Source organism: Lactobacillus sp. B3795, assembly GCF_026535805.1.
GTDB lineage: Bacteria > Bacillota > Bacilli > Lactobacillales > Lactobacillaceae > Apilactobacillus > Apilactobacillus kunkeei_C.
In genome coordinates this window covers 1-57,671 of the sequence record NZ_JAFNPE010000013.1, presented here as the reverse complement: position 1 = coordinate 57,671, position 57,671 = coordinate 1, and the positions used below count along the sequence as shown (strand labels likewise).

At 35.5% G+C, this 57,671-nt stretch carries 52 protein-coding genes, 5 tRNA genes, 1 riboswitch and 2 other annotated features (1 of these 60 running past the window's edge); of the genes, 10 read left to right on the top strand and 47 right to left on the bottom strand.

Annotation, left to right across the window (positions count from 1 at the left end; all coding sequences use genetic code 11):
* From rsfS to J3U50_RS05130, 21 genes are all read right to left on the bottom strand, one after another.
* Window positions 1-115 carry the start of a ribosome silencing factor gene (gene rsfS / locus J3U50_RS05230; RefSeq protein ID WP_034531185.1) on the bottom strand. 242 nt of this gene lie to the left of the window's left edge, so only the first 115 of its 357 coding nucleotides appear in the window; its start codon is at window positions 113-115; its stop codon lies off the left edge, out of view.
* A 14-nt stretch (window positions 116-129) separates the two neighbouring features.
* Window positions 130-741 carry a bis(5'-nucleosyl)-tetraphosphatase (symmetrical) YqeK gene (gene yqeK / locus J3U50_RS05225; RefSeq protein WP_054608114.1) on the bottom strand — a complete coding sequence of 204 codons (612 nt, stop codon included), beginning with the start codon at window positions 739-741 and terminating at the stop codon, window positions 130-132.
* Complete coding sequence (locus J3U50_RS05220; protein WP_034531188.1) at window positions 734-1,351, bottom strand: nicotinate-nucleotide adenylyltransferase; 618 nt, start codon at window positions 1,349-1,351, stop codon at window positions 734-736. Before J3U50_RS05220 ends, yqeK begins: the two co-directional genes overlap by 8 nt.
* Window positions 1,352-1,365: 14 nt before the next feature.
* Window positions 1,366-1,677, bottom strand: a complete 312-nt coding sequence (gene yhbY, locus J3U50_RS05215; RefSeq protein WP_034533636.1) for a ribosome assembly RNA-binding protein YhbY — start codon at window positions 1,675-1,677, stop codon at window positions 1,366-1,368.
* A gap of 16 nt (window positions 1,678-1,693) precedes the next feature.
* Complete coding sequence (yqeH, locus tag J3U50_RS05210; RefSeq protein WP_301945726.1) at window positions 1,694-2,827, bottom strand: ribosome biogenesis GTPase YqeH; 1,134 nt, start codon at window positions 2,825-2,827, stop codon at window positions 1,694-1,696.
* A complete protein-coding gene (locus J3U50_RS05205; protein WP_034531194.1) occupies window positions 2,814-3,350 on the bottom strand; it encodes a YqeG family HAD IIIA-type phosphatase in 537 nt (178 codons plus the stop codon). The genes yqeH and J3U50_RS05205 overlap by 14 nt, the downstream gene beginning before the upstream one ends.
* Window positions 3,351-3,461: 111 nt before the next feature.
* Entirely contained in the window at window positions 3,462-3,818 is a 357-nt protein-coding gene (gene rplT / locus J3U50_RS05200; protein WP_034531196.1) for a 50S ribosomal protein L20, read from the bottom strand.
* 41 nt (window positions 3,819-3,859) lie between these two features.
* On the bottom strand, window positions 3,860-4,048 hold the full coding sequence (gene rpmI / locus J3U50_RS05195; protein WP_034531197.1) for a 50S ribosomal protein L35: 189 nt from the start codon (window positions 4,046-4,048) through the stop codon (window positions 3,860-3,862).
* A 47-nt stretch (window positions 4,049-4,095) separates the two neighbouring features.
* The gene (gene infC, locus J3U50_RS05190; RefSeq protein WP_034533640.1) at window positions 4,096-4,605 is read right to left on the bottom strand and encodes a translation initiation factor IF-3; all 510 of its coding nucleotides are present in this window, start codon (window positions 4,603-4,605) and stop codon (window positions 4,096-4,098) included.
* Window positions 4,606-4,641: 36 nt separating this feature from the next.
* Window positions 4,642-4,781 (bottom strand) — a sequence feature (ribosomal protein L20 leader region).
* Window positions 4,782-4,825: 44 nt separating this feature from the next.
* Window positions 4,826-6,769, bottom strand: a complete 1,944-nt coding sequence (thrS, locus tag J3U50_RS05185) for a threonine--tRNA ligase (protein ID WP_034533642.1) — start codon at window positions 6,767-6,769, stop codon at window positions 4,826-4,828.
* Window positions 6,770-7,091: 322 nt separating this feature from the next.
* Window positions 7,092-8,024 carry a primosomal protein DnaI gene (dnaI, locus tag J3U50_RS05180; protein WP_301945725.1) on the bottom strand — a complete coding sequence of 311 codons (933 nt, stop codon included), beginning with the start codon at window positions 8,022-8,024 and terminating at the stop codon, window positions 7,092-7,094.
* Complete coding sequence (locus tag J3U50_RS05175; protein WP_301945724.1) at window positions 8,021-9,406, bottom strand: replication initiation and membrane attachment family protein; 1,386 nt, start codon at window positions 9,404-9,406, stop codon at window positions 8,021-8,023. The genes dnaI and J3U50_RS05175 overlap by 4 nt, the downstream gene beginning before the upstream one ends.
* A gap of 12 nt (window positions 9,407-9,418) precedes the next feature.
* The gene (nrdR, locus tag J3U50_RS05170; RefSeq protein WP_034531205.1) at window positions 9,419-9,889 is read right to left on the bottom strand and encodes a transcriptional regulator NrdR; all 471 of its coding nucleotides are present in this window, start codon (window positions 9,887-9,889) and stop codon (window positions 9,419-9,421) included.
* Window positions 9,890-9,903: 14 nt separating this feature from the next.
* Window positions 9,904-10,488, bottom strand: a complete 585-nt coding sequence (gene coaE / locus J3U50_RS05165; RefSeq protein WP_054608111.1) for a dephospho-CoA kinase — start codon at window positions 10,486-10,488, stop codon at window positions 9,904-9,906.
* A 1-nt stretch (window position 10,489) separates the two neighbouring features.
* On the bottom strand, window positions 10,490-11,323 hold the full coding sequence (mutM, locus tag J3U50_RS05160; RefSeq protein WP_301945723.1) for a bifunctional DNA-formamidopyrimidine glycosylase/DNA-(apurinic or apyrimidinic site) lyase: 834 nt from the start codon (window positions 11,321-11,323) through the stop codon (window positions 10,490-10,492).
* 20 nt (window positions 11,324-11,343) lie between these two features.
* Window positions 11,344-13,992, bottom strand: a complete 2,649-nt coding sequence (gene polA / locus J3U50_RS05155; RefSeq protein WP_301945722.1) for a DNA polymerase I — start codon at window positions 13,990-13,992, stop codon at window positions 11,344-11,346.
* A gap of 107 nt (window positions 13,993-14,099) precedes the next feature.
* Window positions 14,100-14,795 carry a Bax inhibitor-1/YccA family protein gene (locus J3U50_RS05150; protein ID WP_301945721.1) on the bottom strand — a complete coding sequence of 232 codons (696 nt, stop codon included), beginning with the start codon at window positions 14,793-14,795 and terminating at the stop codon, window positions 14,100-14,102.
* A 71-nt stretch (window positions 14,796-14,866) separates the two neighbouring features.
* On the bottom strand, window positions 14,867-16,198 hold the full coding sequence (gene murC, locus J3U50_RS05145; RefSeq protein ID WP_034531212.1) for a UDP-N-acetylmuramate--L-alanine ligase: 1,332 nt from the start codon (window positions 16,196-16,198) through the stop codon (window positions 14,867-14,869).
* A 69-nt stretch (window positions 16,199-16,267) separates the two neighbouring features.
* Window positions 16,268-18,838: a DNA translocase FtsK gene (locus J3U50_RS05140; RefSeq protein ID WP_301945719.1), complete on the bottom strand. Its 2,571-nt coding sequence runs from the start codon at window positions 18,836-18,838 to the stop codon at window positions 16,268-16,270.
* 64 nt (window positions 18,839-18,902) lie between these two features.
* Window positions 18,903-19,547: a YtpR family tRNA-binding protein gene (ytpR, locus tag J3U50_RS05135; RefSeq protein ID WP_054608107.1), complete on the bottom strand. Its 645-nt coding sequence runs from the start codon at window positions 19,545-19,547 to the stop codon at window positions 18,903-18,905.
* Window positions 19,548-19,574: 27 nt separating this feature from the next.
* Window positions 19,575-19,892 (bottom strand): thioredoxin family protein, encoded by a 318-nt coding sequence (locus tag J3U50_RS05130; protein WP_034531217.1) that lies wholly within the window; start codon window positions 19,890-19,892, stop codon window positions 19,575-19,577.
* Window positions 19,893-20,179: 287 nt separating this feature from the next.
* Here J3U50_RS05130 and J3U50_RS05125 point away from each other — a divergent pair, with 287 nt between their 5' ends.
* Entirely contained in the window at window positions 20,180-20,314 is a 135-nt protein-coding gene (locus J3U50_RS05125; RefSeq protein WP_257719911.1) for a hypothetical protein, read from the top strand.
* On the opposite strand, the gene trmB is transcribed toward J3U50_RS05125, so the two are convergent.
* From trmB to J3U50_RS05110, 3 genes are all read right to left on the bottom strand, one after another.
* Window positions 20,315-20,965 (bottom strand): tRNA (guanosine(46)-N7)-methyltransferase TrmB, encoded by a 651-nt coding sequence (gene trmB / locus J3U50_RS05120; RefSeq protein ID WP_034531218.1) that lies wholly within the window; start codon window positions 20,963-20,965, stop codon window positions 20,315-20,317.
* Window positions 20,966-21,086: 121 nt separating this feature from the next.
* Window positions 21,087-22,298: an ABC transporter permease gene (locus J3U50_RS05115; RefSeq protein ID WP_301945718.1), complete on the bottom strand. Its 1,212-nt coding sequence runs from the start codon at window positions 22,296-22,298 to the stop codon at window positions 21,087-21,089.
* A complete protein-coding gene (locus tag J3U50_RS05110) occupies window positions 22,291-23,028 on the bottom strand; it encodes an ABC transporter ATP-binding protein (protein WP_054483294.1) in 738 nt (245 codons plus the stop codon). The genes J3U50_RS05115 and J3U50_RS05110 overlap by 8 nt, the downstream gene beginning before the upstream one ends.
* Before the next feature lie 113 nt (window positions 23,029-23,141).
* Between J3U50_RS05110 and J3U50_RS05105 the strand changes: the two genes are divergently transcribed.
* From J3U50_RS05105 to J3U50_RS05095, 3 genes are all read left to right on the top strand, one after another.
* Window positions 23,142-23,570 carry an HIT family protein gene (locus J3U50_RS05105; protein WP_034531222.1) on the top strand — a complete coding sequence of 143 codons (429 nt, stop codon included), beginning with the start codon at window positions 23,142-23,144 and terminating at the stop codon, window positions 23,568-23,570.
* 2 nt (window positions 23,571-23,572) lie between these two features.
* Complete coding sequence (locus J3U50_RS05100) at window positions 23,573-23,884, top strand: hypothetical protein (protein ID WP_301945717.1); 312 nt, start codon at window positions 23,573-23,575, stop codon at window positions 23,882-23,884.
* A gap of 104 nt (window positions 23,885-23,988) precedes the next feature.
* Window positions 23,989-24,873, top strand: a complete 885-nt coding sequence (locus J3U50_RS05095) for a peptidylprolyl isomerase (RefSeq protein ID WP_041152216.1) — start codon at window positions 23,989-23,991, stop codon at window positions 24,871-24,873.
* A 42-nt stretch (window positions 24,874-24,915) separates the two neighbouring features.
* On the opposite strand, the gene J3U50_RS05090 is transcribed toward J3U50_RS05095, so the two are convergent.
* The 7 genes from J3U50_RS05090 to J3U50_RS05060 all read right to left on the bottom strand — a co-directional run bounded on the left by J3U50_RS05090 (window position 24,916) and on the right by J3U50_RS05060 (window position 34,187).
* Window positions 24,916-27,408 carry an AAA family ATPase gene (locus tag J3U50_RS05090; RefSeq protein ID WP_301945716.1) on the bottom strand — a complete coding sequence of 831 codons (2,493 nt, stop codon included), beginning with the start codon at window positions 27,406-27,408 and terminating at the stop codon, window positions 24,916-24,918.
* Entirely contained in the window at window positions 27,398-28,585 is a 1,188-nt protein-coding gene (locus tag J3U50_RS05085) for a DNA repair exonuclease (protein ID WP_301945715.1), read from the bottom strand. The genes J3U50_RS05090 and J3U50_RS05085 overlap by 11 nt, the downstream gene beginning before the upstream one ends.
* A 75-nt stretch (window positions 28,586-28,660) precedes the next feature.
* Window positions 28,661-30,754, bottom strand: coding sequence for a transglycosylase domain-containing protein (locus J3U50_RS05080; RefSeq protein WP_301945714.1), 2,094 nt, complete (start codon window positions 30,752-30,754; stop codon window positions 28,661-28,663).
* A 114-nt stretch (window positions 30,755-30,868) separates the two neighbouring features.
* Window positions 30,869-32,560 carry an arginine--tRNA ligase gene (gene argS / locus J3U50_RS05075; RefSeq protein WP_054608100.1) on the bottom strand — a complete coding sequence of 564 codons (1,692 nt, stop codon included), beginning with the start codon at window positions 32,558-32,560 and terminating at the stop codon, window positions 30,869-30,871.
* Between the two features lie 249 nt (window positions 32,561-32,809).
* Window positions 32,810-32,880 (bottom strand) — tRNA-Gly (locus tag J3U50_RS05070).
* 47 nt (window positions 32,881-32,927) lie between these two features.
* The gene (locus J3U50_RS05065) at window positions 32,928-33,152 is read right to left on the bottom strand and encodes a hypothetical protein (RefSeq protein ID WP_034531232.1); all 225 of its coding nucleotides are present in this window, start codon (window positions 33,150-33,152) and stop codon (window positions 32,928-32,930) included.
* A gap of 105 nt (window positions 33,153-33,257) precedes the next feature.
* Window positions 33,258-34,187 (bottom strand): L-lactate dehydrogenase, encoded by a 930-nt coding sequence (locus tag J3U50_RS05060; protein ID WP_054608099.1) that lies wholly within the window; start codon window positions 34,185-34,187, stop codon window positions 33,258-33,260.
* A 104-nt stretch (window positions 34,188-34,291) separates the two neighbouring features.
* On the opposite strand from J3U50_RS05060, the gene J3U50_RS05055 reads away from it, so the two are divergent.
* Complete coding sequence (locus tag J3U50_RS05055; RefSeq protein ID WP_301945713.1) at window positions 34,292-34,630, top strand: DUF1516 family protein; 339 nt, start codon at window positions 34,292-34,294, stop codon at window positions 34,628-34,630.
* Between the two features lie 13 nt (window positions 34,631-34,643).
* On the opposite strand, the gene J3U50_RS05050 is transcribed toward J3U50_RS05055, so the two are convergent.
* The 5 genes from J3U50_RS05050 to J3U50_RS05030 form a co-directional block, all read right to left on the bottom strand.
* A complete protein-coding gene (locus J3U50_RS05050) occupies window positions 34,644-35,363 on the bottom strand; it encodes an aspartate/glutamate racemase family protein (protein ID WP_054608097.1) in 720 nt (239 codons plus the stop codon).
* 10 nt (window positions 35,364-35,373) lie between these two features.
* A complete protein-coding gene (locus tag J3U50_RS05045) occupies window positions 35,374-36,624 on the bottom strand; it encodes a carboxylate--amine ligase (protein WP_053791693.1) in 1,251 nt (416 codons plus the stop codon).
* On the bottom strand, window positions 36,617-38,155 hold the full coding sequence (locus J3U50_RS05040; RefSeq protein WP_301945712.1) for a UDP-N-acetylmuramoyl-L-alanyl-D-glutamate--2,6-diaminopimelate ligase: 1,539 nt from the start codon (window positions 38,153-38,155) through the stop codon (window positions 36,617-36,619). The genes J3U50_RS05045 and J3U50_RS05040 overlap by 8 nt, the downstream gene beginning before the upstream one ends.
* 32 nt (window positions 38,156-38,187) lie before the next feature.
* Window positions 38,188-40,071 (bottom strand): asparagine synthase (glutamine-hydrolyzing), encoded by a 1,884-nt coding sequence (gene asnB, locus J3U50_RS05035; protein ID WP_041152206.1) that lies wholly within the window; start codon window positions 40,069-40,071, stop codon window positions 38,188-38,190.
* 248 nt (window positions 40,072-40,319) lie between these two features.
* Entirely contained in the window at window positions 40,320-42,581 is a 2,262-nt protein-coding gene (locus tag J3U50_RS05030) for an excinuclease ABC subunit UvrA (RefSeq protein WP_301945711.1), read from the bottom strand.
* Between the two features lie 177 nt (window positions 42,582-42,758).
* On the opposite strand from J3U50_RS05030, the gene J3U50_RS05025 reads away from it, so the two are divergent.
* On the top strand, window positions 42,759-43,097 hold the full coding sequence (locus J3U50_RS05025; protein ID WP_054608093.1) for a hypothetical protein: 339 nt from the start codon (window positions 42,759-42,761) through the stop codon (window positions 43,095-43,097).
* A 41-nt stretch (window positions 43,098-43,138) separates the two neighbouring features.
* Here J3U50_RS05025 and J3U50_RS05020 read toward each other — a convergent pair whose 3' ends face one another.
* Window positions 43,139-44,923 (bottom strand): S53 family peptidase, encoded by a 1,785-nt coding sequence (locus tag J3U50_RS05020; RefSeq protein ID WP_301945710.1) that lies wholly within the window; start codon window positions 44,921-44,923, stop codon window positions 43,139-43,141.
* A gap of 127 nt (window positions 44,924-45,050) precedes the next feature.
* Between J3U50_RS05020 and mscL the strand changes: the two genes are divergently transcribed.
* Together mscL and J3U50_RS05010 are read left to right on the top strand one after the other, a co-directional pair.
* Entirely contained in the window at window positions 45,051-45,422 is a 372-nt protein-coding gene (gene mscL, locus J3U50_RS05015; RefSeq protein WP_054608091.1) for a large-conductance mechanosensitive channel protein MscL, read from the top strand.
* A 105-nt stretch (window positions 45,423-45,527) separates the two neighbouring features.
* A complete protein-coding gene (locus J3U50_RS05010; protein ID WP_053791689.1) occupies window positions 45,528-46,160 on the top strand; it encodes a deoxynucleoside kinase in 633 nt (210 codons plus the stop codon).
* A 40-nt stretch (window positions 46,161-46,200) separates the two neighbouring features.
* On the opposite strand, the gene pepV is transcribed toward J3U50_RS05010, so the two are convergent.
* Window positions 46,201-47,616, bottom strand: a complete 1,416-nt coding sequence (gene pepV / locus J3U50_RS05005) for a dipeptidase PepV (protein WP_301945709.1) — start codon at window positions 47,614-47,616, stop codon at window positions 46,201-46,203.
* A 114-nt stretch (window positions 47,617-47,730) separates the two neighbouring features.
* On the opposite strand from pepV, the gene J3U50_RS05000 reads away from it, so the two are divergent.
* Window positions 47,731-48,567: an NAD(P)H-hydrate dehydratase gene (locus J3U50_RS05000; protein WP_054608089.1), complete on the top strand. Its 837-nt coding sequence runs from the start codon at window positions 47,731-47,733 to the stop codon at window positions 48,565-48,567.
* Window positions 48,568-48,583: 16 nt separating this feature from the next.
* Here J3U50_RS05000 and J3U50_RS04995 read toward each other — a convergent pair whose 3' ends face one another.
* The 3 genes from J3U50_RS04995 to leuS form a co-directional block, all read right to left on the bottom strand.
* Window positions 48,584-49,237 (bottom strand): YoaK family protein, encoded by a 654-nt coding sequence (locus tag J3U50_RS04995; protein WP_301945708.1) that lies wholly within the window; start codon window positions 49,235-49,237, stop codon window positions 48,584-48,586.
* A gap of 23 nt (window positions 49,238-49,260) precedes the next feature.
* Complete coding sequence (locus J3U50_RS04990) at window positions 49,261-50,913, bottom strand: polysaccharide biosynthesis protein (protein ID WP_054608087.1); 1,653 nt, start codon at window positions 50,911-50,913, stop codon at window positions 49,261-49,263.
* 126 nt (window positions 50,914-51,039) lie between these two features.
* Window positions 51,040-53,457: a leucine--tRNA ligase gene (gene leuS / locus J3U50_RS04985; RefSeq protein ID WP_301945707.1), complete on the bottom strand. Its 2,418-nt coding sequence runs from the start codon at window positions 53,455-53,457 to the stop codon at window positions 51,040-51,042.
* A gap of 56 nt (window positions 53,458-53,513) precedes the next feature.
* Window positions 53,514-53,720, bottom strand: a binding site (T-box leader).
* A 109-nt stretch (window positions 53,721-53,829) separates the two neighbouring features.
* On the opposite strand from leuS, the gene J3U50_RS04980 reads away from it, so the two are divergent.
* Entirely contained in the window at window positions 53,830-54,396 is a 567-nt protein-coding gene (locus tag J3U50_RS04980) for a class I SAM-dependent methyltransferase (RefSeq protein ID WP_301945706.1), read from the top strand.
* Window positions 54,397-54,417: 21 nt separating this feature from the next.
* Here the strand turns inward: J3U50_RS04980 and J3U50_RS04975 are convergent, their stop codons facing one another.
* From J3U50_RS04975 to J3U50_RS04950, 6 genes are all read right to left on the bottom strand, one after another.
* The gene (locus J3U50_RS04975; RefSeq protein ID WP_301945705.1) at window positions 54,418-55,887 is read right to left on the bottom strand and encodes an MDR family MFS transporter; all 1,470 of its coding nucleotides are present in this window, start codon (window positions 55,885-55,887) and stop codon (window positions 54,418-54,420) included.
* Window positions 55,888-55,962: 75 nt separating this feature from the next.
* A complete protein-coding gene (metK, locus tag J3U50_RS04970; RefSeq protein ID WP_301945704.1) occupies window positions 55,963-57,150 on the bottom strand; it encodes a methionine adenosyltransferase in 1,188 nt (395 codons plus the stop codon).
* A riboswitch (SMK box riboswitch) is annotated at window positions 57,148-57,233 on the bottom strand. Its footprint overlaps the gene before it by 3 nt.
* An 87-nt stretch (window positions 57,234-57,320) precedes the next feature.
* A tRNA-Leu gene (locus J3U50_RS04965) sits at window positions 57,321-57,404 on the bottom strand.
* 21 nt (window positions 57,405-57,425) lie between these two features.
* Window positions 57,426-57,496 (bottom strand) — tRNA-Cys (locus J3U50_RS04960).
* Between the two features lie 18 nt (window positions 57,497-57,514).
* Window positions 57,515-57,586, bottom strand: a tRNA-Gln gene (locus J3U50_RS04955).
* A gap of 9 nt (window positions 57,587-57,595) precedes the next feature.
* A tRNA-His gene (locus J3U50_RS04950) sits at window positions 57,596-57,668 on the bottom strand.
* Window positions 57,669-57,671: the final 3 nt, after the last annotated feature.

Sequence of the window (57,671 nt, the reverse complement as noted above, 5' to 3'; positions counted from 1 at the left end):
TTACGAAGTAGTCAGCCATTAAACTAACTTCGTGGACGTTTAAAGCAACGATGTTGTGAGCTCTCTTACTGTCCGCTGCTTTAACAATTACTTCTAATTTTTCTTTACTATTCATTTGAAATCTCCTCGTTATTTGATGTTTGATCCATTTACCCATTCGTTATAGGTATCAATGGTCTTTGGATAAACGGGTTTATTGGCACTAATTAAATATTGTAGAGTGTGCTTAGTTTGATATGCCACCCCGTCAGCTAGATTATTAAATGTAATCTCACGTGCTTCTTCTACACCTGGGAAGTCGCGTCCCATTTCGATATAGTCGGCCATGTATACAATTTGTTCTAGCTTTGACATGTACTTTGCACCGGTGGTGTGATGCTTAATGGAATTCAAGATATCGATATCAGTAACACCTAATTCGTTTTGAACCATTAAGTAACCAACTTCACCATGCCAAATTGCATTACCATATTGCAACAATAAGTCATCCAAACGATATTTCTTAATTAGTTGGATGAAATCGTCATCAGGTCTTTGCTTAGCATAATCGTGGCAAAGTCCTGCAACACTTGCTTTTTCAACATCTACATTATTTTTCTTTGCTAGTTCAATCGCCATTTGTTCAACACGTAAAACGTGTTCAAATCTTGATTGGGTTAAAGCATTGTTTAGTTTTTCGATTAGTTCTTCTCTGGATAAAGGGATGTACTTATTTGTATATGTTAATTCAACATTATTCATAAAGATGATGCTCCTTTATATATTTTAAAACTGCATCTGGAACCAAGTATCGAATTGATTGATGGTTAGATACCAGTTTACGAATTAAGGTTGAAGATATGTCCAGCTTGGCGACATCTACCCATATCACTGGATAGTTAGTCGACATTGGATAATTTTCCCTTCTAACACCTACAAAATGAGTTAGTTTAAATAAATCATCAACACGATACCATTTAGGTAGGTATTCAACCATGTCACCACCAATAATAAAGTAGTATTCATAGTCGGGATGTCTTCTCTTTAATTCTACCATAGTGTTGTAAGTGTAACTTTTACCACGATTGATGATTTCTAGCATTTCAATATCAAACTTATCATTATCGTTGATTGCTAGATTAACCATATTGACGCGGTCATCAGCATCAATTGCATCTTTATGATCAACGTGAGGTGGGATGAAATCAGGCATGAAGTATACCTTTTCTAGTCCTAATTGACTCCTTACTTGATCCGCAATAAATAGATGACCATTATGAATCGGATTAAAGGTTCCACCAATAATCCCGATTTTTTTGCGCTTGTTTAAAGATTTTAACTTAGGTAAAGTTTGCACCTTTTCACTATGCATTGATAAGAACTCCTCTAAATATTTCTAACTTCTACAGAGTAAATTTGGAACTTTTCCTTACTTGCAGGTAAGAATAATAGTAATGTCTTTCCAATTGTTTGAACAACATTGATGTCACTGTTTGCTTCAATGTATTCTTGAACATCACTAACTTCTAAATCAGAATTTTGTTGAATGTTAACCTTGATTAGTTCACGTCTGTGTAAAGCATCCAATACTTGTTCTAACCAAGTTTCGTTTAAACCATTCTTTCCAACAGAGAATAAAGGTTTCATTCTGTTAGCTTGTGATCTTAAATATCTTTTTTGTTTTCCGCGTAATTTCAATTTTGTACCTCGCTTTTTATATCATTGCTCTTCTAACTAATACGTCTACACCCTTAGGTGCCCATCCAGCTACAACTACACCAGCTGGAACAGTAATCCATCCAAGTCCTTCGAATACTAAATCGCTCTTTTGATCGGTCTTGAATTCGAAACGAACCAATTCTGGAAAATCATCAATTGATTCACTACTTGGTGGAGTTAATAATTCACCAAAATGCTTGTCGTAGAAGCTGTCAGCATTTGCTAACTTAGTACGGTGAATTAGTAAGTTGTTTTCAACATAAACAGTAAAACCATGCTTATTGTCACCTTGAACGTAATCAAAACGGGCAACACCACCAAAGAATAGTGTTTGTTCTGGGTTCAATTGATAAACTTTTGGCTTGATTGGCTTTTGTGGTTGAACAATCTTTAGATCCTTACCGTTTAGGTAATGTGCCATTTGTTCTTTATGAATGATACCTGGTGTATCTACTAATTCATGTCCATCTTCCAAATCAATTGAGATTCTATCTAATGTAGTTCCAGGGAATCTTGAAGTAGTGATTAGTTCCTTAATTCCAGTGTTTTGTCTAATGATTTGGTTAATCAATGTTGACTTACCAACGTTAGTGACACCTACAACATAGACGTCACGATCATTTCTGTACTTATCGATGTTCTTCAATAAATCATCAACTAATTCATTAGTTTTAGCAGAAACTAGTTCAACATCAATTGGACGAATTCCGGCTTCATTAGCACGTTGTCTAATCCAATCCTTTAGTTTAGAACGTTTTAGTGAGTTTGGTAGCAAGTCAGACTTGTTACCAACCAACATGATTGGGTTATCACCTACGAAACGGTGTAATCCAGGAATCAAGCTTCCGTTAAAGTCAAAGACATCAACCAAGTATACGATAAGCGCATTAGCATCTCTAATTTGGTTCAGTAGCTTCAAGAAATCATCATCAGTTAAGCTAACTGGTGAAATTTCATTATAGTGACGTAATCTAAAACAACGTTGGCAGTAGATTTCGCCACTTTCTTTTCCCTTTTCAAGAGCAGAGTTAGGAGTGTATCCTAGTTCATCAGGATTTGTGGTTTGAATTAACGCACCACAACCAATACATCTAATTTCTTCATCTTGTAATTGATTAATTTCTGTCATTTATATCCTCCTGCCAGTCTAAATCATCATATTTGTTTCTTAATTTTTTCCATATTAATTTTTCTAAGAAGCGATTAGGCTTAGTATTCCAAGCATCGGATTCAATTAATGGCTTAACTAACACACTTCTAACGTTTGCATTGTTTGAAGCCCAAACATCAGTTAATAATTGATCTCCACACATAATTACTTCTTTGTGGTGTAAATGGTAATCTCTCAAAGCCTTATTAATACCTCTAGGTAATGGCTTTAAGGAGCGTGAGATGAAGTTTAATTTCAAACTTCTTAACGCTCTTTGAACTCGGCTATGTTTATTATTTGAAATAACAATTAATTCAATATTGTTTTTCTTGAGCTCAGATATCCATTCTCTTAATTGAGGAGTTCCATCAGGATTATTCCAAGGAATCAAGGTATTATCTAGATCACTAAAAACTGCCTTAATCCCCATGTCTTTTAGTTTTGATGGTGAAATATTATATACGACTGGAATCATCCATGTTGGTTTAAACTTAGAAATCATTTTAATTCTCCTCAATAATATTATGTATTATATGAGCACCAAAATTAGCGGTGCCCATAATAAGAAAAAAACTCCCACCTACTTACCTTAAGTGGTGAAAGTTTTTATAGACTATTTAATAGCTTTCTTTGCAGTTTCTGCTAATGAAGCAAATGCTTTTTCATCGTTAACTGCTAAGTCAGCTAGCATCTTACGGTTCATTTCAATGTTTGAAAGTTTCAAACCGTGCATTAACTTGCTGTAGCTTAAGCCGTTCATACGAGCAGCAGCATTGATACGAGCAATCCATAATCTTCTGAAGTTTCCTTTGTTTGCTCGACGATCACGGAATGCATATTCACGTGACTTCATAACTTGATCTTTAGCAGTCTTGAATAGACTGTGCTTACCTTCACGGTAACCTTTAGCTTCTTTTAAAACACGCTTACGACGTGCATGAGTAACTGTTCCACCCTTAACTCTTGGCATATTTAAATCCTCCTAAATTATGTCTTACTTAAAAGTATTAATTAAAACATCTTTGTGTATTTGCTTGCTAATGTATCGTTTACCATGCTTGTACCACGTAGGTTACGACGTTGTTTCTTTGTCTTACCGTGGAAACGGTGACTTGTGAATGCGTTAGCACTCTTTAAACCACCCTTAGCAGTTTTCTTGAAACGCTTTGCAATTGCACGATTTGATTTAGTCTTTGGCATTGAAAAAATCCTCCCTTAATTTAACTTAAGTATTATAAAAATACTATCTAATTTTTATCGCTTGACTTAGGTGCGAGCATTAGGAACATACTTCTTCCATCCATTTTTGCTCGTTGAGTAACGCTAGCAACATCTGATGTAGAATCTGCCATTCTGTTTAAAACATCACGACCAATTTCCTTATGTGTGATGGCACGTCCCTTAAAGCGAATTGAAACTCGAACTTTTTCACCTTTTGCGATGAATGTCTTAGCTCTCTTCAACTTAGTATTAAAATCATTAGTATCAATAGTTGGACTTAATCTAATTTCCTTAACACTAACTACCTTTTGCTTCTTACGAGATAGACGAGCTTTCTTTTGTTGTTCGAAACGGTATTTTCCGTAATCAATAACTTTAGCAACCATTGGCTTAGCCTTTGGAGCAACAACTACTAGATCTAATCCAGCAGCTTCAGCAATTTGCATTGCTTCGTCCTTTGACTTAATACCTAATTGATCACCATCAGCACCAATTAAACGAACTTCGCGAGCTCGAATTCCATCATTAACCATCATATCGTTTGCTATGGTAATTCACCTCCAAGTATATTAAAAAGCAGAAAAAAGCGGATGCCCACAGTTGGCACCCGCTTTTGGTCCTTTGAACATTAAATCAAAGGTTAATCCGATATCATGCCTAGCCATCTCTTTCGATCACTCAGGCGAGAAGCGGGATGCTTCTGCTTTTTCGTTACTTATATAATACCACATGAGTGGTACATGTCAATAACATTTATTATTTTTCTCTTGAATAGTTACTAATATCTTCTTGAATTTCTTTGATGAAGTCATCAAGACTTAGACTTTCACTATCTTGTTCACCGTACTTACGTACCGAAACTTGGTTTGAGTTCATTTCACTTTCACCAACGACGATTGTGTATGGAATCTTGTTAGTTTGAGCATCACGAATTAAGTAACCCATCTTTTCGTTTCTGTCATCAACACTTGTACGGATACCTAATGCAGCTAATTTGCTGTTAACTTCCTTAGCGTAGTCACCGTATTTTTCCATACTTACTGGAATAACTTTAACTTGCTTTGGAGCTAACCAAGTTGGGAATGCACCCTTGTATACTTCGATTAGGTAAGCAATAAATCTTTCCATAGTTGAAACTAAACCACGGTGCATCATAACTGGACGGTGTTCTTCACCATCTTCACCAACATAGTGTAGATCAAATCTTTCAGGTAACATGAAGTCTAATTGAATAGTTGATAGAGTTTCTTCATTACCCATTGCAGTGTAAGTTTGAACATCAAGCTTAGGACCGTAGAATGCTGCTTCACCTTCGGCTTCAACGTAGTCTAGGCCAAGGTCATCCATGGCACCCTTAAGCATTGATTGTGACTTGCTCCACATTTCTTCATCATCGAAGTACTTTTCAGTGTTCTTAGGATCTCTGTAACTTAATCTGAAGTGATAGTTCTTAATATCGAAGTCTTTGTATACTTCAACCATTAAACCAAGAACCTTCTTAAATTCGTCTTGGATTTGGTCTAGTCTTAAGAATGTGTGACCATCATTTAGAGTCATTTCACGAACACGTTGTAGACCTGATAAAGCACCTGATTTTTCGTATCTGTGCATCATACCAAGTTCAGCAATTCTCATTGGTAGTTCACGGTATGAACGAATGTGGTGCTTGAAGATTTGGATGTGACTAGGGCAGTTCATAGGACGTAGTTCTAGTTCTTCACCATCACCCATGTCCATTGGTGGGAACATGTCTTCACGGTAGTGTTGCCAGTGACCAGATGTCTTGTAAGCATCTAGGTTCATTAGAACTGGTGTGATAACGTGTTGGTAACCGTTAGCTAATTCCTTATCAATGATGTATCTTTCAACAACACGACGGATAGTAGCACCATTTGGCATCCAGTAAGCTAAACCAGCACCAACCTTAGGGTCAACGAAGAATAAGTCTAACTTGTTTCCGATAACTCTGTGGTCTCTTTCTTTAGCTTCTTGTCTTCTCTTTAGATCTTCTTCTAAATCAGCTTTCTTGTAGAATGCTGTAGCGAAGATTCTTTGTAGCATTGGGTTTGATGATTTACCTTCCCAGTATGCACCGGCAACTGAAAGTAATTTGTATTCCTTAACAGCCTTAGCTTCTGGTAATACAACACCTTCACCTAAACCTAGGTAATCACCGATTTGGTAAAAGACAACTTGACCGTCTTCAGCTAATTCGTTAACTAACTTAGCTTGGTATGGATCTCCATCAACTTGCTTTAAAGCATCTTCTAGAGATAATACTTTTCTTTCAATTTTTACATTGTCTGAAACCATTTTATTAATACGTTCTTCTACTTGTGGTAGTTCATCGGCACTAACTTGTGAATCACGTTTATCAGTATCAACGAAGAAACCATCTTCGTCAGAAGTACTTTCACCAAATTGGATGTTGTTAAATTGGTCAGCAAGGGCAGCTTTTAACAATTGTGAAGCTGTTTGGCGTAGAACCTTTAGACCATCTTCTGTATCTTTTGTAACGATTTCAATCTTGCCACCTTTTTCAAGTGGTAAATCAATTTCAACCATTTTTCCGTCAATCTTACCAGCTACTGATTTCTTAGCTAAACTAATTGAGATTGATTTAGCGATATCTTCAGTAGTTACTCCCTGATCGAATTCTTTTACGCTACCGTCAGGAAATTCAAATGAAATCTTTGCCATAATAGAGCACTCCCTTGTGTAATTTTCGAATAGAAACAAAAAAGTCCCTAGCATCTAAATAAATAGACACTAGGGACGTTATAAACGTGGTTCCACCCGAATTCTACCTACCTGCACAAACAAATAGGCCTCATAATAGTCTATAACGAAACAACCCGATTCAGAATTTTCCTCTGATTTAAAATAAAAGTGGTAACTTCAAACCTGAACATGAAGATACTTCCAGCAAATGTATCCTCTCCCTGTAAGTCGAGATTTAAAATCATGTCTTTTATTAACTGTCTTTATTATCGACAGTCACGCTTAAATTGTCAAGCATTAATTATTGTGGGCGACGATTTTGACCAAACATCCCTACTTCTTTTGCCAAGTAGTGAACACGTTGCATGATTCGTTTAGCCTTTAGTGGTTCTACGTCACCCTTATTGTTAACAGCTAGGTGTTCTTCTTCAAATTGTTGCATTGAGAAGTTTGAAGTAAAGAATGTACTTAGCGAGTTTTGCATTCTGTATTCAAGAATAACACCCAAGATATCATCCCTTACCCATGAAGACATAGAATCAGCACCAATATCATCTAGGATTAGGACTGGTGTCTTCTTAATTGTATCTAATTTGTCAGCAACCAAGTTACTGGAAATCGCACTTTTCATTTCCACTGCAAAGCTTGGGAAGTGAACCAATGTTACTTCAAATCCATTCTTAGCTAACTCATTGGCCATTGCAGCCATTAGGAAAGTTTTTCCAACACCGAATTCACCGTATAGATACATCCCTTGGTGCCACTTCTTAGGTGCATTGGTATATTCCTCGATAAAATCAGTGACCATCCCCATCGCATTCATACGGTAATCATTTTCACTTAAATCAAATTGATCCAATGTGACGTTTTTAATGTTCTTAGGCATTGCAACCGCGTGGATTCGTTTAAGCACTTTGGCCTTCTTCATGTTGTCCTTGGTTTCTTGTGTAGGAACGTATGAAATATCAACCAATCCCTTATTAACAACTAATACTGGCGTATATCCAGGAATTGTTGTGGGTTGATTGTTCTTTAGTTTGTTATTTTCTTGCACGAATTCATATAGTTTTGACATTGAGCGTTTTACAACATCGTCTTCCAATTCGTCGTTGTGCTTGTTTAAAAATGACTTAACGTCTTCATTATTTAAAACAGCATTGACTGATTGTTGGTAACGTTCGTTGTATTTTGGTTTGCTTAAAGTCTTTGCAAATTCATCACTTAAGTTTTTCATTCTCTACCCTCTTTTCTACTGTTACGAAGCTTTTGAATTCTTGCTTCTAGTTCTTTTTTCTTATCTTCGTTAACCTTACCATATTCCTTTGGCTTTTCGTTATCTTTTGCCCAATCAGGAAGGGTTTCTTTAACCGTCATCTTACGATTGTTATTGAAACGTGGTTTTCTAGGTTTGTTTAATTCTTTTTGTCTGTTCTTGATGAAAGTAATTGCCTTACTTGCATCGGTAACATTGTTTTGTGACCAGTTATCAGCAATTGCTTCAAAGAGGTTCTTATTTAAACCGGACTTTTCTTGATCAATTAGTAGATGATAAACAATCATATTGATTACTTCTGGTTTTAGAATTTGTCTAGAAACCAAGTCAGAAATCATGTGTTCCTCATTGCTATGAACATAACCACCCTTAGCATTCTTCAAATAGTTTAAAAATTCGATTGGTGCATATTCACTGGCCGATTTAATCAATTGTCTTTCCTGGGCGTTTAAATCGTTGCTATCTGCCTCGGTAGATTTATCAGCATTGGTGGCTTCACGTGATATGTTATCCGCATTTGATTGAAATAGTCTAGATACCAAAATCTTAAAGTTGTTTGGATCAAAGACGTTATTGGTAACATTAGTTGCCTTTTCAATCAATTTAGCCATTTCAATCTCATCGATACCGTACAATTGATGTTCTGAATTAATCAAATTGATATTCTTCTTAACATCGGATGTATTAACGTAAGACTGGTTTAGCATGTCTAATAGTAAATTAAAGTCAAAGTCATCACTTTTTTCGATGACTGGACCGGCTTTAACGTGACTACTATTATCATTAATACTATTTTTAACTTGTTGAACAGCCTTTGGTGTGTTGGTAACTTCGCTATCACGAATATTAAACACTTGAAGGAAGTTTCTTGAAACGTCTTTATATTCGGACAAATCAAATCCAGGTCGGATAAATTCATTGTATAAGTCAACGTATCTATCTTCACCAATTACTTGTAAAAGTGAAACGCTTAGTAAATCATCAATAAAGAAATCATTAACGGATAGTGGACTAACCAGACGATAGACGTATTGTTTTTCGCCCTTATCACTAGTCTTGATGTATGTCTTCATCAAACCAGCCGCTTCTAATCTTAAGCGGGCCTCGTAAAATGATTTCATGTCGACACTCAAATAAGACAAGGTTTCAAAATGACTATGTGCTTGATGTGTCTTTCTTTCATGACTCATACGCCAAAAATTGTTAATCAAAGCATATGGCAAGACACCAATGATTGGCTGATATAAAACATCCAAAGAAGTTCTTTGTAAGTCAGATAAATCATCATCTGCCAACAATATAAACTTGGATAGAGGATCTACCTCTCGCCATTGATCTGTCATATTAATTCCCCGCTATTTCTTATTTTTTTGGTCCTTATCTAATACCTCTTTTAATTCATTATAAAAGACCGTCATATCTTTAAATTGACGATAAACACTAGCAAATCTAATATAAGCAATTTCATCGACATTCACTAGTTCTTTCATCACATATTCACCAATTAGTTGGCTTGATACTTCGTTTTCACCTAAAGAACGGATACGGTTTTCAACCTTATCTGCGATAGATGTCATTGCGTCCATTGGCACTGGACGTTTTTCAGCAGAACGAATAATTCCGCGAAGAATCTTTTCGTGATCAAATTCTTCACGATTGCCGTTGTTCTTAATAACTAATAATGGTGTTTGTTCAATTCTTTCAAATGTTGTATATCTGTAATTACAATTTTCACATTCACGTCGACGTCTGATTACCTGGCCATTTTCGGCAGGACGACTGTCAACTACTCTCGAAGAGTTTTTATGGCAATGAGGACATTGCATATGTTTCACCTCAATTAATCTATGTTATTAAACAATTTTACCACTTGATTGCGTGTTTGCATAATGCTTCCATTACTATCAATCACATAAGTGGACAATTCAGCCTTAATTTTTAAAGGCCATTGACTCTTAATTCTTGCGTCTGCATCTTCCTTAGATAGAGAATCACGTTCCATCAAGCGCTTCTCCTGTTCAGCGAAATCACAAACAACGCTGATAACGTCGTCACACATAAAGTGATAACCATTTTCAAACAATGTCGGTGCATCTAGGATTACTACTTCATTTGTAGTTTCATTAATTCTTCTAATCACTTCGCTGCGAATGAATGGATCAATGATTCTGGTTAATTCAATTAGTTTAGATTTGTTATTAAACACGATTGAACCTAATTTTTGTCGATTTAACTCACCATCTTCTTTGATAATATCTTTACCAAAAAAGGCAGCAATAGCCTCTAGACCTTTGCTGCCTTTTGATTGAACCTGGTGAGTAATTTTATCAGCGTCGATGATTTCGTATCCAACACTTGCTAGATACTCAGCCACTGTTGATTTTCCAGTGGCAATTCCACCGGTCAAACCAATTACTCTTGTCATATTATTCAACCACTTTTCTTTGACAGTTAGGACAGAATGTTGTGCCTCGTTGAGCCACCTTAATCTTTTCTAATAAGGTATCGCAACGTTCGCAAGGTTCACCTTTTCTACCATACACATGTAGATGGTTTTGGAATGATCCAGCTTCTCCATATGCATTTGAATAAGAGTGAACAGTAGTTCCATGTCCCTTAATTGCCATTTTTATTTCTGCAATAATGTTCTTTCTTAATTCTTCAATTTCTTCATCAGTAATTAAGTTTGTTTGAGTTTCAGGATGAATCTTGGTCAACCATAAAACTTCGTCACAGTAAATATTACCTAATCCAGCAATATTACTTTGGTTTAGTAAAAATGGCTTAATCTTTCCTCTAGCCTTGTTCATGATTGATTTCATGTAATCAAATGTTAGAGTTTCATCTGTTGGTTCAGGACCAATTGTTCCTAAACCAGAAAGCGTCTTTTCGTCACCATTTTTAACTAAGTACATTCGACCAAACTTACGACTATCTTTGTATCTTAGTTCACGGTCGTCATCCAAATGAAAAATAATATGAGTATGTTTAGTTGGTTCAGTTCCATCTGGTTCAACGTCATACTTACCTTCCATTCTTAGATGTGAGACCAAAGTCATTTCGTTATCAAATCTAAATAATAGGTATTTACCACGGCGATCAATACGATTAATAGTGTGGTCTTCTAGAGTATCCTTGAATTCCTTTGCACTAACATTAATCATTTTTGGATATAATACATCAATTGTCTTAACCTTAGCACTTTCCACTAAGTTAGTAAGACCTCTTCTAACAGTTTCTACTTCAGGTAATTCAGGCATATCATTAAACCTCACTTAATTTATTTCAAACTGTACCAGTTTTTACCGTAATGGCTTTTAACATTTAGCGGAACGTTAAGTTCAACAGCTGAGTCCATTACCTTTGGTACTAATTCGCTTAGTACTTCAATTTCTTCATCAGGTGCTTCAAAAATCAATTCATCATGCACTTGTAATAACATCTTGGCTTTCATGCCACGTTTGTTTAATTCGTTTTCCATCTTAATCATTGCAATCTTGATGATATCAGCAGCACTACCTTGGATTGGTGAGTTCATTGCTGTTCTTTCTGCAAAAGATCTTAGGTTAAAGTTCTTTGAATTGATGTCAGGTAGATAGCGTCGACGGTGAAGGATGGTTTCAACATAACCATTTTTCTTTGCGCTTTCAACACTTTCATCCATGTATTTCTTAACACCAGGATATTCAGCAAAGTACTTTTCGATGAACTCCTTAGCATCTTTACGACTGATTCCAGTATTCTTTGCTAAACCAAAATCGGAAATACCATAAACAATTCCGAAGTTAACGGCCTTAGCTTGACGACGAAGTTCAGGAGTAACTTCACTGTTATCCTTCAATCCAAAGATTCTTCTGGCGGTTGATGCATGAATATCATCGTTATGAATGAATTCATCTTGCATGTTCTTGTCACCAGAGATAGAAGCAAGAACTCTCAATTCAATTTGAGAATAATCGGATGAGAAGATTTGGTAGTTATCATGACTAGGCACGAATGCTTGTCTGATTTTACGTCCTTCTTCAGTTCTTACCGGGATGTTTTGTAGATTAGGATCTACAGAAGATAATCTTCCAGTTTGGGTAAGAGTTTGTAGGTATCTAGTATGAACCTTACCATCCCCATGAATATCAGATAATAATCCTTCAACATAGGTTGATAGAATCTTGGATAGTTGACGATATTCAAGGATTGCTTCAACGATTGGATAGTCAGGAGCAAGTTGTTCCAAGACACCTACTGCAGTTGAGTAACCGGTCTTAGTCTTCTTAATGACTGGTAACTGTAATTTTTCAAATAAAATTACACCTAGTTGTTTAGGGGATGCAATATTGAATTCTTCACCGGCATCGTTGTAGATAGTTTGTTTGATTTCTTCCAAACGTTCTGAAAGTTTGCTTTGCATTTCGTTTAGAACATCTTTATCAACTACCACACCAGCAATTTCCATTCTGGCTAATACGAATGTTAATGGTAATTCCACATCGGTATATAGGTCCCATTGGTTATTTTCCTTTAAGCCATCAAATAACTTATCTTTTAAAGCGTCAATGGCATTTAACTTTCTAGCAAAATGGTTGAATAACTTGTCGTCTTCAGGAATTTCACGCTTAGCACCTTTACCATATACATCATCATCTGATTGAACATCGAAATAGTCATGACGATTAGCGACCTTACCTAAATCATTGCTATTGTCGTTTGTGTCCAATAGGTATGAAGATAGCAATAAATCAAAATCAACGTTGTTTAATGTAATGCCTAAACGATTTAAACCAACATAGGTTCTCTTAGCATCAAACACATCTTTTTTTACATCATTACTTTCAATGATTTGTTTAATCTGATCACTCTTTAGATATTCAGCATCGTTTGATACATATATCTTATCGTTAATTTTTAGAGCAAATCCGATGAATGGCGCATCATGATAGTTGTCACCATCCATACCAAGGTAAAATGTCACCTTGTCGCTGTCTTGTTTAGCAATTTCAGATAAAGTATCGTCGGTAACTTCAACGTATTCAATATCCTTCATATTGGCATTTTGAGTGGTGTTCATTTCGCTAAGAAATTTTCTAAAGTTCATTTGACGATAAAACGCGATTAAATCATCTAGGTGATCTCCTTGATATAAGGTATCATCAATTGAAATTTCGATTGGAGCTTCACGATTAATTCTAGCTAACTTCTTGGCTAGGAAAGCTTCATCCTTATCTTCAATTAGGTGTTCCTTTAGTTTCTTACCTGAAACTTCATCAAGATGGTCGTATAGGTTTTCAACGCTACCAAATTGCTTTACTAGTTTTAGGGATGTCTTGTCACCGACACCGGTAACACCAGAATAGTTATCAGATGAGTCACCCTTCAAGGCTTTCCAATCAATAATTTGTTCAGGAGTAATTCCCATTGTTTCTTTAACATAGTCAGTATCGTATCTTACAACACCAGAAACACCACGGTTAGAAATTGATACAGTTGTCTTATCTGAACATAGTTGAGTTAAATCATTATCTCCAGTAACAATGGTGGTATCGAATCCTAGACCATCAGCTTGTTTTGAAAGTGTACCGATAATGTCATCTGCTTCATAATTTTTTAGTTGGTAATATTTAATACCACGATTTTTTAATAGCTCTTTTACGTAGTCGAATTGCTCAACTAATTCTTCAGGAGTCTTGTCTCTACCAGCCTTGTAATCAGAGTACATTTCTGTTCTAAATGTAGTTTTTCCGGCATCAAAGGCTACCAGAACGTGAGTAGGTTTCACTTTATCTAACATGATATTTAGCATGTTATTGAAACCGTAAATTGCGTTAGTATGTACCCCTTCGTTATTAGTAAAACGATCTACTAATTTAATTAAAGCAAAGAAGGCTTTATAAGTAATACTATTTCCATCGATTAATAATAATCTCTTATCAGACATATAATTCTCCTTACCGTTTTCTTCGATAATTTAATTTTAACATGCACGCATAGTATATTATATAAAAAATAAAAAAGATGGTGTTGTATAAACACCATCTTTTTTTATTATCTGTTGTCATCACCAAGACCAAAAATTCTTAGTAAGTTTAGGAATAAGTTAATAAAGTCCATGTATAAAATCATCGCACCATTAATGGCTAAACCATTTTCTGATACTTCAGAACCATATTCGTTAAATGCTTCCTTAATCTTTTGACTGTCATAAGCAGTAAATGCGGTAAAGATAATCACAGCAATAAATGAAATGAATAGGTCAAATAATGGATTGTGTAAGAACAAATTAATGATACTTACAAAAAACAATGCGAAAAACGCAGCCATTGCTTGAGTTCCAATCTTATCTAAGCTCTTCTTAGTAGTAAGACCAATGATTGCCATAATGGCGAAATCAATGGTAGTAGTGAAGAATGCTTCGGCAATTGCAGTTGGACTGTAAAACATAAATACGTATGAGAATAATCCACCTGTTAATGCTGAAAAGACCACTAACATAATAAATCCAGCGAATGCATTACGCATAGCAACTGATTGAGTAGCAAAAGCTAACACAAACCATAGAATGAAACCTACGATAGTTGCTCCAGAGCTAAAACTAGCGTGGTACATTCCACCCATTAGATATGCAACAATTCCAGAAATTAATACTGAAAGAGTCATCCATCCGTATGTTTTAGTTAAAAATCTGTTCATACCGAAAGCATCGTTTACTAAACGGCGTCCAGCTTGATCATAGTTATTCATAAAATCCATAAACCTCCTTGTTTACGATGTGTTAGAAGTATTCTACCAGAATCGTAAGAAACTACAAGTGTTTAATTCATGTTATTTGTTACATCATTCAACAAGTTTTCGTAGATTCTTTCGTACTTTTGAATATCTCCAGCACCCATGAATACGACAACAGCGTCATGATATTCAAGTAACGGTGACATGTTTTCGGCTTCAATTAATCCACCATTCTTAGTAATCTTGTTTGCTAAGTCAGCACTTGAAATCTTACCAGATTTTTCACGTGGTGAGCTGTAAATCTTGGTGATGTATACGTCATCAGCCTTATTTAGACTCTTAGCGAAATCATCTAGGTAAGCGATTGTACGACTGAATGTGTGTGGTTGGAATACCGCAATAATCTTCTTGTTTGGGTATTCTTGTCTTGCAGCATCAATGGTTGCGTCAATTTCTGATGGATGATGAGCATAGTCATCAATAATAGTCATGTCAGCAACTTTTCTTTGTGCAAAACGTCTCTTAACACCCTTGAAAGTTTCTAGTTCACGTTGAACTTCGTCTAGGTTGTCGTGTTCGAAGTATGAAACAGCGATAACTGCTAATGCGTTCAACACGTTGTGTTCACCATATAAGTGAATTTGGAAATGACCTAATTTCTTACCCTTGTATTCAACATCAAATTCTGAACCAGAAGTGCTCTTAACAACGTTAACAGCTCTAAAGTCATCGTCTTCTCTAGTTCCGTAGTAATAGATTGGAACATCAGCTTTAATGTCTCTTAGGTTTTCATCGTCACCCCAAGCAAAGATACCTTTCTTTGTTTGGTTAGCAAATGTTTGGAATGCACTCTTAACATCTTCGATTCCTGTGTAGTAATCAGGGTGATCGAAGTCAATGTTAGTCATGATTGCATAGTCTGGACTAGTTGCCAAGAAATGACGACGGTATTCGTCAGCTTCGTATGCAAAGAATCTAGCATTCGGAACACCTTTACCAGTACCATCACCGATAAGGTAATCAGTAGGTGCAATTCCTGACAATACGTGGGCTAATAAACCAGTAGTACTTGTCTTACCATGGGCACCACAAACACCAATACTAGTGTGTCCTTTAATCATTTCACCTAGGAATTCGTGGTATCTAAATACTGGTAATCCCATTTCTCTTGCTTTTTTGATTTCTGGTTGATCATCTGTAAATGAGTTACCTGCAATTACAGTTAAACCTTCTTTAATGTTATCTACGTTAAAAGGAAGTACTTTAATTCCTGCTTGTTCTAGACCCACTTGAGTAAATGTGTATTTATCAATGTCTGAACCTTGTACTTCGTATCCTCTATCTTTAAGGATTCTTGCCATTGCCGACATTCCTGTACCTTTAACACCGACAAAGTGATATATTTTCTTTGCATCCATAATTAAATGCTCCTTTTATCTCTCATTAATCTTATAATATCAGATTTGAGCTGATATGGCGCCCCTTTTTTAAATATTTAACTTTTTGTAATCACTTTCGGTTAAATATACATCTCTCGGTTTAGAGCCATGTTGACCTGATACATAATTATGCTTCTCTAATTCATCAATCAAACTGGCCGCTCGATTGTATCCAATTGAGAAGACTCTTTGTAGTTTTGATGTAGATACTGTTTCTTCATTGGAAATGTATTCCAAAACATCTGGCATTAATTCGTCTTGCTGTTCAACTTGGTTTACGCTCTTCAACAATGAATCAGGTTGAAAGGCATACTTAGGTTCACCTTGTTTTCTAACTTCATCGGTTACTCTTTCGATTTCATCGTTAGTGACAAATGTACCTTGTAAACGAGCAGATTGACTTGCCCCATTTCCTAAGTACAACATATCACCTTTTCCAAGTAACCTTTCGGCACCAGCGGTATCGATAATGGTTCTCGAATCAACTTGACTGGATACCATGAAGGCAACACGAGTTGGAATATTATTCTTGATTGTACCGGTAATAATATCAACACTAGGTCTTTGAGTAGCAACAATCAAATGAATACCTGCCGCTCTGGCCTTTTGGGTAATTCTAACGATGTAGTCTTGAACTTCGTTAGAAGCGACCATCATCAAGTCGGCCAACTCATCGATTACAATCAAGATGTATGGCATCTTCTTGGTGTATTCACCAGCTTGTTCAGCCATTTGATTGAATTGTTCGATGTTTCTTGCCCCTGCTGCAGCAAGTTTTTCATATCTTTCGTCCATTTCCTTAACAGACCATTTCAAAGCAGCAGATGCTTGTTTTGGATCTGAAATAACTGGTGAAAGTAAGTGTGGCAATTTATCGTAAGGAGCCATTTCAACGGCCTTTGGATCAATTAAAATCATCTTTAATTGTGCAGGAGTTGCCTTGTATAGTAGTGAAATTAACAAACTATTTAAGAACACACTCTTCCCTGAACCAGTTGCCCCGGCAATCAAACCATGAGGCATCTTGCTCAAGTCTGTCATTTGAGGTTTACCTGTTAGGTCGACCCCTAAAGCAACAGTAAGTGGTTTATCAGTCTTTTCAAACTGTGGCGTGTCCAATACTTCGGATAATCTAACCGGTCTTGGTTTTGGATTTGGAATTTCAATACCTACAGTTGTCTTTCCAGGAATTGGTGCTTCAATTCTGATGTCTTTGGCAGCCAATGCTAGTTTCAAGTCATCTGTCAGGTTAGTAATCTTACTTACCTTCACCCCTAGTTGAAGTTTAATTTGGAATTGTGTAACTGTTGGTCCATTGGTCCAATCAACAACGTTTGCATCCACATTAAAAGCACGGAGTGTTTCATCCAAGATTTCAGCTTGATTTTCAATCCAATCATCCATTGAATCATCTTCAAATTCATCTGATGGTTCCAACAAATTCATAGATGGGAATTGATAGCCCTTATCGTCGTAGTCAGCAGACACACTTTCATCATGGTGATATTCTTCCTCAGGTATATCATCTTCTTCAGAAACGTCTGATTCCGATACTGGACGATCGTTAAAGATAGACAAGTCTTTTTGCACGTTTTGTTCTTGATTCAAGATTGATGCTAAAGAGTGTCCTAATCCATGATTTTCAATATTTCTCTTTTCTTCATGTGGTTCTTCGATATGTTCATTATCGTCATTACCACTTGTTTTCGTTGCTGTTGCATCAATTTCGTCACTCTCTGCTTCATTGTATGAAACATCATAATCAGATGAAACATATTGAGTAGTATCTTCTTCAACTGATGAATTATTTACTTCAGCATGTGAAGAGATAATGACATCACTATCTGAATTAGCGTAACTATCACCATCAGATTCATCATCGTAATAGTCATGAGTTTGCGTGTCATCTTCATTATCATTTTCTGATTCTGAATCCAGTTGATTATCAGCATCGTGGTTTACCATCCCCATAAACTTATCAAATGAAGATTGATTAGATGAACTGCTTTGTTCGGCACTTTGTGGGACTTCATTACTTGAAGTCTCAGTATCATCATCAACAGTATCACTTACCGAAACAGATTCACTATCAGCCACAACTGCTTCTTGAGCTTTCGCTTCGCTTTCAGCAGCCTTACTTCTATCGATATAAGGTGTTGAGTATGGTTCTGCTTCTATGTCATTAAATTGTTCGATTGATTGTTTATCAACTGCATCAGCTTGACTAGTTGCAATTGATTCGTCTTCAGAAGTGCTAATTTCTTCTCGATCCAAATCAATAGCTCCAGTATCATCACTTGTCATACCAATTAATTCTTCATTGTGACGATCAAGTTGATTCATAATTTTTCTGAATTTGCTAGAAGTTTCGTTTTGGTAGAATTGAACTTTTGAGCCACTAGTTGAATTATGACTAGGTTTAAAAGCTGCTGCTCTTTTAGCAATTGGATTATCTCTGTTAAGTAGAAGATAATCTTCAGAATCATCATTTTGTCTTACAGTTGCATCTCTATTAGTTCGGGATTCACTTTTATTAGACTTATTATTATGTTTTAATTCATTGTTTTCACCTAAAACGTTATATTTACGGTAAAAAGCAGGTCCGTCATAGTGTTCCATTCAAGCGTCATCCTTAATCTAAAAATTTATGTATAGCGGGGATTTTAAATCCCCTTTTTCTTACTTATTTTGAAAATAATGTGTCAGCTTTATCAAAATCAAAAGCTTCTCCAACTTCTTGGTAATCGTTAGGTAGAATCAAAGCACCTGGTCTTTGTGGTGCATTTGGAATTAATAGTTCACGACCTGAACAAATCATTCCGTTACTTTCTTCACCCTTCAATTCACCAGGCCAAATGATTAGACCATCAGGCATCATTGCACCAACTTTGGCAACAACAACCTTGATGTCTTCTTGCATGTTTGGAGAACCACTAACGATTTGTAGTGTCTTACCATCATTAATTTCAGTTTCAGTAATCTTTAGGTGGTCAGACTTAGGATGTTCTTTAACAGATTTTACATATCCCACAACAAACTTTGGATCAGTATCCAATTCAATAGTGTCCTCAATTCCATTATCAGATAATGAATTGTTTAGGGCGTCTAAATCTTCTTGAGTTAAGGTAACTTCACCGTTTACTTCTTTTAGACGTGGTAATACTTCTGAAGCGTTAGTAAAGTTAAAACCAGTAACGTGGTCGTTTGATGCATCAGAAATTCTGACAACATTACCAATTTGTTCTACCTTTTGTTCTTTAGCATCTTCATCCAAGATGACAACTAAAATGTCACCAGTTTGTTTTGGGTTATAACTTGCAATTAACATTAAATCTTACCTTCCACATATTAATTATTATAGAGAATCGATAAATTCTTCTACTTGTTTCTTTGTTTTTCTGTCTTTATTGACGTAACGGCCAATTTCTTCACCGTTTTCAAATGCAACAAAGCTTGGAATACCAAAGATTGCTAAATCAGCAGCTAAATCAATGTTTTGGTCACGATCAACTGCGATAAATTTGTAATCTGGGTATTCTGCTTCAATTTCTGGCATTGCTGGCTTGATAAATGAGCAATCTGGACACCAGTCAGCTGAGAAGAATAGCATGTACTTGCCATCGCTAACAGTCTTCTTTAATTCATCTAAGTTCATTGTTGGTAATTGTTCCATGTTTATTCACTCCAATTATTTTTTCTTTATTATAACTTATTTCTTGCTATTTTCGATGCAGTTTGATTATAAATTTGAATGTAATATAATGTATCCTATACAAAAGGATGTGATATATCATTAAGTCTAAAAATGCAATCGTTTCAACCCTTGCCATTGGAGTTATCGGCACTAGTGTTTTAGTTGCTAAAAAGATTAAGCAAGAAAAACATATTAAAAAAATTAACCTACAAATAACTCATGCAAAAAATACTTTAAACAAAAGCAAAGTTTACGGTAGCTGGGTTATGAAAAAGAATAACAATAAAGATTACGTTGGTGCTATCAACGTTTTAGAAAACGATGAAATAATTGAACGATACTTTGAAATTAATTCTAACTATCAATTCAAATGGATTAACGAACTTCAAGAAGACTATTAATTAGTCTTCTTTTTTGTTGAAGTAAGCAACAATCTTGTAGATTGGACCCTTACTACTAAACTTATGTTCATATTCAGTTTCAACATTATCTTCCATGTATTCACTATTGTGTAAATCAAGTGATAATAAATCGAAGTACATTCCGTAATTATTGAAAGTAATTACAGAGTATTCAAATAAGCCACGGTTATCAGTCTTGAAAACGACAGGAGCGTCTTCCTTTAGAATTGTCTTGTAACTATCTAAAAATGTTGGTGAAGTAAGTCTTCTCTTAGCATGACGCTTCTTTGGCCATGGATCTGAGAAGTTTAGGTAAACTGTATCAATTTCATGTTTACCAAAGAAAGTATCTACACCTGCACCATCGGTATGAACCAATTGTAGGTTTGGTAAATCAGCTTCAACAACTTTTTTCAAAGCAATTGCGATAACTGTCTTTTGGATTTCGATACCTAAAAAGTTAACTTCAGGATGTTTTTTGGCCATTTCAACGATGAATTGACCCTTCCCTGTTCCAATTTCAATATGAATTGGTTGTTCTTTTTCAAAACGTTGTGACCATTTGCCAATCCAGTTTTCAGGATCAGTCACAATATATTTTTGGTTATCTTTGATATAACCGTCTGCCCATGGCTTATTTCTAACTCTCACGAATTATCCTCCTCATAAAAAATAGCCAAAACCAAGGTTTTGACTAATTAAATCTGCCAAATGTTCTATTTTTATTCTGTTACCTATTTTACTGGCTTTTTAATAGCTACGTCAAGCAACATCAATAATTTGAACTGGCTTTTTTTATTTTCTTTGGTACATATATTTTAATTAATAAAATCCATTCAATAACTAACGCCAATAATAACATTATTGACCCTAATAAATTAAACATGAAGATGGAACCAATCATCAATACGATAACCACTAAAATCATTATCTTGCCAATCACGTTGGTAAATGATTTTACTTGTTGATCAAAGGCAATTGGGTACAACGATGTAAAAACATTATCATCGAAGTTAGTAAAGTATGGAATTAGTTGAAACACAATCAAATACATAAATAGCAATGCGATTAAAATAGCCATCCAGTCTAGTTTAATTGCCCCAATGATGATTGCACCCAAAATAGAAACTCGTGTTAATAAACCACTAATTTCCTTATCTCTAACAATTCCTCTCGAATATAGAACTGAATAAACGTCATCATTGAACATTTTGAACAATGAATCGAGATAGCTGCGTCTCTTAACTGCCCCTTGCATGTTTTTAACATCGGTAAACATGTTGAAGAAGCGATTAAGACTGTTTTCATGGCTTTCCGTCTTTTCAATCACTACTTGCCAATCGATGCTTTGTTGCTTTAATTTGGCAACCAATAAATGCGACAAAATCAACACCGCAATACCAATTATCACACCTACATAAACATTAATATAAGCGGCTAAGGAAACAATAACCAAAGGAATAATCACGCGGTAGAATATTTTTTTATTCAAAATATTACGATTGTGATGGTAGTTATCGATCATTTGAAAGTTTAAAATCATCATCTTTAAAAAGACCATGACTACTAAAAACATCGAAATTATAGCGATGTTAGTATTTACCATTGATTTTTCAATAAATGGAATCATGACAAACCATGCCACAATTTGGACAACGACTGCCAGTGACTTCGAGTATCTTAAGCCACTACGTAGGAAAGCAAAGAATTCTTTTTCCTTTGGCAACCAGAAGACGAAGTCGGCTCTTTTTACAAAAGTGACCAAATTATTTAGTTGAATAACAACTAATATAAGAACTACTAAGACTAGTTTTTCCCACCATTGGCCTGCTTGAAGGTGTTTAATAAACATCGCATATTGATAGCCAATTCCACCGATGATAAACATTAATGCAATCACAAAGAAATCATTAAATACATATCTTAAATATTTAGACATTTGCGTGAAATGGGATTGCAAACGCTGATTAAAAAGACTATTCATTAGCTTCTTCCTTTGCAAGCTTCAAGTAAATATCATTTAAGGAACTATCTTTGCTACCAAATTCATCCTGTAGCTTTTGAATGTTTCCTTCTGTTCTGATTTGCCCATTGTGAATCAAAACAAAACGATCACAGAATCTTTCGGCTGTATCTAATACGTGGGTAGACATTAAAATGCTGCTACCCTTTTTCTTTTGTTCTTCAATTAGGTTAAGCAAGTCATTTACTGCGACCGGGTCCAAACCTAAGAATGGTTCATCAATAACGAATAATTTGGCATTTGTGATAAACGCACAAAGAATCATTACTTTTTGACGCATTCCCTTTGAGAAATTGACCGGGAACCATTCAAGTTTATTTTCTAGTCGAAACATCTTTAGCATTTTATTAGCATCTTCCCAAGCAGCTTGTTCGTCTAGATCGTAAGCCTTAATGGTAGTTTCAATATGTTCTTTTAAAGTTAGTTCTTTATATAAAACCGGAAATTCCGGAATATATGCAATTTGTTTCTTATATTCTTCGATATCATCTTGCATTGCGATTCCATTAATCTTAATTGATCCGGAAAATGGTCTTAACAATCCAATGACATGGTTGATTGTGGTTGACTTCCCTGCACCATTTAGACCGATTAAGCCGACTAATTCGCCGTCTTTTACGTCAAATGATACATCTTTTAGTACTGGAATTCGTGAGTATCCACCCACTAAATTATCCACTTTTAATGACACGGAATATCACCCCTATGAAATTTATTAACGTCAATTATATCACAAGTTCCTTTAAGCTTAATTTATGTTAATATGTATATAATCACAGTAATATCAAAGAAAGGAAGAATAATATGAGTGATTGTGTATTCTGCAAAATAATTGATGGTGAAATTCCTAGCTACACTATTTACGAAGATGAATATGTGAAAGCATTCTTGGATATTTCACAAGCTACACCTGGTCACACTTTAGTTGTGCCAAAAAAACATGTTGCTAATATCTACGAATATGATGAAAAGCTTGCTGAACAAGTATTTTCAAGAATTCCTAAGATTGCTAGAGCGATTCAAAAATCAGCTCCAGACATTTTAGGAATGAACATCGTAAATAACAACGGTGAATTGGCATATCAATCTGTGTTCCATTCACATTTCCACCTTATTCCTAGATATAGTGAAAACGATGGCTTCTCTATGAGCTTTCAAGACAACTCAGATAAGTACAATGAAGAAGCTTTTGAACAAATTAAAGCAAATATTATTAGTTCATTGGAGGAATAAGCATGATTAAATCAATGCTAAAGCTACTAGGATTATCTGCAGCTGGTTTGGCCGCTTATCTAGTTGTTACTAAACGTGATCCAAAAGAATTTGCCAACAGTGTTTATTCATCTACTAAGGATAAAATCAATGGCGTTTCAAACATTTTAGATCAAAAAAATAAGCTAACTGCTAACATCTCAAAGTTACAGGATGAAGTTAGCAAGTCAAAGCCCACTATTGAAGCTATGCAAAGAGATATTGATGAATATCAATTCAAAATTAATCCACACGTAGATTTAATTAACCAAAGAATTAATAATATCACCAAATAAATTTAAAAATTTCTTAAGTTTTTTTGTGATAGAATTTACTATGTGTTAACGTAAAACTATCAGTTAATGATAGATAAAATAAAGAAATGGATGTGTATTACATTATGAATAAAAAAGTTCTAGTTGGACTTGCCGGTGCATTACTAAGTGTTTCATTAGTTGCCTGTGGTGATAAGACTGTTGCCGTTACTAACGGTGGTAAGATTACCCAAAGCGAATACTACAGCAGCATGAAGAACACTTCAAACGGTAAACAAGTTCTACAACAAATGATTTTAGACAAGGTATTGAACAAGGAATATGGTAGCAAGGTTTCTTCATCAGAAGTAAACGCTCAATACAACCAATACAAGAGTCAATACGGTTCAGAATTTGAAACTTTACTTGAACAACAAGGTTTAACTACTACTAGTTTCAAGAACCAACTAAAATCTAACCTACTTCTAAAGGCGGCTGTTAGAGCTAACATTTCATACTCAACTGCTGACCTAAAGAAACAATTCAAGAGCTACCAACCAAAGGTTACTGTTAACGAAATTTTAGTATCTGACAAGAAGACTGCTGAAAAAGTTATCTCAGAACTTAAGGATGGTAAGAAGTTCTCAGATCTTGCTAAGAAGTACTCAAAAGACACTTCAAACAAGAACAAATCAGGTCGTGTAACTCCATTTGATAACACAGACTCAAGCATTGATTCAGCATTTAGAAAAGCTGCTTACAAGCTATCAAACGGTGAATACACTAAGACACCTGTTAAGACTCAATACGGATACCAAATCATCCAAATGGTTAACCACCCTAAGAAGGGGTCATACAGTGACCACATCAATGATTTAAAGGATCAAATTGCTACTTCTAAGTTAAGCGACAGCACTACTCTAAAGAGCGTTGTAACTAAGGTTCTTAAGAATGGTGGAGTTGAAATTAAGGATAAGGACTTACAAAACATCCTATCATCATACTTAACTAGCTCATCAAGCAGCAAATAATAGTTAAATAAAAAAGACTCCGGAATTTTCCGGAGTCTTTTTTTAGTAATCATTTAAATTTAGTACTGATTTATCATCAACTAGTTTTAGAATATCAGAATCACAAGTAACATAAATCACCTGCATTGATTCGCTGATATTATCTAATAGCTTGATTGCATTACCTGTTCGTTGTTGATCGAACTCAGTTAATCCATCATCGATGATTAATGGTAAACGATAGTCCCTACCGAATACCACAGAAAGTGACAGAATCAATGCTAGGTATAGTTGTTCAATTGTTCCTCTAGATAGTTCTCCAGCATCAAATTGAACCTTATCATCCCTAGTTACCTTTAACTTGCTCTTGTAGTAAGTAATTCCTGTGTATCTATTATCGGTCAGGATTGCAAAGAATTCTTTTGCTTTAGATTCGAACAACGGAATTCTATCAGCAGTCGCAATGTTCAATGATTCATCAATCCATGAATTAGCTAACTTCATGCTCATCCATTGATCAACCATATCATTAATTTCTGCTTCTAGGTTACTTTGTTTTTGCACTAGTTCGTTGTAGGTTCCGTCAGCAATAACATGTTTCAACTGAATGTTTATACTTTCTAGTTGTTGGGATGCATTTAGTAATGATTGCTTTTCAGTAGTCATTTCTGCATCCGCTGCATTCAATTGATTATCCAATTCAGTTATGTCATTAAAAGTATCTAAAACCTTTACGTCATCATCGGTAATTTGATCCTTAACGTTTTGTAGTTGAGCCGATTTAATTGAATGATTTCTTTGTTGTTCTACAATCTCTTTAAATTCGTCACCGTCATCGACTTTTCTAGTATTTAAGAATTCAGAGTAGTCCTTCTTATACTGGATTTGTTTATCGATTAATGATGATTTTTGTTGTAGGTAGTTTTGCAATTGATTATTATTTCTTAAATTAATCGCATTTTCTTCATTCATCTTATTTAGATAAGTACGAATTTGTGAAAGTTGATTATCAAATGAATCATTAACGTTAAGGCCACTAAATACTCGTTGCCATTCAGCAAAGTATGCCTTTAGGCCTTCCTTTAATTGTTTCATTTCTTCTTCATACTTAGCCTTTTGACTAGTATCTTGAGACTTACGAGCTAAGTACTTTTGTTCGGATAACCAATCATCAACATGTTCGGCATTAAAGGAATACTTATTACCATAATCTACTAATTGATTATTTAATGCGTCCCGTTTTTGATTGGAATTACTATCCTCGTTTTTCTTAAACTTCACGGAACCGGTATAAATACCACTCAAGAGTAGAACGATAATTCCGACCAGTTTTAATGTTCCTGGTAATACGGTAAGCATTGCGATTCCAATAACTACACCAATTAAACCCATGATAGAAAAACTATTAGATGATTTTTGCTTTCTTGTTTGAAGTTCCTCTAATTGTTTTTTAATGCCTTCAATTGCAACGATGTCATTCCTGCTAGCAACAACTTGTTGACTATCTTGGCGATTAATTTCGTTGATCATTGATTGGCTAACGCTTAATTGATTGATTTGTTCATTCACTTTGGAGAATGATTGAACCAGTTTATCAATTTCAGTCTTGTAATCATTGAACTTCTTCAAATCATCATCATTGTTCATTGAAGCGTTTAATTGGTTAATTGATTTTTCGATACTATCGATTTGCTGATTGATTAAGAATAGTTGATTGGTTAATTCATTAAACTGTTTAACATCGTCATCGGAGAATCCATCTTTGAATTCAAATTTGTCTTGCTTTAAAGATGAAAGTTGTTGATAGACTGGCCAAACTTGTTTGAAATGATTTAACTGACTTAGTTTCTTTTCCAACTCACTAACCTTTTGCTTAGATTGATTCATGGATGCTTCTAAAGCATTCTTTTGACTAATCAATTGGTTGTAATCATTTAAACTATTCTTGCTTTCAGCAATCTTGTCCAATAAATCATCGTATTCTTTCAACTTTTGATTCAAAGGTGGCTTACGTCCGGTTGGTGCGTATAAGTCCTTTGCTTCTTTGTCGAACTTGTCTCTTAATTCTAACCATTGGTCATTTCCAACAAAGCCAACCTTTTGAATGCGACTAACTAATTCATTTTTACTCAACTTAGAGATTTGCTTAATATCTAAATCACCAAAATAAAATAGTTGTTCAAAGGTATCTCGATCAATTGGTCCTAAGATTTTTTCTAAAATGTCATTTGAGGTTTGCATATCATTATCAATATCGTAAATTGATAACTCTCCACCATGGGTTCCGGCAATTCTAGTTAGAATAAAATGACGATTGTCATCGGTGGTGATTGTTAGTTTCCCACCATATGATTTAGTATCACGTGGAATATATTGTTCATATGCACTTCCACGTCCGTCAACATAACCAAATAAAATTCCTTCAATCAAGCTTAGTAAAGTGGTTTTTCCTGCTTCATTGTTACCAAATATGATTTGTAGGTTGTCATCATTAAAATCAAAGGATACGTCGTTCCATTTACCGTAACCTAGCACTTCCAATTTATTAATCTTCATTCGTATCCTCCTTTCCACCTAGTAGCTTCATTCTTGTTTGTTCCATTAAGTCCTCTTTGGATTCATCCAAATGTTGTGCAATAAAATCGTACTTACGTAAGGACTTAGAAACGGAACTGATTTCATCTTCAGAGAACACCTTTTCCTGTGCTTCATCCCAAATTTCTTGGTCGATTGATGACATCTTTTGGTCATCACTCAATCTGACATTAATTTCGTAAATCCATGCATTTAATTGTTCATAGTCCTTACTTAACGCATTGGTAACTCGATATTCTAAGTCCTGTCTTTGACCATCAGAAATTGGATTATTCAAGATAAGGTTCAAACTAATCAATTGCATATTTTCATACTTATTGCCCATTAAAACTTGTAGGATGTGATTTTTGGCACTTTCAACATCAACAAAGTCCATATTCAAATCAAGTGTCAACCAATCGATTAACGATGTAGCATGGAATGTTGCTTCCAGCTTGCAACTTTCATCATTAACCAATAGGTATCCTTTATCACCCGGTTCATTCTTATGTCTTCCCTGAATGTTACCAGAATAAAATACTAGTGGGATTTCGTTTAATTGTTGGCGTTTATGAATATGGCCTAATGCCCAATAGTCATATTTCTTGCTTATAAGGTCTTCTAATGAGAATGGAGCATAATGATCCCCCGTTTGTTCCAAACCACCGTGTAGCATCCCTATTTGCACGTCTACATCATTTTTCACTGGATATTCATCAATTTTCTTATCTGTAATCCATTTATTGGCATAACTAAAACCGGTAATGGCAATTTTCTTACCATCCAGTGTAAATGTTTTAGTTTCAACATCATTACCAAACACATGAACGTTATCTGGGAATGATACTGATTCTTTTTGCATATCAAAATAATCATGATTTCCATAAATCATGTATACATCAATATTATGTTCGTTTAGTTTTTGCATTTGTGATTGAAAGAAATCATAAGTCTTAGGGGTTTGATTGTCTCGATCAAACAAGTCACCCGCCAATAATACGAAATCGACATCGTATTCGATGGCATCGTTTACGATTCTTTCAAAAGATTTGAAGGTAGAATCATATATTTGTTTCCATAATCCATTTGGAGTTTCATCATTCTTCAAACCCTTAAATGGGCTCTCCAAATGTAAATCAGCGGCATGAATAAATTTCAAATTAACTACTCCTTTAACTAAAAACGTCGTATCACTTAATAATAATGATACGACGTTTTATATTAATTGGTCAATTTAGTCTCCAACAAATTTTTTGGCATCATTCCACCAATTACTTGCATTCTTCTTTAAATTGTCCCAGCCTTTTCCAAGGCTCTTTGATACTTGATTAGCACCATCAGAAACACTGTCCCAGAAACTAGAACCAGAAGAGCTATTGGCCTTCTTTTCTTGTGAATCCAAGTAAGCAGCATCTTTGACACTAAAGTTGTTATTACCAGTAGTTGGTAAAATTTGTTGTAACTCGGTCTTAAATAATGGTCCTACACCGGTTCCACTTAGGTTTTCCAAATGATGTCCAGCATTGGTATTATCGAAACCTTCCCAAGTTGCGACAACAACTTTTGGTGTATATCCAATAATCCATTTATCTCTTGTAGCATCTGAGTCACCTGTATTATCAGCCTCAGTACTACCAGTCTTTCCGGCAATTGAGTATCCACTTGGTTTAGCAGATGCACCAGTACCGTTATCAAAGACACCTAGCATCATACTAGTCATCTTATTAGCAACATCTTTTGACATTACCTTCTTAGAAGTTACTGATTCATTATTAACGATCACATTACCTGAAGAATCAACAATCTTTCTAATGTAATGAGGTGTAGTCATGTTACCTTCATTGGCAAACGCTGTATAAGCTCCTGCCATTTGTTGAGGAGATACACCTGATGATAATCCACCTAAAGCTAAAGCAAGGTTCTTATCCTTCTTTTGGACAGGCAAACCAAATGACTTAACTGATTCATAACCCTTGTCTACACCAATCTTATGAAGTAACCATACAGCTGGTGCATTCATACTTTGCGCTAACGCAGTGTACATAGGTACAGTTCCTGTATATACGTTGTTGTAGTTTTCCGGTGTGTACTTGTTAGAACCATATGATGTCTTCTTATTTTGAAGCATGTCATTGTAGTTATAACCGTTTTCCAAAGCAGGGGTGTAAACAGCTAGTGGTTTAATGGTTGAACCCGGTTGACGTTTAATTTGGGTTGCACGGTTGTACCCACGGAATACGTGTTGGCCACGTCCACCAACCACAGCAGTAACTCCACCAGTACTTGGGTCTAAAGCAATTGAGGCTGCTTGAACCTTAGTACCATCAGAAGCGTTGCTTGGGAAGTTACTATCGTTAGCAAAATCATCTTGCATACTGTTTTGTTGATCTTGATTTAGCGTTGTATAAATCTTGTATCCTCTATTCATGATGTCTGATTCGGATAAACCATACTTATTAATTGCTTCATCAATTACAGCATCGAAGTAATATGGGTACTTATAACCATCCTTGTATTGGTAGGTATTCTTGACTTGGATTGGTGTCTTCTTTAACTTGTTTGCTTCTGATTGACTAATCTTATTGTTATCAGCCATCAATTGTAACACAACATTTCTTCTATCCAAGGCTAACTTAGGATGATCAACAGGATTATATGCACTTGGATTAGTTAGCATTCCTGCTATCACAGCAGCATCTTGAACGGGTAAATCCTTAGCATTCATTCCAAAATAACGTCTTGATGCATCTTCAACACCGTAGACACCATTGCCAAAATATGAGTTGTTCATGTACATCGTTAAAATTTGATTCTTGCTGTATACATTTTCAACTTGAATGGATAGGAATAATTCCTTTAACTTTCGACTGAAAGTTTGTTGTTGGGTTAAGTATGCATTCTTTACCAATTGTTGAGTAAGAGTGCTTCCACCACCACTAATGTAGTCACGACGCATAATCTTGTTCTTAATCATTAATAGCATTGCACGGCCAAATCCTTTAACGGAAAAACCGTGTTCATTGTAGAAGTTTCTATCTTCAGTTGATAGGATTGCGTTTGGAATATTTGATGAAATATCCTTAAATCCAACGTAGGTTCCTTTTTGTGAATAGATTTTACCGGCCTTTTTATTATTACCATCGTAAATTACTGTGGATTGTTCCAAAGATGACTGCAAGTCCTGAACGTGCGTAGTCTTCGCAACAAATGTGCAATAAGCACTCATTACAAGGAATAGTAATAAAAATATGACGATAATCCAACGAGTTAGTTGGTATCGGTGCCAGATTTTTTTAAAAGCACTTTTTGGTTTTTTATCATTTTTCATCTAGTATGATTACTCCTTCACTGATGATGATATTAATACCATTTTAACCCAAATTAACCCTAATTGGTAAAATAAAAAACAGATTTAACTAATTGTTAAACCTGTTTTCTTTAATTACATTTCGTCTGGAGCCTTAACACCAAGTAATCTTAGTGATTCTTTAAGAACGATTGATACTGATTTAACTAATGCTAAACGAGCATCTCTTTGTTCGTCATCATCCAAAATCTTAGTGTGAGCATAGTACTTGTTAAATGACTTAGCAAGTCTTAATGAGTACTTAGCAATAACTGAAGGTTCAAATTCGTCACAAGCCATCTTAACTCTTGCTGGGAAGTCATTTAGTAACTTAATAACGTTCCATGATTCTGCATCGTTAAGCTTCTTGTCAACGCTTGAGAAGTCAATGTCACCGGCTTTACGTAAAATACTTTCGGCACGTGCACGAGCGTATTGTACGTATGGTCCAGTTTCACCTTCAAAACGTAATTGATCTTCTAAGTTAAAGTCAATGTTGTTAATCTTTTCATTCTTCAAATCACCAAAGACGATGGCACCAACACCAACTTCTTTAGCAACTTCTTCCTTGTTAGGAAGATCTGGGTTCTTTTCAGCAATTTGCTTCTTGGCAATTGCGATTGATTCGTTCAATACTTCGTCCAATAGGATGATACGACCTGAACGAGTTGATAGCTTCTTACCATTTACAGTAATTAGCCCGAATGGGATGTGGTGTAGGTTCTTAGCTGAAGGAACACCCATTTCCATTAATACAGCCTTCAATTGCTTGAAGTAGTAAGTTTGTTCTGAACCAACAACGTATAGGTTCATAGCTGGGTGGTAAGTTTGGTCACGGTAAATAGCAGTTGCGATATCTCTGGTGATGTATAGTGAAGCACCATCACTCTTCAAGATTAATGCAGGGTTTAAATCGTATTTTTGTAAATCAACGATTGTGGCACCTTGTGACTTGCTTAATAGACCCTTTTCTTGTAGTGAATCAACAACATCTTGTAGCTTGTCATTGTAGAAAGCTTCACCATTGTAGGTATCAAAAGTAATACCTAATTTGTCATAGATTTCACCAAAGGCTTCAAGTGAAACTTCTCTGAACCATTTCCATAGTTTAGTAGCTTGTTCGTCACCATTTTCAAGTTTTCTGAACCAGTCTCTAGCAACATCGTCTAGTTCAGGTTGTTCCTTATCAATCTTGTGGAACTTAACGTAGTATTTAACTAAGTTATTGATAGGATCTTTTTTAACGTCTTCTTCGTTACCCCACATTAGGTATGCAGTGATTAGCTTACCAAATTGAGTTCCCCAGTCACCCAAGTGGTTATCCTTAATTGGGTTGTAACCATTTTTACGTAGGATTTCGGCAACAGAATTACCAATAACAGTAGATCTTAAGTGTCCCATTGAAATAGGCTTTGCAATATTTGGTGAAGACATATCGATGGTTACGTTACCACCCTTACCATCTTCGTTTTGACCATAGTTTTCCTTTTGGTCTAAAACAGCTGATAGAACGTCTTCACTGAAGTTAGACTTGTCTAGGAAGAAGTTAACGTATGGTCCAGCAGCTTCAACATGGTCAAATGAACTTTGATCAATCTTTTCTGCTACGTCAGCAGCGATTTGTTGAGGTGCCTTTCTAAACTTTTTAGCTAAAATAAATGTAGGGAAAGCTAAATCACCCATTTTTGAATCTTTAGGTCTCTCAATTTTTGGTAGAATGTCTTCTACAGATAGTTCGTTGTCCAATGCTTTAGATAGAGCATTAGCAACTAATTCTTTGTTTTCCATTATCCAAAACCTCCATAAATATATAAAAAGTCTCTTACAATATTAGTAATTGTAAGAGACGGAATAACCCGCGGTACCACTCTATTTGATATAAAATATCCGCTTTATTATTTAATTAATCATAATTCTAAAAAGTGCGAATTCAACATACCCTAATCATCGGCTCTCACCAAATCCGATGTCGCTTGTTAATGGAATATGTCTACTAGTCTTTTATTATCGAACAGTATCTGTCGGTTTATACGACAAAGCGGGTAACGGGAATCGGACCCGCGACCTGAGCTTGGGAAGCTCATATTTTACCACTAAACTATACCCGCAGATACAAAAAATATTATATCACACGTTACAATTTTTGGTAAGTTTGTTAAGCTGTTTTTTTCTTTGATGGTTTAGCAACTTTCTTGCTAACAACCGCACGCTTATTATATTCATTAACGACGATGCCATCTTCTTCATGGTGTTCGTCGATAAAGACCATTACTGAATTTTCGTATACTTTTTCAATTGTTCCAGCAAAGTCATGTTTTAAATAACCGAATCTAGGTGCAGAAACGTGGTCGCCAATTTGTAATTCTTTTGGTTCAGCCATCTTTTTGCCTCCTTAATAAAAAATAACGCGATATTGATAGTATCAAAACGCGTTATTAATATCAAGGTATTTTTTGAGAAAATATTAATATCTCCTAATTACTGATTAATCAGTAATTTCGCGAGTTTTTTGATTAATATAATCTGCTGATGCTTGAAGTTGTTTTTGTTCCTTTTCAGTAAGATCTAAATCAATTTGTTTTTCAATTCCATTTCGTCCGACAATTGCTGGATAAGATAGGTATGTACCATATTCTTCGCGGTAGTTTGAAACAGCTAATTCTGTTTTAGCATCTTGTAAAACAATCTCAGCTAACTTAACAGCTGATGCTGAAATAGCAAAGTTAGTGTATCCCTTACCGTTGAAAACTGTAAATCCACCGACTCGAGCATCGTTATCGATTTCATCTAAGTCAATATTATACTTCTTTGCGTAATCAAAAATACTTTTATCGAAAACTTGGACTGTTGACCATGCAGTAAATTGAGAGTTACCGTGTTCACCAAGGTTGTAACCAATTACTGAACGAGGATCAATGTTAAGTTTTGCTGCAACTGCCCTCTTCATTCGAGCTGAATCTAGAAGTGTCCCTGTTCCGATAACACGTTCTTTAGCAAGTCCAGTTTCACGTTGATATAAGGAAGTAATAACATCGTTTGGATTAGTAATTACAATAATGATTCCATGAAAACCAGAATCTTTAATGTGTTTTGCAACATCTTTAACTTCTTTAACGTTAGCGTTTAATTCGGCAAAACGATCATTTTTATCCTTATTTTCTCTAATTAATTCAATGTGTCCAACTGCTGAAATAATAACATCTGCATCGGCTAAACTGTCATAGTTATTAACTTCAATATTTGTATGGTCCTTAATGTTAGACATTGCATCCCTAAAGTCTAAAGCATCAGCTTCAACTTTTGCTTCATTGTGATCAATTATGACTAAATCATCTGCAATTCCAGAAACAACAATGTGGTGCGCTACTGCAGCTCCCACACTACCGTCTCCAATAATACCAATTTTTCTTGTCATAAAGCATACCTCCTTTAATGTTGTAGTTATTCTATCACTCTAATATTTTAATTCAAGTTTTATTATGATTATTTATGATAAAATACCTATCAGGAGGAGATATTATGTGGGCTAGCTTAACACTAATAATGTTATTTATTTATATAGCAGTAACCATAATTGGTATCACCAGGGTCTCCGTTAAGAGAGTCATCCAATGGTTAATTGCTAGTCGAGTAATATATATATTAATACTGATTACGCAAATCGTTATCACCATTCGAGTTTCGGATCATCGTTTCTACACCGCAATAATTGCTGATGTGTTAGCTGTCCTACTTGGTGGTCTAACAGAATTAAACTATACAAACAAACAACAAAATCACCTTATTAATTTCAATGTGATTGGCCTAATCATAGTAATCATCGCTTTGATTGGCATCACTATCTATAATGTAATATAAAAAAGACATCGAATTATTCGATGTCTTTTTCTCTGTTCTTTAAAGCTAATTCAATTGAACGATCAACTAAGACTGATTGGGCATCAATCACTGGGTAGTCATGATCTGAGGCACGTTCTTCGGCAACAGATAATTCTGTACAACCTAAGATGATTACGTCACAATTCATCTCGTTCTTCATTTCATCTAAGATGTGATGATATAGTTCTTTGTTAACTTTATTTTGTTCTTTGACATATTTGTATATCAAATCCATTGTTTCTTCTTGAATATGCTCAGTTGGTTTTATAATTTCATAACCAGCGTTTTGCACTTCAGTATCGTAAATACCATCAAAAATGGTTCCCTTGGTAGCAATCAAACCAATTCTTTTAGCATTAGGATACACATTACTAATTTCAGCAACTGCTTCCTTTGGCATATGCAAAATTGGCACGCTTGTTGCTGACTGTAATTCATCAAAGAAGAAATGAGCAGTGTTACAAGGAATCACAAAGAAATCCGGATTTAATTGTGATTGTTGCTTAATATCTTCCTTTAATGGAATCAATGGGTTTGGTTTAGTATTGTCTAAAATGTAATTGGTTCTGTCTGGGACAGTCGCATGATTTACAAGGATATAATTTAAATATTCCTGATCATTACTAGCTGGTGTTCGTTGATTCAATAAATGAATGTAACTTTCGGTAGCTTCTGTTCCCATTCCACCAATAATTGAAAAGAAATGTCTCATTTTATCATCCCTATTTTTCGCTAAAGTAACGTTTGAAATTCTTAGCGTAGTTATGCTTAATCCAAACGTCTAATAACCAACGCTTAAAGCTCTTGTCACGGTTATACCAGAAAGTAGTACCGTATTGGCCCTTCTTGATTAATTGAAGAGCGAATTCCTTGTCTGCGTTGTCCTTAGCATATTTCTTGAAGACTTGTTCGCCAACACCTAACCATAGGTAACGATTGTCTTTGTTTTCGTTAGCGTATACAGTTTCTTTATCTGATAAGTCATCAAATGCGTAATCTCTAACAACCCAATCAGCTAAATTGTAACCATTTAAACTTACGAAGAAACTACTTCTACCTTGTCTCAAGTTAATTTCAAATAGTTTGAAAGTATTGTCTCGAGTATCGTATTTCATATCAAAGTTAGCGTAACCAACATAGTTAATCTTTTCTAGGAATCCTTGGACCATTGAATATAGCTTTTCGTTATATTCTGGCAAGATAGCTACATAGTTACCAATAGCTGCTGGTGATGGGTCTTCCAATAATGGATGACCTAAACACATCATCTTAACTTTGTGATTCTTGTCGACGTAGGCATTTAAAGTACGCATGTTACTGTCATCACCGGGGATAAAGTCTTGAAGAATCAAATCAGAAGTATATCCATTGGTATAAATCTTTTCAATTATATCTTCAAATTCATCTTGTGATTCAATAATGAATGCTTTTTTTCTGCCTTCAAAGTGAACATCCAACCATTCAACACTGTTGGTTGGCTTTAATGCGACTGGATAACCAAATGGTTGTTCAATCTTTTCATCACTTTCAAAATCATTTTTAGAAATAATCTTTGTCTTTGGATATGGTAAATCATATTCTTCACATAACTTATAGAAGTTTTCTTTACTGTTTAATTTCTTGATTAAGTCATAATCAACGTATGGACAAACGAAGACGTCTTCTAATTCATCCTTATGTTTTGAAATCAATTCAGCATAACCATCACCACAACCAATTAAGATAACTGGTTCTTCATGTGACGCATATTCCTTCTTAAGTTCTTTCATTGATTCAATCCATTTTGGATCTTCGCTAAAGCCATCAATCAAAGTTAAATCAACAATTTTTGTAAAACGTGTAGGTGCAAGTGCTTGTTCAGCGTATGCCTTCACGGGTTTTCTGTATTTTTCATATAATGAACGAGCCATTCCATAAGCATTGAAATCACTACCTAATAGAACAACTGTAAAATTAGATTCTAAATTACTCATTATCTATCCCTCTCAAAACATTTTGTACCACGACGGGATCTGTTTCGTATGGAGTATCTACGCCGTTGATTTTTTGGTAAGGATCTCTTCCTTTACCAGCAACTACTATCATAGCATTATTATCACCGGCGTGAATAGCCTTTTTAATAGCCATTTTTCTGTCTAGTTCAATATGAACGTCAACTTTATCATGATTAATGTAAGAATCTATTTCGTTAATAATGTCTTTTGGATCTTCAAAGGCTGGGTCATCAGAAGTTAAAAATGCAATATCTGCACTTTCAGTTAATGCTTTTCCAAAACCTTCTCTACGATCTAGTCCCTTATTACCAGGACTTCCCACTACAACAATTACCTTGCCATCAGGATTATTACTCTTCAAAAATCCTAATAGTGCATGCATGCTAGCGTAGTTATGGGCATAATCAACGTAAATTGTACCATTGTTCTTAGATTTGTATGATTCCATTCTCCCTGGAACAAACACATCTTTCAATCCCTTTTTGGCGTCTTGTGCACTAGCATTATCCAATGCAGAAGCGATAATCGCAGACATTGCATTAGCTTCGTTATAGTCTCCCACAACTCCAATTTTGTAGTCATCTTCGACATTCATTTTCTTAGCTTTTTCACTATTAGCAACTACTCTAATTTCATTGCTGTCGATTGTGTCTGAGATGCTTGAGAAATTGAAATCAATTTGTACGTCTTCAAATTCTTTTTTATCCCTACTGAATAGATAAATTTTGTCTGGATCAGTAGTTGATTTAGCTGCTTCGTAGACATCTAACATGTAATCTGTGTCTGCATCAATAATACAATGTGTGGAATTAACCATTAATTGTTCCTTGCAGTGTAGATAGTCGGCAAATGTTGGATGTTCGTTTGGACCAATATGATCCGGTGAAATATTTAAGAAAATACCCACATCAAAATGAAGTCCGTAGACTCTTAACTTTTTGTATGCTTGTGATGAAACTTCCATCACTAGACTAGTCATTCCATTATCCACTGCTTGTCTCATGTAGTTAAAAATATCTAATGACTCAGGGGTGGTTAAATGTGACTTGAAGCGTTGTGATGGTTCGTTTCCAACAACAGTATCAATTGTAGAAATCAATGCTGTTTTGTTGTTATTGGTGTTATCTAAAATACTTTTAGCAAAGTAAGAAGATGTTGTCTTCCCCTTAGTCCCGGTATAAGCAATAACAAACAAATCATTTTGAGGATAGCAGTAAAAGGCAGCGCCTACTAGAGACATTGCCTTTTGCACGTTATTCACAATGATTTGAGTTAAGCCATTACCTTCATCATACTTTTGTTCAGCAACGTAACCAGTCGCACCCATTTCCTTAGCCATCGCTAAGTATTCGGGCTTGAAATTACCCTTACAAAAGAACAATGTATTTGGTTTAACATTTCTGGAATCGTAAGTTACTTCATCAAATGAAACATCCTCACCTGATACAATTTCTTGTATTAGTCCATGTTCAGTTAATATTGTTTTTATTTCATCAATTCCAAGAGCCATTGTTTTTACTTCCTTATATCAAGATTTAAAAATTATGCTTGTAGTTGTACCTTGTTAATAGTATCAGCGTTTGTATCTTCTGGGAAGTATACTTCATACCATAGAATAAATAGGTAAGGTGTCATAATCTTTTGCATGCTTGATTTACCTTCATCATGTTCCTTTAGAATTCTTAACAATTCATCGGTGTTAAAGAACTTTTCAGCAACGTCAGAAGTAAATGCTCTCACAATTCTTTCATGGAACTTAGGTTCTCTGATCCATGATGCGATTGGTGATGGGAAACCAAGTTTTTCCTTCATAGCAACCTTGTCAGGTAATGCACGTTCAGCTGCTTTACGAAGTGAAATCTTAGTACCTTCTTTGTTGATACGAGTCTTAATTGGCATAGTTGCAGCAAACTCAGCAACCTTCTTATCAACCAATGGAGTTCTAACTTCAAGAGAGTTAGCCATACTCATACGGTCAGCCTTTTGTAAAATATCAAATGGTAACCAAGCATTGATGTCAAAGTATTGCATTTGAGTCATTTCGTCTTTGTCAGCTACTTCATCAAAAATGTATTTTGAGTAAGCACCTGAATCAACGTTCAATGATGGATCCTTTAATAACTTGTTTCTGTCATCGTAGTTGTATACGTAGTTAACACGGTAGTATCTTTCACTCAATGGTTGAGCACCACGAATTAAGAAACGACGACCGTGGAAACGAGGCATCTTAGTAGCCATCTTAGCTAATGCACTACGGATAAATCCAGGAACGTATTTTTGGTATCTTTCAAATGGAATTGCTTCTAGGTAAGTATTGTAACCACCGAAGAATTCATCAGCACCTTCACCAGATAAAGCAACCTTAACTTCTTTACTAGTACCTTGAGCTAAGTAGAATAATTGAATAGCTGATGGATTTGAAAGTGGTTCATCCATGTAGTACATCATAGTTGGTAAGAAATCAAAGTAGTCATCACCAGTAATCTTGATTGGTGTGTTCTTTTGACCGATTTGTTGAGCAAAGTCAGTTGACCATGATAATTCACTAAACTTAGAATCGTTGAATCCAAGTGAGAATGACTTAATTGGTTTTAATTTTGAAGCTTCGTTTAAAACGTAACTTGAGTCAACACCACTTGATAAGAAACTACCAACTTCAACGTCAGCAATCATGTGGGCCTTTACAGAATCCTTAACGATTGCTTCAATCTTCTTGGCATCTTCTTCAACAGTTTGTGATTCATCAATGTGATCGTAGTTGAACTTGTAATATCTGTGTGTTTCAGTCTTCTTTTCATCAATGTGGTGAATGAAGTAAGTACCAGGCATTACTTTGTAAACGTTCTTGAACATTGTTTCTGCTGATGGAATAAATTCAAAACTTAAGTGAATTGGTAGAAGCTTTAGGTTTAATTCCTTCTTGAATGCAGGGTTTGATAAGAATGCTTTTAATTCAGAACCGTACATAAATGCGTCGCCATCGTCGTAGTAGTATAGTGGCTTGATTCCGAAATGATCACGAGCACCGAAGATTTCGTTGTTAGCACTGTCATAGATAACGAATGCGTACATACCACGAAGTTTATCCAATAGTTTTGGACCCCATGCTTCGTAACCACGAATTAGAACTTCTGAGTCAACATCAGTTTCAAATTCCCAACCTTCAGAAATTAATTCATCTCTAATTTCTTGGTAGTTGTAAATTTCACCGTTAAAGGTTAATACTTTCTTCTTATCTTTACTGTATAGTGGTTGGCCACCATGAGCTAAGTCAATAATTGATAGACGACGGAATCCCATTGATACCTTATCGTCTTGGAAATACTTTTCATCATCAGGGCCACGATGCTTAATTCGATTAGCCATCTTTTCAATGGTGTCGTTAGGCACATCTTTATGATTTACATATCCACAAAATCCACACATAAGTTTTATTCCCCTTTGTTTTTTTAATGTATTAATAATTTTTAGTTACTTTTTAATCGTACTTATTTTATTGTAACAAAATATTTAGATTTTAGGCCATAAAAATAGCAATTTAATCAATGATACAAATTTATATAGTACACAAACTAATATTATTAAGTATAATCATATCTACACTTCTGTCCAGTGAAATCGTCTAAAAACCGCTATAAATTTGTATAAAACAAAAAGACGCTGATACGCGTCTTTTATTTACGAGCATTGTTATACTCTTTCATTGCATTTCCTGTGACTGATTTAGCGTCATTTAATGCGTCTTTTGGTGTTCCTGAATATAGGATTTCACCACCGTAACGACCAGCCTTAGGACCTACATCAATCATCCAATCTGACTTACTAATTACAGATAAGTTGTGTTCAACAATGATTAGAGTGTTGCCCTTTGCGACTAATTCATCGAATAAATTAGTCATTATTGATACATCTTTCATATGCAAACCGGCAGTTGGTTCGTCTAACAAGTAAACGGTACCGGTCTTGTTTAGTTGCAATGCTAGTTTTAATCTTTGGACTTCTCCACCTGATAATGTATCAAGTGATTGGCCAAGTGAAAGATAGTCCAAACCAACCTTTTGCATATTAACTAACTTATCGTGGATTTCTGCAACGTCACTGAAGAACTTAATCGCTTCTTTAATTGATAAATTCAATACTTCGGCAATGTCTAAACCATTTAATTTGTATTGTAGTGCCTCATCACTGTAACGTTTTCCATGACATTTTTCACAAGTTTGAACAACTGGATCCATAAATGCCATGTTAGTAATTTGAACTCCACGACCTTTACATAATGGACATTTACCTTTTCCATTATAACTAAATAGTTGTCTTGAAACCTTGTTAGCATCCCCAAATAGTTTTCTAATATCATCTAGGATATTTAGATAGGTAGCTGGTGTTGATCGAATGTTTACTCCAACTGCATCTTGCGTTAAGTCAATGTAGCCAGTTTTTAGTTTATCCTTAACCGCTTGGATTAATGAACTCTTACCAGATCCGGCAACCCCTGAAATAACGGTTTGAGCGTTTAATGGAATTGATACATTGGCATGCTTTAGATTATGGATGTTAACATCCTTTAAATCTAAGGTGTCGTTGAAATTCTTGGCCTGCTTAAATACCAGTGGTTCTTGTAATAACTTACCAGTGATGGTGTCACTCTTAAGTAAGTCGGAATACTTACCGTTAAACATAATCTTTCCACCATCTTTACCTGGTTTAGGGCCAATTTCGACAACGTAGTCGGCAATTGGAATTAGTTCAGGATTATGTTCAACGACTAAAACAGTGTTTCCCTTATCCTTTAATTTTCTCAATGCATGACTGATTAGTTTAATATCCGCTGGATGTAATCCAACACTTGGTTCATCTAAGATGTAAACCATGTCAGATAACGAACTATTCATGTACTTAGCAATCTTAATTCTTTGAGTTTCCCCACCGGATAATGTGTCAGTACTTCTGTCCAATGTTAAATAACCTAAACCTAAATCAATTAATGATTGAATCTTGGTAGTTAGTTCTCTCAATAAATCGACAGTTAGTTTTTCATCAATTGAATCTAGAAATTCAATAACGTGGTTTAAGTCCATTTGTAAGACATCGGCAATGTTATATCCATTAATCTTACAAGTAAGAACTTCTGGTCTTAACTTAGTACCATGACACTTATCACAAGCCGTTCTAGTAACGATTTCTTGAATGGCTTCCTTGTGGTGTTCTCCTTCTTTACTTTCAATAATTGAACGTTTAATTCTTGGAATGACACCTTCATACAAAATGGACTTTTTCCATTCTTTGGGCGCATCAGTTAAATGATGTTGCGGTGCATATAATAAATCATTTAATTCCTTTTCAGAGTAATCTTTAATCTTCTTGTCGTTATCGAATAAGCCGGTGTGAGCATAACGTTTCCAACGCCATGTTCCAGGACCAAAACTAACGAATGTAATTGCCCCTTCGTTTAATGACTTATCGTAATCAATCACCTTGTCCGGATTGATGTGATCAATGTAACCTAGCCCCTGACACTTATCACACATCCCTTGAGGTAAGTTGAATGAAAATGTATCAGAGTATCCAACCCAAGGTTTACCAATTCTAGAAAATAATAATCTCAATAATGAATAGATTCCAGTGTAGGTAGCAAGTGTTGAACGTGGATTTTTTCCGACCTTCTTTTGTTGAATCACAATCGCAACAGGTAGATTGTCGATTCTTCCTACATGTGGAGCTCCATACTTTGGTAGGTATTGCTGGGTGAAACTAGGAAATGTTTCGTTTAACTCTCTTCTAGAGTTAGCAGCAATCGTATCAAAAACAAGTGATGACTTTCCGGCACCAGATAATCCGGTAAAAACTGTAATCGCATGCTTTTTGATGCTGATATCCAAGTGCTTTAAGTTGTTTTGAAAAGCATTATGAACCTCGATATAATCTTGATTTGGCATTTCAATCCTCCTGAATTCACTTTGTAGTAACAATTATAGTAGTTATAAGATTCAATTTCATTTATCTTGTTTAATAATTAAGAATTTATAAAGATAATCTGTTTTCTTGAGAAAAATAATTTTTTGATACTATAATGAAAGTATGAATACGATATCTAATCGAAAGAAGATGAAATTATGGCAGAAGAAAAAAGAGATAAAATGATTGGTTTAGTAATGTTCATTTGTAACAAATATAATCGTAAGGATTTTCGTTTCGCGAAGTCTTTAATCTCTCACAGCTATGATGAAACTGTTGAAAGATTACAAAAGGCTTATGAAGATTCTTGTGATGCTTTCAAAAAACGTATCTTAGAACCAATTAAGATTCCAGCTGACACTGTCGCTATTGATTACAGTGCCGCATTCGAAAAGATGACAGCTACTAAAATTACTACCCATCAATTAAAGAAGTATTCAAAGCATGCCTTAATTGCTAAGGAAATGTTAGAAAGAATCAACGAACCACTAGACTAATAACTAACTAAAAAAGCCATCCTTAATCAGGATGGCTTTTTCTATTTCATTAATTGATATAACTTACCGTAGTTAACGGTTCCCAAACCAGTAGATTGGTTGTACTTCTTTCCGGGTTGGCCGGTATAGTACAAGTTACTATTATCTTTGTCAGAATCTAATGTATTAAATGGTGAGTTACCATTGTTAGCAAGTGCATACAACTGTGGATTCCATAATCCGAAACGATGGTTAGCTCTAGTAGCAAACAAAGCATTTACCGCAGCCACTTGTGGGGCAACAATACTTGTTCCACCATCGATAAACCATTGGTTGTTATACAACACAGTGTAACCTGTTTGAGGATCACCGTTTGCAACAATGTCCGGTAGGTTTCTACCCGACGCAGTTCCAGATGTTTGGGTTGGCTTTGCGTATTGCTTTGCATAACCGCTATCCATGTTCCAGTATTGAACAGCATTGTAACTATTTACACCACTAACATTGCTTTGGTAGGCAGGAGTTTGGTTAAACTTACTGAAACCACCACCGGTTCCTGCAAAGTAAGTACTTAGGAAACTATTTTGATCACTGTTGTATAGCTTCAATTGGTTAAAGTATGGATATAAGAAATCATTTGACCATGCACGTTCCTTATCAATCTTAACCTTATGACCGTTAACGCTGTAGTTAATTGGCACACTGGTTGCTCCAACGGCTGTAATGAATGGAGAGGAAGCAGGAGATTCAACTGTTAATCCAGTTACTCCCCCTTCAATCCCATCATAGGCACCATTGTCACCGGTTGAATTAAAAATACTAATCCCTTGCGCAGCACCTTGTAGTAGCAAACTATTCATAATCGAATTATAGTTCTTAGAAATGAATCCTTCATTCATCATTTGTTGTAATTCAGCTTCGCTGATTCCCCAACTTAATGATAAACTGTCAGACTTGTTGGCACTAATTGCTTTAGCAAAGCTCTCTACCATTCCAGAGATGGTTGGTTGAGAAACATAAACATTGATGTTTGACTTGGGAGCAATTGCACCAGCTTGTTGGATATCCATTGTGGTTTCATCACTTTGTGACTTGATTGAGGCATAGGCATCCTTGTAAACGTGAACTCGTTTAATACTTGAAGGAACTCCTACCTTCTTCCAAAATCTTGTAATGTCAGAATTCTTGAAACCACCAAATGAGATAATCCCAATTCCGTGTTTAGCACCACGTTTGGCTTGTTTTAGTGAAGTTGCACCGTAACGACTGATGAAGTCCTTAGGGCTACGCTTCATTGAGCTACTCTTAGTTTTCTTAGCAGCATTGCTATTAACGTGATCATAGTTACTTAATCCCATGAATCCATTAACATGCTTTTGAAGCTTTCCTCTCATTTTTGGTTCGTGGTTTGGACGGTAGACGAACTTCCCGTTGACCTTCACTCTCACTTGCTTATACTTAAGCGCTTTTTGAATGTTAGCCTTACTACCATAACCTCTTAATACGAGGTTTCCGGCATACTTGTTAGTTTTGATATGATACTTTTTGAAATACTTTTGAATTGCAGCAACAGTTCTATTAGTTTGTCCATAACGGTTGGCAAACTGTTTGGTAGATAAGAACTTCTTATGCTTGGTCAAAACATAATTTTCTAGTTTACTATTACTCCTGGTTTTTAGAATAATCGCGAAGTTGGAAGTCGCTGAACTAGATTTTTCTTTGGCCTTCTTATGAATTTTGACCTTATGTACCGTTTTCTTAGCTTGCGCATCAACATTGTAGTTAAATGCCATTCCCAATAAAACAGAGGTACTTAGTGTCGCAATAATTGTTTTTCTATAATTCACTCGTATCACCCCTTATGTAATTTCATAATATTCCTAAAAATATCTCAAGTATACAGATTTAAGCAATTCTTTATAATTTTTTATGTTAGTATTAAATATAGTTACATAGTGAAAGGAGGTTTGCAATTTGTTTAAAGAATTCAAAGCATTCATCTCTAAAGGTAATGTCTTAGATTTAGCCGTTGGTGTAATCATTGGTTCAGCATTCACAACCATCGTTAAGTCATTTACTTCCAACTTGATTAATCCTTTAATTGGAATTTTCATGGGTCAAATGAACTTATCATCAATCGTCTTCTCAGTGGGTTCAGCTCACTTCAGAGTCGGTAGTTTCATCAACGATGTTATTAACTTCTTGATTGTTGCCTTCGTTGTATTCTTGATTGTAAGAACTTACAACAAAGTTTCAAAACGCGATACTACTCCTAAGGATACCAAGACTGACATCCTATTAGGTCAAATCCGTGATTTACTTTCAGAACAAAAAAATAACAAATAACAACAAACCCAGGTATTTTTATGCCCGGGTTTTTTCTTTTGATATTAAGTTCGGTTTTAAAATATGATAAAATATTATTACTATTTCAAAAAATGAGGAGTTAATATGGTGATAATTACAGCAGGGATGATTGGTGTTGGTAAGACAACTTTGACCGGTAAAATCGCAAAACATTTAGGCACTAAGGCCTTCTATGAACCAGTTGGTGAAAATCCTGTTTTGCCTTTGTACTATAACAATCCAGAACAATATGGATTCTTATTGCAAATTTACTTTTTAAACAAACGTTTTTCAATGATTAAAAAAGCGCTATCAGACGATAACAACATCTTAGATAGATCAATCTATGAAGATGCCCTTTTCACAAAACAAAATAATGCTGAAGGTAACATTTCAGACATGGAATTGAAAATTTACCTAGAATTGCTGGACAAAATGATGGGCGAATTAGATCAACTTCCTAAAAAAGCTCCAGACCTAATGGTATATGCTGAAACCGATTTTGAAACCATTCTACACAGAATTAAAATGCGCGGCCGTGACTACGAACAATTCGATAACGATCCTAAGTTAAAAGAATATTACTATCACATGTGGTCAGCATACAAACAATGGTATGAAGAATATGATAAGAGTCCTAAGATGAAGATTGACCTTCAAAAATACGACCTATCAGAAGATGCTAACGTCGACATCGTTTTAAACATGATTGATGAAGAACTTAAAAAAATCAGATAATAAAAAATCCCAAATCATAATGATTTGGGATTTTTTGTGTTTAGTTATCTTCTAATGTACCTAGTTCAAAGATTGATTGACCATAAATTGCCATCGCTAACATCAAGTCGTCTACAACTTGGTATTCGTTGGCTTGGTGCATTGTGTTTACAGTCCAAGGGAATTCAGCACCGAATGCTACCCCTCTCTTCATCATACGACCGTAAGTACCACCACCAACTACTTGTGGTTGGGCTTCAGTCTTACCAGTGCGTTCACGGTAAACATTGATTAGTTTGTTTACGATTGGGTCTTTTGGATCAACATAGTGAGGAACCATGTCGTCTGTGTTGTTAACAGTTCCATCCATTACCTTAGCAGCTTGGCTTAAGTGTTTTCCAATGGTTTCAACACTAATGCCCTTAGGATATCTAAAGTTAGTGTTAACAAAACCTCCATCAGTTGGGTTGAACTTTAAGATACCAACGTTCATTGTTAAGTCACCCATGATTTCATCAGTGTAGTTAGCACCGATTCTGTTTGCTCGAGAATCACCGTGTAGGAATTCTGCAACAAACTTAATAAAGTTCTTAGCATCACCAGAGAAATCGTAGCCACGTAAGAAGTTAGCTAGGAATGTTCCACCATTAACACCGTTTCTTGGTTCCATTCCGTGTGCTGACTTACCAATTAAATGTAACTTGATTCCATCTTCAGTGATTTCAGAACCACCGTCTAGTTTGCGATCTTGCATAAATGTTGAGAATTCTTCTGCCATTTGATCTTTAAATGCAGTCTTAACATCAGCAAAAGCATCCCTTGGTACCATGTTTTCTCTTAAACCGGCATCGAAGTTAGCTAAGTAGTAATCAGCTGAATCTTCTTGGTTGGTACCAAAAGTAGTTTCAAATGTTGTATTACCTTTTTCACCATTAATAACTGGGAATTGAGCATCTGGAGAGAATCCAAAGTCAGGTTCTGGTTCTAACTTGAAGTAATGCTTCATTCCAGTCCAGTTACTTTCTTCATCGGTACCAATAATGAATCGAATCTTGCAGTTAGGTTCAATTCCTTGGTCCTTCATCATCTTTAGACCATAGTATGCAGCCAAACCAGGTCCCTTGTCGTCGGAGGCACCACGACCAAATACTTTTCCGTCTTTGATCATCATTTCAAATGGATTGCTGTCCCATCCTTCACCGGCTGGCATAACATCAGCATGGGCTAAAATAGCAAATGTCTTATCTCCACTACCGTATTCTATGTAACCAACTAGGTTATCTAAGTTCTTGACAGTGAAACCGTCGCGTTTACCAATTTCTAAGTACTTTACTAATGCTTTAGCTGGACCAGGTCCTAAAGGAAATTCATCAGTAGCCTCGTTATCATTTCTTTCACTATCGATAGAAATTAAGTTAGCTAAATCCTTTAGATAATCTTCCTTGTAGTCTTGAGCTAATTTATCCCAATTAATCATTTTGAAATCCTCCTTTACCTTTCCATATATTTTAGCATAATCTAATAAAAACACATCAATGAAGTACCAATTTTTTAGTGATATACTGAAGATAAAACGTTAGGAGGAATTAATATGACAGAAATTTCAACTGACATCGTTAATAACACTATTATTAAACGTCCAAATAATAGCCATAAAGGCACTTTTGGACGAGTTGGTATTATTGGTGGTACCAATAACTTTGGCGGTGCTATTATCATGGCCTCAAAGGCCTGTGTCTATTCTGGTGCAGGATTAACAACTACTTTTACGGACCCAGTCAATCTTTCTAGTCTTCATACCCACATTCCTGAAGCAATGTTTGTAGACTTTAATGATTTAGACAGTATTAAGTCGATGCTTAACGGATTCGATGTTGTCCTAATCGGTCCAGGACTAGGAACTGATGAAAACAGTCTAACTATCTTAAAAACTGTTTTTAATAACATCCAGCCAACACAAAAATTAATTATTGATGGTTCAGCCATCACACTTATTGCCAATCATAATCTTGACCTTCCTGATGCAAAACTTATTTTCACACCACATCAAATGGAATGGCAACGATTATCTGGCATTAAAATCAGTGACCAAACCGATGAAAACAATCAAAAAGCCGTCAAGAAATTAAATGCTACAGTTGTTGTTAAGTCACACCATACCAAGATATATCATAATGATGATATCTGGATTAATCCTGGTGGTACCCCTGCTCAAGCAACTGGTGGTATGGGGGATACTTTAGCCGGAATGGTTGCCGGGTTCGTAGCACAATTCTCAGATACAACTGATGCAGTTTTATCTGCCGTATATGCTCACAGCGCAATCGCTGATAAATTAGCTGAGAACCAATATGTTGTTCTTCCTACCCAAATCATTGAACACATCCCCGAATTCATGAAAGCAAGCGAAAAAAAGACAGAATCATAATCGATTCCGTCTTTTTTTATTTGCGATTTATAAAGTTAAAAATTATTACCAATGATAATGGAATAATCAATACTAGTACTGAGTAAGCATTTAGGTAATGATCGACAATCCCCATGATGAAGGTTCCTAAAATGAAACTTGTAATTACCATGATGGTATCAATCAATAGTGATTTAGCCTTTTTATCATGATCAGCCAATGCTAAATATGCATTATTAGCAATTTTGCTAATGTTTCCAGTCATCATTAGTGGATTAAATGGATTTCCCTTTAGTAGTTTAAACTCTTGCAACTGAGCAGCTGATACTAACGATAAAAGTCCAACGATTAAAACCGATGAAGTGTCTTTAACTAGTAGACCAACAATCATAATGACTACAATTTCATAAAACATAATTATGACTTTTCGAGTATTAATCGAGTCCAGTTTTCTTTGCATTACTTTGATAATCACAATTCCTAGCGCAAAGAAAATAATTGAGAAAATGTACTTCAAAGATTGAGCAAAGTCATGATTAGCTAAACTAATCCCAAACAAAATTGAGTTTCCTGTTTGTAATCCAGCAAATACCCCACCTTGTTCAATGAAGGTATAGGCGTCAATTCCACCACTGGTTATTGCCAATAGGATTGCGATTAATGGATGCGTAAATATATCTTTATTTTTCATCTTCATTACCCATGCTTTCAGTTTTATTTAATGTGTAATTTTCGTCTTAAAGAGTCTGCTTTACTTCCAATCACAATATTGGCAATTCTGCTCTTCAGTGCCAAGTAAACATAAACAAATCCACCTAATGAAGTAGCAATTATTACAACAATTAAACTTCCAACACTAGTAAATGGATTCATCAATAAGCCGACAATCATGTTTCCAGCATATACTGATGCTAACGCAACAAGATATGTTACAAGTGCGAATAATACAATCCAGTTAATTTGGTTAAGCATCTTATCACTTCTAATCTTAAATTGACGATCCAATGAATTGATAATCAATCCATTTACAACCATGAATCCAATTGCAGAAGAAATTAAAGGACCAAATTCCTTGAAGAAGAATACCATTGGGAACTGAGTGATAATTTTAGCAATAATTCCATAAACAAAGTATCTTACGGCAACCTTGTTTTGAGAAATTCCTTGCATCATTGCAGTCACAACAGTGAATAATCCAAAGAAGATTGAAATAATGGATGAGAATGCTAATACGTTAGCTGATAGTGCCCCATTACCAGTTCCGTAAAAGACTCGGTTTAATGGACCAGCAATAGCAGTCATCCCTAACGCTGCTGGAATCATTACGAATGAGAATAGCACAAATCCACTTGAAATTTGGTGGCTAATTTCTTTTCTATTACCCTTTGTGTAAGCTTCTGATAGTAAGGGAACAACTGTGATTGCCATAGATGAAGCAAGTGAGATGGTAATCATAATTAGCTTATTGGCGTTACCTGCAAAAATTGCATACAATTGATTCAAAACTAAATTTGAAGCATTTGTGGCAACATGCATAATCTTAAAGAAGGTAAACTGATCAATTAATTGAAAAATAGTAATTCCGGCACCAAGAATAACAAATGGGACAGCTTGTTGAATTATTTCCGTATATAGTTTATTAGCATTTACATGAATTTCATTATTACTATTCTTAACCAAAGAACGGTAGTAACGACGACGTTTTAAGTAATACCAACCTAAAACTAATAATCCTGCAACCGAACCAATAAAAGCAGCAAAGGTAGACTGAGAAACAGCAGTAACCCAACTACCATGCATAACTTTAATGATAAAGAAAACTGCTAACAACATGTATATTACACGGAATAGTTGTTCAGCAAATTGTGAAATGGCTGAAGGTGCCATATCTTGGAATCCTTGGAAGTAACCACGAGTTAAACTCATGGTTGGAATGATTAATACGGCCCATGATAATGATCTCATAACCGGAATTAAATCAGGATTTCCGTTATCAAATGCAGGTGCTCCGATATATAGGATTAATGCACAAACAATCCCTGTGATTAGTGATAATAATAATCCTCGTTTGTACAACCTGACACTGACACCGTACTCATTTAAGGCATTATAATGAGCAACCTGTTTGGCAATTGCGGATGGGATTCCGGCAATTGAAATAATTAATATCATACTATAAAAATTATATCCTTGTACATATAATGAATTAGCTTGTAAATACAGAACACCAAGCATCATTCTCCAAGGAATTATGTATATTGCTCCCAATACTCTTGATAAGATGCTCCCCGCTGTCATCCATGCGGATCCCTCAATCATCTTATCCTGAGCTAAATTATCTTTCATATTTTTATCTTGTTCATGCATATCGCATTCCCACTTTCAAATTTCTCTAACTTGTTCATTTTAATCAATATTTTACTCGTAATCAACATCATACCACTATTAGACACAAAAAAAGAGTGATAATCGTTAAATTATCACTCTTTTTATTTAGTTAGCAACGATATTTACAATCTTACCAGGAACAACAATTACCTTTCTAACTGTCTTTCCTTCAATATCTGCCTTAATCTTATCATCACTCATAGCTGCTTCTTGAGTAGCATCCTTAGATGCATCAGCGGCAACCTTAATATGAGCTCTAACCTTACCGTTAACTTGAACTACGATTTGTACTTCATCATCAACTAATTTGCTTTCATCATATTCTGGCCATTTAGCATAAGTAATGCTGTCGTCATGACCAAACTTGCTCCATAGTTCTTCAGCCATATGTGGAATGATTGGTGAAACTAACTTCACGAAGCCTTCCATGTAGTCTAGGAATAAACTATCTTGCTTGTAGCATTCATTTACAAATACCATCATGCTTGAAATTGCAACGTTGAAACGAAGGTTTTCGTAATCATCAGTTACCTTCTTAACAGTTTGGTTGTAAATCTTATCTAATTTATGATCGTTTACAGTAGTGATACGGTCACGAAGTCTGTCTTCATCATCGATCATTAATCTCCAAACACGGTTAACCCATCTGTTGGCACCATTAATACCTTCAGTACTCCAAGGCTTTGATTCAGTTAATGGGCCCATGAACATTTCGTATAATCTCAATGTATCTGCACCGTATTCTTCAACGATATCGTCAGGGTTAACAACGTTACCCTTTGATTTAGACATCTTTTCGTGGTTAGTACCTAAAATCATTCCTTGGTTAACTAACTTGTGGAATGGTTCCTTGGTAGGAACAACACCTAAATCATAAAGAACTTTATGCCAGAAACGAGCATATAGTAAGTGAAGAACGGCATGTTCTGCACCACCAATGTATAGGTCAACTGGTAACCATTTCTTTAATAATTCAGGGTCAGCAATCATCTTATCATTGTGTGGATCAATGTATCTTAAGTAGTACCATGAACTACCAGCCCATTGTGGCATGGTGTTAGTTTCACGTTTACCCTTACGACCATTTTCATCAACAACATTTACCCATTCGTCAATGTTAGCTAATGGAGATTCACCAGTACCTGATGGTTCAATGTTATCAGTTTCTGGTAATACCAATGGAAGTTCATCTTCTGGTACTAAACCAGTTTCACCGTCTTCCCAATGAATAACTGGGATTGGTTCACCCCAGTATCTTTGACGTGAGAAAATCCAGTCTCTCAAACGGTAGTTAGTCTTAGCATGACCTGCATTGTTGTCTTCCAACCATTTTACGATAGCGTCAATGGCATCTTTTTTGTTCATACCATCTAAGAAGTCTGAGTTAATGTGAACACCGTCGCCAGTGTAAGCTTCTTTTTCAATGTCGCCGCCTTCGATAACTGGTTTGATAGGAAGGTCAAATTTCTTGGCAAATTCATAATCACGGTCATCATGTGCTGGAACAGCCATAATTGCACCAGTTCCGTATGATGAAAGAACGTAGTCACCAATCCAAATTGGAATTTGTTCACCATTAACTGGGTTAATTCCGTAAGCTCCGGTAAATACACCAGACTTGTCTTTGTTTAAATCAGTACGTTCTAAATCAGACTTAGTAGCAACTTCCTTACGGTAAGCTTCAATTGCTTCTTTCTTGTCATCAGTAGCAATCTTGTCTACTAAATCATGATCAGGTGCTAACACGATGTATCCAGCACCGAATAAAGTATCTGGTCTAGTTGTGAAGACTTCAATCTTTTCATCATGGTCTTTAACACCAAAGAATACGCTGGCACCCTTTGAACGACCAATCCAGTTTCTTTGCATTTCTTTAATGCTTTCTGGCCAGTCTAAGTCGTCTAAGTCATCGATTAAACGATCAGCATATGCAGTAATCTTTAATACCCATTGCTTCATTGGAACACGGTATACTGGGTATCCACCACGTTCAGTCTTACCATCGATAACTTCTTCGTTAGCAACAACGGTTCCACCCATAAAGTCGGGAGCCCAGTTAACTTCGATTTCGTCTTCGTAAGCTAAACCTTTTTTGTATAATTGTTCAAAAATCCATTGAGTCCACTTGTAGTACTTAGGATCAGTAGTATCAACTTCTCTGTCCCAGTCGTATGAGAAACCTAATGACTTAATTTGTTCTCTAAAGTGTTCGATGTTCTTTTGAGTAAATGAACCAGGATGGTTACCTGTCTTTAATGCGTATTGTTCAGCAGGTAAACCGAATGCATCAAATCCAATTGGATGTAATACATTCTTTCCTTGCATTCTCTTAAATCTAGCCATGATATCAGTTGCAGTGTATCCTTCAGGATGTCCTACGTGAAGTCCTTGACCAGAAGGATATGGGAACATATCTAGAGCATAGTAATTTTCTTTGTTTTCATCATTTGTTGTTTTAAAAGTTTCATTGGTTTCCCAATATTTTTGCCATTTCTTTTCAACATCTTTGTGATTATAAGCCATAAAAAATTCCTCCTTTAATCAGTTATCGAATAAAAAAGTCCTATAAGCTATAAAGCCTATAGGACGAAAATTCCGCGGTACCACCTAAGTTTATCTATAAAATATAGATACATCTCAAATCCTTAACGCGGAAAACGTCTTAACCTACTGAGATTCAGTCAAGATCTCTACGACTAGTTCAATTAGCATTGGTCTAAATTCACAGCGGCCATTTAGTTTCTGAAAAGCAACGCCAATCTACTACCTCGTATCAACAATTTCTATTCGATAATTTAATTATTTTAAATATACCAGTCTACAGAATTAAAATCAAGGACAATTATCAAATGTGTTAGAATTATTGATAGTTATTAATCAAGGAGTAATTAAATAATGAAAATTCAACCATCAGTTAGATACAGTCATACCCTACTATCTCAATTGGTGCAAAGCGGCGACACTGTCGTTGATGCAACCGTTGGAAAAGGAAATGATACTGAGTTTTTATCACAGTTAGTTGGTGAAAACGGAAAAGTTTATGGCTTCGATGTGCAAGCAGAAGCAATTAACTACACTAAACAAAGATTAGATGACAAAAATTTAAGTAGTAACGTCACCCTTTTTAATACCGGTCATGAAAATATTGCAAAACTAGTCGATGGATCAATTAATGCTGCCATCTTTAACCTTGGATATCTACCAGGAAGTAACAAGGATATTATCACAAAACCAGATACCACCCTGACAGCGATTAAGTCATGTCTAGACAAACTTGAAGTAAATGGCATTGTCGTCTTAGTTCTATACTATGGCCATGATGGCGGTCCACAAGAAAAAGATGCCGTAATTCAATATGCTCAAAGTTTAGACCAAAAAGCATTTTCAGTCATGCAATATCAATTCATTAATCAGGTTCATTGCCCACCTATCCTATTGGCAATACAAAAAAATTCCAACTAATTAAAGTTGGAATTTTTTATTTTACTTTTTAGCTAAAATACGATCATATAAGTTTACAATTACCGCAAAGATAACGATAAACAAGCATACCCAAAATACTTTGTGTAGTGAATCATAAATCACGTTTCTTAATGGTTCCATTAATTTAGCAGGAACTAAATGAGCAGTTTTAACATTAACAATTTTATTAATCATATCCATTTTGGCACCATCAGTATGAAGAATTCCAATGGTTAGTTGTCTATTCATCACGATACCTAAAACGGCCACAATCAATGTTTGACCAAAAATTCTACATAGTGTATTGAATGATGTCGCAACACCAACGTCTGATTTTTCAACACTGTTTTGTGAGATTACTGTTCCATTGGTAATTGTGATTCCAAAACCAATTCCGCAAATTGCTGCGATGGCAAAGAACCAGGCGAATGAAACTGTAAATGGTAGTAATACCACCCAAATGGCAGCAACTAAAATAAAGAATAAACCAAACATTGTAGCGTAGAATGCCTTCATTCTAGACAATAACCATCCGGATACAAATGCACCAAAGATCCAAAGGATTGAAGTTGGTGTGATGGCTAATCCAGAAAGTGTTGCTGGGTATCCAAATATTCCTTGTGTCCAGACTGGAAGATAAACTTCTAGTCCCATCAAGAAACCACTGATTAGAAAGGCAATGATGTTTTGAATAACAAACGTTCTGTTTTTCAATAACTTCATTGGAATAATTGGATTTTCAGCACAATGTTCTTTTCTTACGAATAAGATTAACAATAATATTGAGAAGAAAATACAATATGAGATGGGTTGCCAGTTATCTGATAAATCACTGATCAATTGGATGATGTACATCAATGACAATAATAATAGTGATAGATAAACCATTCCTAGGTAATCAATTGATTGTTTAACCACGACGTGTTTTTCATGAAAACTAACGATAAAAATAATCAATGCGATGACTCCAAGTGGCAAGTTTAAAAAGAAAACCCAGTGCCAACTAAGGCTATCAACCAAAAATCCACCAATTAAGGGAGCTAATATTGATGCAATCCCCCAAATAGCACCGTTTAGTCCTAAGATTTTACCCCTATTCTCATCAGAATAGATATCAGCAACAATTGTGTAGGATAATGGCATAATTACCCCTGCACCGACACCTTGAATTGCTCGCCAAATTATCAATGTTGTCATTGAATTAGACATTCCAGAGAAAATTGATCCAATTAGGAAGATTCCAATTCCAAAGATAAATATCTTCTTTCTACCAAATTGATCTGATAATTTCCCATAGATTGGTGTCGATATTGCGTTGGTAAGTAAGTAAACTGAGAATACCCAGTTCATAATTGAGACACCATGTAAATCCCCTACAATTGTGGGCATAGCAGTTGATACAATCGTTCCTTCAACGGCACTCATAAATGTAGCGATAAACAATGATATGGTAACTAATAAAACATTGTTCTTTTGCGTATTAATACTCATTGTTCCTCCATCAAAATAAAAACGATTTATAAGTAATTTTCTACAAATAAATCGTCTTTATCGTTTTAAGATATATTATTTAAAGAAATTTTGTAGTTCTTCAACCTTGTCAGTATGTTCCCAAGGTAAATCGATATCGGTTCTACCAAAGTGACCGTAAGCGGCTGTTTTCTTGTAAATAGGACGCTTTAAGTCAAGCATCTTAATGATACCAGCTGGTCTTAAGTCAAAAATTTCTCTAATTGCTTTAATTAGATCATTTTCTGAAACGGTAGCTGTACCAAAAGTATTTACAGAAATTGAAACAGGCTTTGCAACACCGATAGCGTAAGCAACTTGTACTTCAATACGAGTAGCTAACTTAGCAGCAACGATGTTCTTAGCGATATATCTAGCAGCATAACTTGCTGATCTATCAACCTTAGTAGCATCCTTACCAGAGAATGCACCACCACCGTGGTGAGCAGCTCCACCGTAAGTATCAACAATAATCTTTCTACCAGTTAAACCGGCATCACCTTGAGGTCCACCAATTACGAAACGTCCAGTAGGATTAATGAAGAATTTGGTGTTGTCATTTAGTAATTCGGCTGGAATAACAGCCTTAATTACTTGTTCGATAACATCTTTTCTAATTTGTTCTAAAGTAACATCTGGATCATGTTGAGTACTTAAAACAACAGTTTCAACAGCAACAGGTTTGTTGTTGTCATCGTATTCAACAGTTACTTCGGCCTTTGCGTCAGGTCTTAAGTATGAAATTGTACCATCTTTTCTTAAGTCAGCAATTTTTCTCATTAGCTTATGACTTAAAGAAATTGGTAGTGGCATTAGTTCAGGTGTTTCATCAACAGCGTAACCAAACATTAAACCTTGATCACCTGCCCCAATCTTATCTAGAGCATCTTCACTACTGTCACGAGTTTCCAGAGAATCATCAACACCTTGAGCAATATCAGGTGATTGTTCATCAATGGCAACTAATACTGCACAAGTATTACCATCGAAACCGTATTGGTCATTGTCGTAACCAATTTCTTTGATAGTTTCTCTAACAATTTTTTGAATGTTAACGTATGCTTTGGTAGTAATTTCACCAAAAACTAATACTAAACCAGTAGTTACTGAACATTCACAAGCAACTCTGGAATCAGGATCTTGTTTTAGCATTTCATCTAAGATAGCGTCACTAATTTGATCAGCGATTTTATCAGGATGTCCTTCTGAAACAGATTCTGATGTAAATAAATGTCTTTCTTGCATTTTAATGATTCCCCCTATTAATTTGGTTACAAGGCATCTTCACTATCAAGGTGAATCCTATCGGGAATACGCTTATAACTCTTAAAATCATATCATAACTTTAATATTTTTTAAAGTAATCGAAAATACAAAAAAAGACTACCCTTTCGGATAGTCTTTTTTTCAATTAGTACCGGAGGTGGGGTTCGAACCCACACGATCTTGCGATCACTGGATTTTGAGTCCAGCGCGTCTGCCAATTCCGCCACTCCGGCATAATATTAAAATGAAGCCAAAGGCGGTAATCGGATTTGAACCGATGATAAAGGTTTTGCAGACCTCTGCCTTACCACTTGGCTATACCGCCATTTTAGTTCGAATTCAACTGGGCTAGCTGGATTCGAACCAGCGCATAATGGAGTCAAAGTCCAGTGCCTTACCACTTGGCTATAGCCCAATTAAAAAGGGCGGTAGGTGGGAATCGAACCCACGCGTGTCGGAACCACAATCCGATGTGTTAACCACTTCACCACTACCGCCAT

What these genes read in the sequence shown, in the direction of transcription:
- J3U50_RS05140 (WP_301945719.1), bottom strand. Translation starts at nt 18,838, where the DNA reads ATGGAACACTATGACGGACCTGCTTTTTACCGTAAATATAACGTTTTA.
- asnB (WP_041152206.1), bottom strand. Translation starts at nt 40,071, where the DNA reads ATGTGTGGATTTTGTGGATATGTAAATCATAAAGATGTGCCTAACGAC.
- J3U50_RS05205 (WP_034531194.1), bottom strand. Translation starts at nt 3,350, where the DNA reads ATGATTTCTAAGTTTAAACCAACATGGATGATTCCAGTCGTATATAAT.
- mutM (WP_301945723.1), bottom strand. Translation starts at nt 11,323, where the DNA reads ATGCCTGAATTACCTGAAGTAGAAACTGTTAGAAGAGGTCTTACTAAC.
- J3U50_RS05025 (WP_054608093.1), top strand. Translation starts at nt 42,759, where the DNA reads ATGGCAGAAGAAAAAAGAGATAAAATGATTGGTTTAGTAATGTTCATT.
- J3U50_RS05100 (WP_301945717.1), top strand. Translation starts at nt 23,573, where the DNA reads ATGATTAAATCAATGCTAAAGCTACTAGGATTATCTGCAGCTGGTTTG.
- J3U50_RS05115 (WP_301945718.1), bottom strand. Translation starts at nt 22,298, where the DNA reads ATGAATAGTCTTTTTAATCAGCGTTTGCAATCCCATTTCACGCAAATG.
- J3U50_RS05095 (WP_041152216.1), top strand. Translation starts at nt 23,989, where the DNA reads ATGAATAAAAAAGTTCTAGTTGGACTTGCCGGTGCATTACTAAGTGTT.
- J3U50_RS05125 (WP_257719911.1), top strand. Translation starts at nt 20,180, where the DNA reads ATGAAAAAGAATAACAATAAAGATTACGTTGGTGCTATCAACGTTTTA.
- J3U50_RS05055 (WP_301945713.1), top strand. Translation starts at nt 34,292, where the DNA reads ATGTGGGCTAGCTTAACACTAATAATGTTATTTATTTATATAGCAGTA.
- J3U50_RS05040 (WP_301945712.1), bottom strand. Translation starts at nt 38,155, where the DNA reads ATGGCTCTTGGAATTGATGAAATAAAAACAATATTAACTGAACATGGA.
- J3U50_RS05010 (WP_053791689.1), top strand. Translation starts at nt 45,528, where the DNA reads ATGGTGATAATTACAGCAGGGATGATTGGTGTTGGTAAGACAACTTTG.
- J3U50_RS04995 (WP_301945708.1), bottom strand. Translation starts at nt 49,237, where the DNA reads ATGAAAAATAAAGATATATTTACGCATCCATTAATCGCAATCCTATTG.
- coaE (WP_054608111.1), bottom strand. Translation starts at nt 10,488, where the DNA reads ATGACAAGAGTAATTGGTTTGACCGGTGGAATTGCCACTGGAAAATCA.
- J3U50_RS05080 (WP_301945714.1), bottom strand. Translation starts at nt 30,754, where the DNA reads ATGAAAAATGATAAAAAACCAAAAAGTGCTTTTAAAAAAATCTGGCAC.
- nrdR (WP_034531205.1), bottom strand. Translation starts at nt 9,889, where the DNA reads ATGCAATGTCCTCATTGCCATAAAAACTCTTCGAGAGTAGTTGACAGT.
- J3U50_RS05090 (WP_301945716.1), bottom strand. Translation starts at nt 27,408, where the DNA reads ATGAAGATTAATAAATTGGAAGTGCTAGGTTACGGTAAATGGAACGAC.
- argS (WP_054608100.1), bottom strand. Translation starts at nt 32,560, where the DNA reads ATGGAAAACAAAGAATTAGTTGCTAATGCTCTATCTAAAGCATTGGAC.
- J3U50_RS05045 (WP_053791693.1), bottom strand. Translation starts at nt 36,624, where the DNA reads ATGAGTAATTTAGAATCTAATTTTACAGTTGTTCTATTAGGTAGTGAT.
- J3U50_RS05050 (WP_054608097.1), bottom strand. Translation starts at nt 35,363, where the DNA reads ATGAGACATTTCTTTTCAATTATTGGTGGAATGGGAACAGAAGCTACC.
- J3U50_RS05150 (WP_301945721.1), bottom strand. Translation starts at nt 14,795, where the DNA reads ATGAATAACTATGATCAAGCTGGACGCCGTTTAGTAAACGATGCTTTC.
- infC (WP_034533640.1), bottom strand. Translation starts at nt 4,605, where the DNA reads ATGATGGTTAATGATGGAATTCGAGCTCGCGAAGTTCGTTTAATTGGT.
- yqeH (WP_301945726.1), bottom strand. Translation starts at nt 2,827, where the DNA reads ATGACAGAAATTAATCAATTACAAGATGAAGAAATTAGATGTATTGGT.
- J3U50_RS05060 (WP_054608099.1), bottom strand. Translation starts at nt 34,187, where the DNA reads ATGACAAGAAAAATTGGTATTATTGGAGACGGTAGTGTGGGAGCTGCA.
- rpmI (WP_034531197.1), bottom strand. Translation starts at nt 4,048, where the DNA reads ATGCCAAAGACTAAATCAAATCGTGCAATTGCAAAGCGTTTCAAGAAA.
- polA (WP_301945722.1), bottom strand. Translation starts at nt 13,992, where the DNA reads ATGTCTGATAAGAGATTATTATTAATCGATGGAAATAGTATTACTTAT.
- metK (WP_301945704.1), bottom strand. Translation starts at nt 57,150, where the DNA reads ATGCAAGAAAGACATTTATTTACATCAGAATCTGTTTCAGAAGGACAT.
- J3U50_RS04975 (WP_301945705.1), bottom strand. Translation starts at nt 55,887, where the DNA reads ATGAGTATTAATACGCAAAAGAACAATGTTTTATTAGTTACCATATCA.
- J3U50_RS04990 (WP_054608087.1), bottom strand. Translation starts at nt 50,913, where the DNA reads ATGCATGAACAAGATAAAAATATGAAAGATAATTTAGCTCAGGATAAG.
- murC (WP_034531212.1), bottom strand. Translation starts at nt 16,198, where the DNA reads ATGGATGCAAAGAAAATATATCACTTTGTCGGTGTTAAAGGTACAGGA.
- ytpR (WP_054608107.1), bottom strand. Translation starts at nt 19,547, where the DNA reads ATGTTAATTGCAAGTTATAACCCAAAACAAACTGGTGACATTTTAGTT.
- yqeK (WP_054608114.1), bottom strand. Translation starts at nt 741, where the DNA reads ATGAATAATGTTGAATTAACATATACAAATAAGTACATCCCTTTATCC.
- J3U50_RS05030 (WP_301945711.1), bottom strand. Translation starts at nt 42,581, where the DNA reads ATGCCAAATCAAGATTATATCGAGGTTCATAATGCTTTTCAAAACAAC.
- leuS (WP_301945707.1), bottom strand. Translation starts at nt 53,457, where the DNA reads ATGGCTTATAATCACAAAGATGTTGAAAAGAAATGGCAAAAATATTGG.
- J3U50_RS05220 (WP_034531188.1), bottom strand. Translation starts at nt 1,351, where the DNA reads ATGCATAGTGAAAAGGTGCAAACTTTACCTAAGTTAAAATCTTTAAAC.
- thrS (WP_034533642.1), bottom strand. Translation starts at nt 6,769, where the DNA reads ATGGCAAAGATTTCATTTGAATTTCCTGACGGTAGCGTAAAAGAATTC.
- pepV (WP_301945709.1), bottom strand. Translation starts at nt 47,616, where the DNA reads ATGATTAATTGGGATAAATTAGCTCAAGACTACAAGGAAGATTATCTA.
- J3U50_RS05065 (WP_034531232.1), bottom strand. Translation starts at nt 33,152, where the DNA reads ATGGCTGAACCAAAAGAATTACAAATTGGCGACCACGTTTCTGCACCT.
- J3U50_RS05105 (WP_034531222.1), top strand. Translation starts at nt 23,142, where the DNA reads ATGAGTGATTGTGTATTCTGCAAAATAATTGATGGTGAAATTCCTAGC.
- rplT (WP_034531196.1), bottom strand. Translation starts at nt 3,818, where the DNA reads ATGCCAAGAGTTAAGGGTGGAACAGTTACTCATGCACGTCGTAAGCGT.
- dnaI (WP_301945725.1), bottom strand. Translation starts at nt 8,024, where the DNA reads ATGAAAAACTTAAGTGATGAATTTGCAAAGACTTTAAGCAAACCAAAA.
- J3U50_RS05000 (WP_054608089.1), top strand. Translation starts at nt 47,731, where the DNA reads ATGACAGAAATTTCAACTGACATCGTTAATAACACTATTATTAAACGT.
- J3U50_RS05130 (WP_034531217.1), bottom strand. Translation starts at nt 19,892, where the DNA reads ATGGAACAATTACCAACAATGAACTTAGATGAATTAAAGAAGACTGTT.
- J3U50_RS04980 (WP_301945706.1), top strand. Translation starts at nt 53,830, where the DNA reads ATGAAAATTCAACCATCAGTTAGATACAGTCATACCCTACTATCTCAA.
- J3U50_RS05175 (WP_301945724.1), bottom strand. Translation starts at nt 9,406, where the DNA reads ATGACAGATCAATGGCGAGAGGTAGATCCTCTATCCAAGTTTATATTG.